This is a genomic window from Kitasatospora sp. NPDC101108 (genome assembly GCF_055584725.1).
This window is the reverse complement of sequence record NZ_JBVJLM010000001.1, coordinates 775781-831812: the sequence shown is the minus strand read 5'-3', so window position 1 is coordinate 831812 and position 56032 is coordinate 775781. Positions and strand designations below refer to the sequence as shown.

The 56032-nt window shown below is 73.7% G+C and carries 47 protein-coding genes (2 of these 47 cut by a window edge); 23 read left to right on the top strand and 24 right to left on the bottom strand.

Going from position 1 to position 56032, the window contains the following annotated elements; all coding sequences use genetic code 11:
- Together ACZ6Z8_RS03705 and ACZ6Z8_RS03700 are read right to left on the bottom strand one after the other, a co-directional pair.
- A protein-coding gene (locus ACZ6Z8_RS03705; RefSeq protein ID WP_465605967.1) for a hypothetical protein crosses the window boundary here: on the bottom strand, window positions 1–309 show its 5' portion. The gene continues 93 nt to the left of window position 1, outside the view; 309 of the gene's 402 nt are visible here — the first part of the coding sequence; its start codon is at window positions 307–309; its stop codon lies beyond the left edge, outside the window.
- Window positions 310–365: 56 nt separating this feature from the next.
- Window positions 366–1037 (bottom strand): Tat pathway signal sequence domain protein, encoded by a 672-nt coding sequence (locus ACZ6Z8_RS03700; protein ID WP_465605965.1) that lies wholly within the window; start codon window positions 1035–1037, stop codon window positions 366–368.
- 329 nt (window positions 1038–1366) lie between these two features.
- Here ACZ6Z8_RS03700 and ACZ6Z8_RS03695 point away from each other — a divergent pair, with 329 nt between their 5' ends.
- A complete protein-coding gene (locus tag ACZ6Z8_RS03695) occupies window positions 1367–2944 on the top strand; it encodes an alpha/beta hydrolase (protein ID WP_465605963.1) in 1578 nt (525 codons plus the stop codon).
- A 10-nt stretch (window positions 2945–2954) separates the two neighbouring features.
- On the opposite strand, the gene ACZ6Z8_RS03690 is transcribed toward ACZ6Z8_RS03695, so the two are convergent.
- The gene (locus tag ACZ6Z8_RS03690) at window positions 2955–3692 is read right to left on the bottom strand and encodes a DedA family protein (RefSeq protein WP_465605961.1); all 738 of its coding nucleotides are present in this window, start codon (window positions 3690–3692) and stop codon (window positions 2955–2957) included.
- Between the two features lie 216 nt (window positions 3693–3908).
- Here ACZ6Z8_RS03690 and ACZ6Z8_RS03685 point away from each other — a divergent pair, with 216 nt between their 5' ends.
- Genes ACZ6Z8_RS03685 through ACZ6Z8_RS03675 form a run of 3 tightly spaced genes read left to right on the top strand, consistent with a single transcriptional unit; the run spans window position 3909 to window position 7391 of the window.
- Window positions 3909–5309, top strand: a complete 1401-nt coding sequence (locus ACZ6Z8_RS03685; RefSeq protein ID WP_465605959.1) for an MFS transporter — start codon at window positions 3909–3911, stop codon at window positions 5307–5309.
- Between the two features lie 25 nt (window positions 5310–5334).
- Window positions 5335–6012: a response regulator transcription factor gene (locus tag ACZ6Z8_RS03680; protein WP_465605957.1), complete on the top strand. Its 678-nt coding sequence runs from the start codon at window positions 5335–5337 to the stop codon at window positions 6010–6012.
- Window positions 6009–7391 carry a sensor histidine kinase gene (locus tag ACZ6Z8_RS03675; RefSeq protein WP_465605955.1) on the top strand — a complete coding sequence of 461 codons (1383 nt, stop codon included), beginning with the start codon at window positions 6009–6011 and terminating at the stop codon, window positions 7389–7391. The genes ACZ6Z8_RS03680 and ACZ6Z8_RS03675 overlap by 4 nt, the downstream gene beginning before the upstream one ends.
- Here the strand turns inward: ACZ6Z8_RS03675 and ACZ6Z8_RS03670 are convergent.
- From ACZ6Z8_RS03670 to ACZ6Z8_RS03640, 7 genes are all read right to left on the bottom strand, one after another.
- Complete coding sequence (locus ACZ6Z8_RS03670) at window positions 7375–8070, bottom strand: hypothetical protein (protein WP_465605953.1); 696 nt, start codon at window positions 8068–8070, stop codon at window positions 7375–7377. The two genes, ACZ6Z8_RS03675 and ACZ6Z8_RS03670, sit on opposite strands and share 17 nt — an antisense overlap.
- Window positions 8071–8233: 163 nt before the next feature.
- Entirely contained in the window at window positions 8234–9193 is a 960-nt protein-coding gene (locus ACZ6Z8_RS03665) for a TAXI family TRAP transporter solute-binding subunit (RefSeq protein WP_465605951.1), read from the bottom strand.
- Between the two features lie 92 nt (window positions 9194–9285).
- A complete protein-coding gene (locus ACZ6Z8_RS03660; protein WP_465605949.1) occupies window positions 9286–11139 on the bottom strand; it encodes a phospholipase C in 1854 nt (617 codons plus the stop codon).
- A gap of 397 nt (window positions 11140–11536) precedes the next feature.
- The gene (locus ACZ6Z8_RS03655; protein WP_465605947.1) at window positions 11537–12964 is read right to left on the bottom strand and encodes a SufS family cysteine desulfurase; all 1428 of its coding nucleotides are present in this window, start codon (window positions 12962–12964) and stop codon (window positions 11537–11539) included.
- Complete coding sequence (locus tag ACZ6Z8_RS03650) at window positions 12951–14363, bottom strand: family 2B encapsulin nanocompartment shell protein (protein WP_465605945.1); 1413 nt, start codon at window positions 14361–14363, stop codon at window positions 12951–12953. The genes ACZ6Z8_RS03655 and ACZ6Z8_RS03650 overlap by 14 nt, the downstream gene beginning before the upstream one ends.
- Window positions 14364–14708: 345 nt before the next feature.
- Window positions 14709–16004 carry an MFS transporter gene (locus ACZ6Z8_RS03645; RefSeq protein WP_465606332.1) on the bottom strand — a complete coding sequence of 432 codons (1296 nt, stop codon included), beginning with the start codon at window positions 16002–16004 and terminating at the stop codon, window positions 14709–14711.
- Between the two features lie 41 nt (window positions 16005–16045).
- Complete coding sequence (locus ACZ6Z8_RS03640; protein WP_465605943.1) at window positions 16046–17305, bottom strand: aminotransferase class V-fold PLP-dependent enzyme; 1260 nt, start codon at window positions 17303–17305, stop codon at window positions 16046–16048.
- On the opposite strand from ACZ6Z8_RS03640, the gene ACZ6Z8_RS03635 reads away from it, so the two are divergent.
- The gene (locus ACZ6Z8_RS03635) at window positions 17304–18707 is read left to right on the top strand and encodes an aminotransferase-like domain-containing protein (protein WP_465605941.1); all 1404 of its coding nucleotides are present in this window, start codon (window positions 17304–17306) and stop codon (window positions 18705–18707) included. The two genes, ACZ6Z8_RS03640 and ACZ6Z8_RS03635, sit on opposite strands and share 2 nt — an antisense overlap.
- Window positions 18708–18784: 77 nt before the next feature.
- Here ACZ6Z8_RS03635 and ACZ6Z8_RS03630 read toward each other — a convergent pair whose 3' ends face one another.
- Entirely contained in the window at window positions 18785–19297 is a 513-nt protein-coding gene (locus ACZ6Z8_RS03630; protein WP_465605939.1) for a signal peptide protein, read from the bottom strand.
- A gap of 202 nt (window positions 19298–19499) precedes the next feature.
- Window positions 19500–21428, bottom strand: coding sequence for a cellulase family glycosylhydrolase (locus tag ACZ6Z8_RS03625; protein ID WP_465606331.1), 1929 nt, complete (start codon window positions 21426–21428; stop codon window positions 19500–19502).
- Between the two features lie 296 nt (window positions 21429–21724).
- Here ACZ6Z8_RS03625 and ACZ6Z8_RS03620 point away from each other — a divergent pair, with 296 nt between their 5' ends.
- Both ACZ6Z8_RS03620 and ACZ6Z8_RS03615 read left to right on the top strand, forming a co-directional pair.
- On the top strand, window positions 21725–23143 hold the full coding sequence (locus tag ACZ6Z8_RS03620; protein WP_465606329.1) for an APC family permease: 1419 nt from the start codon (window positions 21725–21727) through the stop codon (window positions 23141–23143).
- A 37-nt stretch (window positions 23144–23180) separates the two neighbouring features.
- Window positions 23181–24818 (top strand): amidohydrolase, encoded by a 1638-nt coding sequence (locus tag ACZ6Z8_RS03615; RefSeq protein WP_465605937.1) that lies wholly within the window; start codon window positions 23181–23183, stop codon window positions 24816–24818.
- A gap of 71 nt (window positions 24819–24889) precedes the next feature.
- Here ACZ6Z8_RS03615 and ACZ6Z8_RS03610 read toward each other — a convergent pair whose 3' ends face one another.
- On the bottom strand, window positions 24890–25594 hold the full coding sequence (locus tag ACZ6Z8_RS03610; protein WP_465605935.1) for a TetR/AcrR family transcriptional regulator: 705 nt from the start codon (window positions 25592–25594) through the stop codon (window positions 24890–24892).
- Between the two features lie 474 nt (window positions 25595–26068).
- Here ACZ6Z8_RS03610 and ACZ6Z8_RS03605 point away from each other — a divergent pair, with 474 nt between their 5' ends.
- The gene (locus ACZ6Z8_RS03605) at window positions 26069–28858 is read left to right on the top strand and encodes an SdrD B-like domain-containing protein (protein ID WP_465605934.1); all 2790 of its coding nucleotides are present in this window, start codon (window positions 26069–26071) and stop codon (window positions 28856–28858) included.
- Between the two features lie 231 nt (window positions 28859–29089).
- The gene (locus ACZ6Z8_RS03600; RefSeq protein ID WP_465605932.1) at window positions 29090–29881 is read left to right on the top strand and encodes a hypothetical protein; all 792 of its coding nucleotides are present in this window, start codon (window positions 29090–29092) and stop codon (window positions 29879–29881) included.
- Between the two features lie 16 nt (window positions 29882–29897).
- Here ACZ6Z8_RS03600 and ACZ6Z8_RS03595 read toward each other — a convergent pair whose 3' ends face one another.
- Entirely contained in the window at window positions 29898–31565 is a 1668-nt protein-coding gene (locus ACZ6Z8_RS03595; protein WP_465605931.1) for an FAD-binding dehydrogenase, read from the bottom strand.
- Between the two features lie 98 nt (window positions 31566–31663).
- On the opposite strand from ACZ6Z8_RS03595, the gene ACZ6Z8_RS03590 reads away from it, so the two are divergent.
- Window positions 31664–32983, top strand: a complete 1320-nt coding sequence (locus ACZ6Z8_RS03590) for an RsbRD N-terminal domain-containing protein (protein WP_465605929.1) — start codon at window positions 31664–31666, stop codon at window positions 32981–32983.
- Here ACZ6Z8_RS03590 and ACZ6Z8_RS03585 read toward each other — a convergent pair.
- Window positions 32973–34508, bottom strand: coding sequence for a fatty acyl-CoA synthetase (locus ACZ6Z8_RS03585; protein ID WP_465605927.1), 1536 nt, complete (start codon window positions 34506–34508; stop codon window positions 32973–32975). The two genes, ACZ6Z8_RS03590 and ACZ6Z8_RS03585, sit on opposite strands and share 11 nt — an antisense overlap.
- A 242-nt stretch (window positions 34509–34750) precedes the next feature.
- Between ACZ6Z8_RS03585 and ACZ6Z8_RS03580 the strand changes: the two genes are divergently transcribed.
- From ACZ6Z8_RS03580 to ACZ6Z8_RS03570, 3 genes are all read left to right on the top strand, one after another.
- Window positions 34751–35908: a baeRF2 domain-containing protein gene (locus ACZ6Z8_RS03580; protein ID WP_465605925.1), complete on the top strand. Its 1158-nt coding sequence runs from the start codon at window positions 34751–34753 to the stop codon at window positions 35906–35908.
- A 143-nt stretch (window positions 35909–36051) separates the two neighbouring features.
- On the top strand, window positions 36052–36309 hold the full coding sequence (locus tag ACZ6Z8_RS03575; protein WP_465605923.1) for a DUF6296 family protein: 258 nt from the start codon (window positions 36052–36054) through the stop codon (window positions 36307–36309).
- A 500-nt stretch (window positions 36310–36809) separates the two neighbouring features.
- Complete coding sequence (locus tag ACZ6Z8_RS03570; protein WP_465605921.1) at window positions 36810–37475, top strand: DUF4232 domain-containing protein; 666 nt, start codon at window positions 36810–36812, stop codon at window positions 37473–37475.
- Window positions 37476–37559: 84 nt separating this feature from the next.
- Here ACZ6Z8_RS03570 and ACZ6Z8_RS03565 read toward each other — a convergent pair whose 3' ends face one another.
- Window positions 37560–38132 carry a TetR/AcrR family transcriptional regulator gene (locus tag ACZ6Z8_RS03565; protein ID WP_465605919.1) on the bottom strand — a complete coding sequence of 191 codons (573 nt, stop codon included), beginning with the start codon at window positions 38130–38132 and terminating at the stop codon, window positions 37560–37562.
- A 149-nt stretch (window positions 38133–38281) separates the two neighbouring features.
- Here ACZ6Z8_RS03565 and ACZ6Z8_RS03560 point away from each other — a divergent pair, with 149 nt between their 5' ends.
- A complete protein-coding gene (locus tag ACZ6Z8_RS03560) occupies window positions 38282–39019 on the top strand; it encodes an SDR family oxidoreductase (protein ID WP_465605917.1) in 738 nt (245 codons plus the stop codon).
- An 82-nt stretch (window positions 39020–39101) separates the two neighbouring features.
- Here the strand turns inward: ACZ6Z8_RS03560 and ACZ6Z8_RS03555 are convergent, their stop codons facing one another.
- The 5 genes from ACZ6Z8_RS03555 to ACZ6Z8_RS03535 all read right to left on the bottom strand — a co-directional run bounded on the left by ACZ6Z8_RS03555 (window position 39102) and on the right by ACZ6Z8_RS03535 (window position 43566).
- On the bottom strand, window positions 39102–40316 hold the full coding sequence (locus ACZ6Z8_RS03555) for a macrolide family glycosyltransferase (protein ID WP_465605916.1): 1215 nt from the start codon (window positions 40314–40316) through the stop codon (window positions 39102–39104).
- Window positions 40317–40451: 135 nt separating this feature from the next.
- Window positions 40452–41699 carry a hypothetical protein gene (locus ACZ6Z8_RS03550; RefSeq protein ID WP_465605914.1) on the bottom strand — a complete coding sequence of 416 codons (1248 nt, stop codon included), beginning with the start codon at window positions 41697–41699 and terminating at the stop codon, window positions 40452–40454.
- Window positions 41689–42285 carry a SigE family RNA polymerase sigma factor gene (locus ACZ6Z8_RS03545; RefSeq protein WP_465605913.1) on the bottom strand — a complete coding sequence of 199 codons (597 nt, stop codon included), beginning with the start codon at window positions 42283–42285 and terminating at the stop codon, window positions 41689–41691. The genes ACZ6Z8_RS03550 and ACZ6Z8_RS03545 overlap by 11 nt, the downstream gene beginning before the upstream one ends.
- Before the next feature lie 49 nt (window positions 42286–42334).
- Window positions 42335–43024, bottom strand: coding sequence for a phosphatase PAP2 family protein (locus tag ACZ6Z8_RS03540; protein WP_465605911.1), 690 nt, complete (start codon window positions 43022–43024; stop codon window positions 42335–42337).
- A 110-nt stretch (window positions 43025–43134) separates the two neighbouring features.
- Window positions 43135–43566 (bottom strand): GNAT family N-acetyltransferase, encoded by a 432-nt coding sequence (locus tag ACZ6Z8_RS03535; RefSeq protein WP_465605909.1) that lies wholly within the window; start codon window positions 43564–43566, stop codon window positions 43135–43137.
- 310 nt (window positions 43567–43876) lie between these two features.
- Between ACZ6Z8_RS03535 and ACZ6Z8_RS03530 the strand changes: the two genes are divergently transcribed.
- The 6 genes from ACZ6Z8_RS03530 (at window position 43877) to ACZ6Z8_RS03505 (ending at window position 50928) form a co-directional block, all read left to right on the top strand.
- Window positions 43877–46594, top strand: a complete 2718-nt coding sequence (locus ACZ6Z8_RS03530) for a glycosyl hydrolase (RefSeq protein WP_465605907.1) — start codon at window positions 43877–43879, stop codon at window positions 46592–46594.
- Window positions 46595–46723: 129 nt separating this feature from the next.
- Window positions 46724–47095 (top strand): hypothetical protein, encoded by a 372-nt coding sequence (locus ACZ6Z8_RS03525; RefSeq protein ID WP_465605906.1) that lies wholly within the window; start codon window positions 46724–46726, stop codon window positions 47093–47095.
- Window positions 47096–47220: 125 nt separating this feature from the next.
- Window positions 47221–48075, top strand: coding sequence for a hypothetical protein (locus ACZ6Z8_RS03520; protein ID WP_465605904.1), 855 nt, complete (start codon window positions 47221–47223; stop codon window positions 48073–48075).
- A gap of 22 nt (window positions 48076–48097) precedes the next feature.
- On the top strand, window positions 48098–49102 hold the full coding sequence (locus tag ACZ6Z8_RS03515; protein ID WP_465605902.1) for a helix-turn-helix domain-containing protein: 1005 nt from the start codon (window positions 48098–48100) through the stop codon (window positions 49100–49102).
- A gap of 472 nt (window positions 49103–49574) precedes the next feature.
- On the top strand, window positions 49575–50288 hold the full coding sequence (locus tag ACZ6Z8_RS03510; protein WP_465605900.1) for a molybdopterin-dependent oxidoreductase: 714 nt from the start codon (window positions 49575–49577) through the stop codon (window positions 50286–50288).
- Window positions 50272–50928, top strand: coding sequence for a cytochrome b/b6 domain-containing protein (locus ACZ6Z8_RS03505; RefSeq protein ID WP_465605899.1), 657 nt, complete (start codon window positions 50272–50274; stop codon window positions 50926–50928). Before ACZ6Z8_RS03510 ends, ACZ6Z8_RS03505 begins: the two co-directional genes overlap by 17 nt.
- A gap of 15 nt (window positions 50929–50943) precedes the next feature.
- Here ACZ6Z8_RS03505 and ACZ6Z8_RS03500 read toward each other — a convergent pair whose 3' ends face one another.
- Together ACZ6Z8_RS03500 and ACZ6Z8_RS03495 are read right to left on the bottom strand one after the other, a co-directional pair.
- A complete protein-coding gene (locus ACZ6Z8_RS03500) occupies window positions 50944–52104 on the bottom strand; it encodes a thioesterase domain-containing protein (protein ID WP_465605897.1) in 1161 nt (386 codons plus the stop codon).
- Window positions 52105–52391: 287 nt separating this feature from the next.
- Window positions 52392–53180 (bottom strand): amidohydrolase family protein, encoded by a 789-nt coding sequence (locus tag ACZ6Z8_RS03495; RefSeq protein ID WP_465605895.1) that lies wholly within the window; start codon window positions 53178–53180, stop codon window positions 52392–52394.
- A gap of 105 nt (window positions 53181–53285) precedes the next feature.
- On the opposite strand from ACZ6Z8_RS03495, the gene ACZ6Z8_RS03490 reads away from it, so the two are divergent.
- Window positions 53286–53651: a MerR family transcriptional regulator gene (locus tag ACZ6Z8_RS03490; RefSeq protein ID WP_465605893.1), complete on the top strand. Its 366-nt coding sequence runs from the start codon at window positions 53286–53288 to the stop codon at window positions 53649–53651.
- A gap of 345 nt (window positions 53652–53996) precedes the next feature.
- Here ACZ6Z8_RS03490 and ACZ6Z8_RS03485 read toward each other — a convergent pair whose 3' ends face one another.
- Window positions 53997–54575, bottom strand: a complete 579-nt coding sequence (locus ACZ6Z8_RS03485) for an NADPH-dependent FMN reductase (protein ID WP_465605892.1) — start codon at window positions 54573–54575, stop codon at window positions 53997–53999.
- Window positions 54576–54781: 206 nt separating this feature from the next.
- Here ACZ6Z8_RS03485 and ACZ6Z8_RS03480 point away from each other — a divergent pair, with 206 nt between their 5' ends.
- Window positions 54782–55810 (top strand): AraC family transcriptional regulator ligand-binding domain-containing protein, encoded by a 1029-nt coding sequence (locus ACZ6Z8_RS03480; RefSeq protein ID WP_465605890.1) that lies wholly within the window; start codon window positions 54782–54784, stop codon window positions 55808–55810.
- 194 nt (window positions 55811–56004) lie between these two features.
- Window positions 56005–56032 carry the beginning of an alpha/beta fold hydrolase gene (locus tag ACZ6Z8_RS03475; protein WP_465605888.1) on the top strand. 707 nt of this gene lie beyond the right edge of the window, so 28 of the gene's 735 nt are visible here — the first part of the coding sequence; the start codon lies at window positions 56005–56007; its stop codon lies beyond the right edge, outside the window.

Here is a 56032-nt window from a genome sequence, read left to right as displayed (position 1 = left end):
CGACACGGCGGCCAGCACCGACTGGGCCCCGTTGCCGACCTCGATCTGCGCGGTGTCGAGCAGTCCGAAGGAGCCCGGCACCACGATCCAGAACGCCGGGAGGTAGAGCACCTGCCAGAGCGGGCCGCCCGGCAGCCAGTGCACCAGGGTGGCCGCGACCGCCGCGCTGACCGCCCCGGCCAGGCCGCCGATCGCCGCGCCGTGCACCTGTCCGACCGCCACCTGGACGGTGACGCTGACCGTGATCACCGCGACGATCCACGGGATGGCCGCGGGCGGGGTGTTGACGTTGACCACGACGCCCGCCACGGCGATCCGGGCGAGCCGGACGGGTTGCGCGGGGCGGCCTTCGCGGGGCGCGCCGGTCAGTTCACGGTGACCGGCGGCGCGCCGGGCAGGCTGGTGTCGACGAGCGGGCCGTAGCCGGCCGAGAAGTAGCCGTCGGCGGGGCAGAGGCCGGAGCCGCCGCTCTTGGCGAAGTGCTCGTTGCTGAAGGTCAGGCTGTGGGCGCCGTTGTCGGCGGTGCCGGTGAAGGCGCCGCTGAGCCGGTAGGTGCAGGTGATGGTGCCGAACCAGGTGTCGAGGACTGCGGTGGCCTGGATCGGTCCGGCGCTGCCGCCGGTGAGGGTGACCGGCAGGCCGGTGGCGTCGTCGACGGAGACGCCGTAGGGGAGGGTGTCGACGGTGAGGCTCTCCACCGAGGTGACGCCGGTGACGTCGGCGGTGCAGGAGTCGAAGGTGAGCCCGGTCAGCGACTCGGTCGCGACGCCGGGAGCGGCCGGGTTGGTGAGCACGCCGGCGGAGAACTGCGAGGTGGCGCAGGTGACACCGGTGGTGCTGGTCGCGGTCGAGTAGAAGGTGGCGCTGGTGCCGGCGAGGAGCGGTGCGGCGAGGGCGTCGCCCGCCGCGACGGCGGCGCCGCCGGCGGTCAGTACGGGTCCGGCGGCGTCGGCCGGGAGTGCGGCGGCGGGGGCCGCGGCGGCCAGGGCGAGCGCGGTGAGGGCGGCGGGAACGGTCCAGCGGGGGAGTGCGCGCATGGGAAAGCCTCTTCCTCGGTGAGGGGGCGAGAAGACGACCTCCGGGCTGCTCCCGGGAGGCGGGGGGAGCGGGGAGCTGACTACGTTCTAGGACTGTGTCAGTCCACCGTCAAGGCGCTGCGCGCAAGTTGCTGACTTTTCGTCAACAACGGTGATCGCGGCGTCAGCGGCGTGCCGGTGATCCGACAGCGGTCCGACGGTGTCCTGACAGCGGCGGGCGGAAGACTGCGTGGCGTCCGAGCGGATGACTCCTGAGACTCCCCAGTGCCACGTGACCACGGTGCCTCCTGTGACTCATCCGACCCCTGCGACCGACGAAAGGGCCGCCCGTGCCCCGACCCCGTTCCACCGCCACCCTGCGCGCCGCGGCCGCCACGGCCGCGGCCCTGCTGCTGGCCGGTCTCACCCCGGCCGCGGCCTCGGCCGCCGCGCCCGCCCCGCCGGTGCCGGAGCTGACCTGGACGAAGCCCTGCACCCCCGGCTTCCAGTGCGACACCGCCCGGGTGCCGCTGGACTACCGGGACCCGCACGGCCGTTCCATCGAGCTGGCGCTCATCCGCCGCCCCGCCGACGACCGGGCGCACCGGATCGGCACCCTGTTCTACAACCCGGGCGGCCCGGCGGTCCCCGGCACGACGGCCCTGCCCGTCGCGACCGCACTCCTCCCCGAGCAGGTGCGCAAGCGCTTCGACCTCGTCAGCTTCGACCCGCGCGGCGTCGGCGCCTCCACCACGTTGCAGTGCTTCCCGGACCAGGCCGCCGAGCAGGCCCTGCTCGGCGGCCTGCCCGCCGGCTACCCGGTCGGCGCGGAGCAGCAGACCCGCTGGGCCGACACCTACGCCGAACTGGGCCGGCGGTGCGCCGCGAACGACCGCACCGGCCTGCTCGCCCACCTGTCCACCGCGGACGTCGCCCGCGACCTCGACCTGCTGCGCCAGGCCGTCGGTGACCGGCGGCTGAGCTACCTCGCGACCTCGTACGGGACGTACCTGGGCGCCACCTACGCCAACCTCTTCCCGGGCCGGGTGCGCGCGATGGTCCTGGACAGCGCCATGGACCCGGTCGCCTGGTCCACCGGCCGCACCCCGCAGGACGCGGCACTGCCTCCCTTCCTGCGCACCAGCAGCGACCTCGGCTCGGCCCGGGCCCTGAACACCTTCCTCGACCGCTGCGGCGCCGCCGATCCGGCGAACTGCGCCTTCTCGGCGGGCAGCCCGGAGGCGACCCGGGCCAAGTACGCCGAACTGACGGACCGCCTGGACCGCGGGCCGGTCACCGTCGGCAGCGGGCCCAAGGCCGCCGTCCAGGACCGGGCGAGCGCCGCCACCGCCGTCGCGCAACTGCTGTACACGGCCCAGCCGATGCCGCAGTTCGGCACCGCCGGCTGGGCCGCCCTGGGCGGGCAACTGCAGAGCCTGTGGGCCGCCCCCGACACCCCGGCGGCGCCGCTGCCGACCGGCGCACCGTCCGGCCAGACCCAGGTCCTCGGTGTGCTGTGCGCCGACACCGCCAACCCGCCCGCGGGCGCGGACTACCCGGCGCTCGCCGACCTCGCCCGGGCGCGCTCCGGCGACCTCGGCCCGTTCTGGGTCTGGCAGACCCAGCGCTGCGCCGGCTGGCCGGCCGAGGCCGCCCGGGACCGCTACGACGGGCCGTGGGACCGGCACACCGCCGCGCCCGTCCTGGTCGTGGCCAACACCGGTGACCCGGCCTGGCCCTACGAGGGCTCCCGGGCCATGGCGGACACCCTCGCCCGCGGCCGGCTGCTGACCGTCGACGGTGACGGGCACACCGTGCTCGGCAACCCGAGCGGCTGCGCGGCCGGCTACGAGGAGCGCTACCTGGTGGACGGCGAACTGCCGCCGCGCGGCCGGGTCTGCGCACCGGACCGGCGGCCCTTCCAGTAGCGTTCCCGGCTCAGGACTCCCGCCCGTCGCGGTCGTCGGGCGGTTCGTCCGACGCCTCGTCCGACGACTCGTCGGGCGGTTCGTCGGGTGCCTCGTCCGACGATTCGCCGGACGGATCCTCGGGCGGCTCGCCGGACCGGTCGCGGCCCCGGGAGTGGTGGCTTCGCAGGAACCAGGCCAGCAGGGCGAGGGCGACGATCGCGGCGATCACGATGGCGGTGACCCGGCCGACGGTGCCCTCCACCCTGGTGTAGGCCGCTCCGGCGAAGTAGCCCAGGAGGGTGAACCCGACGCCCCAGGCGATCCCGCCCAGGGCGTTGTAGAACAGGAACCGGCGGTACGGCATCCGGGACACCCCGGCCAGCGAGGGCACCAGCGGCCGGACGAAGGCGATGAACCGGCCGATGAAGACGGCGGCCGGTCCGCGTCGGCGGATCAGGTCCTGCACCGTGTCGACCTGGCCGGCGTGGCGGCGCAGCGGGCGGGTGCGCAGGATCGGCGGGCCGAGGTGGCGGCCGATCTCGTAGCCGGCGGAGTCCCCGAGGATCGCGGCGCAGACCACCACCAGGACCATCCAGCCGAGGGAGGCGTCGCCCTGGTGGGCGAGGAAGCCGCCGAGGACGGCGGCGGTCTCGCCGGGGATGAAGAAGCTGAAGAACAGGGCGTCCTCGGTGAAGACCATCCCGCCGACGGCCGCGTACACGACCGGGCCGGACAGGCCGCGCAGCCAGTCGGTGATCGTGTGCATCGGCCACACCCCGTCGGTGATCGGGCCCCTTCCCGCGTCCCCTTCCGCCCCAATGTAACGCCTGCCGCCGTGCGGGCCCCGGCGGGCGGGAGGGGGCGGCCCGGTGCCCGGCTTCCTTAGCGGAACGTTAGATCTGCGCGGCGTTCCTTGCCGCCGCGCGGCGGGCGGCGGCACGCTCTGGGCACCCACCCACCGCACCGAGTCCCGGGAGCCGCCATGTCCCCGTCCGCCGCCTCCGCCGTCCGTCCGCAGCCGCCCGGCGAGGAGCGCGCCCGGCGGCGGCTCGCCCTGGTCGGCGGGTCGCTGGGCAACCTGGTCGAGTGGTACGACTGGTTCGTCTACGCCAGCTTCGCCGTCTACTTCGCGGACGACTTCTTCCCCGGCAGCGACTCCACCGCGAAGCTGATGAACACCGCCGGGATCTTCGCGGTCGGCTTCCTGATGCGCCCGGTGGGCGGCTGGCTGCTCGGCCGGGCCGCCGACCGGCACGGCCGCAAGAGCGCCCTGACCCTGACCGTCACCATGATGTCCGCGGCCGCCGTCCTGATCGCCGTCGCCCCGACCTACGCGCAGGCCGGATACCTCGGCGCCGTCGTGCTGCTGCTCGCCCGGCTGCTCCAGGGGATGAGCATCGGCGGCGAGTACGCCGCGAGCGCCACCTACCTGACCGAGGCCTCCGCACCGAACCGGCGCGGCCTCGGCTCCTCCTTCCAGTACGTGTCGATGACCTGCGGCCAGCTGCTCGGCCTCGGCATCCTCATCGTCATGCAGCACACCCTCGGCAGCGCCCAACTGCACTCCTGGGGCTGGCGGGTGCCGTTCCTGCTCGGCGCCGTCCTCGCGGGCGTGGTGCTGTGGCTGCGCCGCCGGCTGCCGGAGACCGAGGCCTTCACCGCCGAGACCGGCGACCGCGGGCACAGCGGCGGGGGGCAGGACGGCGCCCGGGGCACCCTGCGCAGCCTGTGGGAGCACCGGCGCCAGGCCCTGCTGGTGATGGCCCTCACCCTCGGCGGCACGGTCGCCTACTACACGTACACCACCTACCTGACCAAGTACCTGATCGGCAGCGCAGGGCTCGCCAAGAACACCGCGACCCTGGTCAGCTTCACCGCGCTCGCCGTCTTCGCCGCGATCCAGCCGCTGGCCGGCCTGCTGTCCGACCGGATCGGCCGCCGCCCGCTGCTGATCACCTTCGCGCTCGGCTGCACCGTCGGCACCTACCCGCTGATGACCGCCCTCGGCTCGGCCTCCGGCTACTGGTCCGCGCTGGGGCTCTCGCTGGTCGCCCTGGTCATCGTCACCGGCTACACGTCGATCAACGCGGCCGTGAAGGCCGAACTGTTCCCCACCCGCATCCGCGCCCTCGGCGTCGCCCTGCCGTACGCCCTCGCCAACGCGCTGTTCGGCGGCACCGCCGAGTACATCGCGCTCTGGTTCAAGGACAGCGGGCACGAGTCCGGCTTCTTCTGGTACGTCTCCGGCTGCGCCCTGGTCTCGCTGGTCGTCTACGTGCTGATGCCGGACACCAGGAACGCGGTGCTCAGCCCCGAGCAGGCCCGGCCGGAGGCCGGGACGCAGGCCCCGGCGGGGGCCGCCGGGGCCGAGGCCGTACGGTAGTCCCCTCAGAGGTGGGGAGGGTTCCGTGCACATGCTGCTCGTCGAGGACGACGACCGCATGGCCCAGGCCCTCGCCACCGCGCTCGCCCGGCGCGGCCACACCGTGCGCCGGGTGGTCCGCGCCGCGGAGGCGCTGCGGCACGCCCGGGAGGCCGAGTTCGTCCTGCTCGACCTCGGGCTCCCCGACCTGGACGGCCTGGACCTGCTGCGCAAGCTCCGCACCGTGTGCGCCCTGCCGCTGATCGTGGTCACCGCGCGCAGCGAGGAGCGGGACGTCCTCCAGGCGCTGCGGGCCGGGGCCGACGACTACGTGGTCAAGCCGTTCCGGATGGCCGAACTGATCGCCCGGATCGACACGGTGCGCCGCCGCACCGGCTCCGCCCCCGAACCGGGCGGCGGCGAGCGGCAGGTGCGCACCGGCGACGTGGCGATCGACCTGGCCGCCCGCACGGTGACCGTCGACGGCACGCCCGTCCGGCTCACCCGCCGGGAGTTCGACGTCCTCGCGCTGCTCGCCGCCCAGCCCGGGGACGTCCGCTCCCGCGAGGAGATCCTCGACCGGATCTGGGGCGATGCCTTCCTCGCCTCCTCGCGCTCGCTGGACGTGCACGTGGCCGGGATCCGCGCCAAGACCGGCCGGGCCGCGCTGGTCCGCACCATCCGCGGGTACGGCTACCAGCTCGGCGCCCTGGACGGCCCGTGAGGCGCCGCCTGCTGGCCGTGCTCACCGCGCTCATCGGCACCGCCGTGCTGCTGCTCGCCCTGCCGCTGGCCGACTCCTACGCCCGCGGCCGCACCGAACACCTGCTGCTGCAGCGCCGGGCCGACGGCGTCCGGTTCGCCGAACTCGCCGACCGGATCCGCACCGACGCCGACCGCCGCGAACTCGACGCCGAACTCTCCCGCTACGCCGAGCTCTACGGTGCCGCCGTGACGGTGGTCGACACCGCCGGCCGTACCGTCGGCCGGGTCGGCCCGGCCCCGAGCGGCACGGCCGCCCAGCGCGCCGAGGACCGCGCCCTCACCGGCCGCTCCACCGAGGAACTGCCCACCGTCCGCCCCTGGGGGCCGGACACCGTCGTGCTGGCCGAACCGGTCGGTCAGGACGAACGAGTGGGCGGTGCCGTCCTGTTGACCGTCCCCACCGGGGCCGCGCGCCACGACGTGCTGGTTCGCTGGGCGCTGATCGCCGCCGGGGCCGTCACCGCCTTCGGCGCCGCCGCGCTGGTCGCGGCCGGGATCGCCCGCTGGCTGCTGCGGCCCGTCCACGAACTCGACCGCGCCGTCGCCACGGTGGCCGGCGGCCGCTTCGAACTGCGTGTCGCCTCCGACACCGGACCACCCGAACTACGGCGGCTGCGAAGGCACTTCGACGGCATGGCGCAGGCCGTCGCCGAATCGCTGCGGCGCCGGCGGGACTTCGTCGCGGACGCGTCCCACCAGCTGCGCAACCCGCTGGCCACCCTGGTGCTGCAACTGGAGAACGCGGAGCCGCACGTCGGGCCGGGTCCCGGGCGGCGGGCGCACGCGCTGGCCCTGGACGAGGCGGACCGGTTGGGCGAACTGCTCGACGGCCTGCTGGCGTTGGCCCGGCTGGAGGCGGCCACCGCGCCGGTCGAGGAGCAGGACGTCTCGGCGGCCGTGGCCGGGCGGGTGGCCGCCTGGGAGCCGGTGTTCGAGGCGGGCGGGCTGGAACTGACGGCGGACGTCGCGCCCGGACTGCGGGCTCTCGGGCTCCCGGACGCCACCGGACGGATCCTGGACGCGCTGCTGGACAACGCGAGCAAGTTCGTCCCGGAGGGGGAGCGCGTCCGGGTGGCGGCGGCGGCCCTGCCCGAGGGCGGCGCCGTGGTCCGGGTCACCGACACCGGAGCCGGTGTCCCGGCGAGCCGACTTCCCCTGCTGCTGGGCCGGTTCGCCCGGGCGCCGGAGCACCAGAACGTCCCCGGCACCGGTCTCGGTCTGGCCATCGCGGACGAACTCGCCCGCGCCTGCGGGGGATCGCTGACCGTGGGCGCGACCAGCCCGCACGGACTGACCGTGGAGTTCCGGCTGCCCTGTGGTCCTAATCGTGGGCGCTGATCTCACCGCCGGCGCCGAGCACGATGTACACGCCGTTGGCGTCGAGCCCGTCGTCGTGCTGGTCGGCCTCCATGGTGCCCATCACCGCGTTGTCGTTGCCGATGATGTCGGCACGGTAGTGGAGTTCGCCGACCTTGGTGACCTTGGCCGTCCAGCCGCCCGCGAGCTTGAAGGTGCCCGGGCCCTTGTGCGAGCCACCCATCCAGGCGTGGACGGTGCCGTCCATCGCCAGCACGACGAACATGTCGTTGGCGTCCACGCCGGCGTCGTGGCCGTTCGCCTCGACCGTGCCGAGGACCTGGCCGTCGTGCACGATCTTCGCGACGTAGTGCTGGTCGCCGAGCCGTTGGATCTCGACCTTGCTGCCGTCCGGCAGGGTCTGGCTCTTGGAGCCCTTGCCGCTGCTCGCCGGCGGGGTGCTGCGGTGCGCGCCGGTCGGGGTGGCCGAGGCGGTGGTGCCGTGGGTGCCGGGCGGAGCCGCCGGTGCGGCCGTGGCGCTGGGTGTGGCCGAGGCCGTGGCGCTCGGGGTGACGGCGACGGTGGCGGTCGGCGCGGCGGTGTCGTGCGCGTCGGCCGGGTTGTTGCAGGCCGTGGCGGCGGATACCAGCAGGGCGGTGGTCAGGACGGTGCCGGCCAGCCTGCGGACGGCGGGGGTGCGGCGGGTCGTCGAGAAGGGCATGCGGGTCTCCTGCGCGAAGTACGGGTGAGGGCATACCGGTTGCCCGGCCCGACCCGGACGGGGGCCGGCGGGCGACGGAGCGGCGTGCACGATCGAAGTTAGTCCGCACAGTCGACGGAATGGCGCATTCCGTGTCACCGGATCGTCACGCCCCCAGGGCCGGCTACCCGTACACCGAGCGGTAGTAGGCCGCCGCCCCCGGATGGAGCGGGACGGCCCCGGTGGAGACGGCGAAGCGGGGTTCCAGCCGGGCGCCCGCCGTCACGGACCGCAGCAGGGTGGCCCATTGGTCGAAGAGGATGCCCAGCAGCTGCCGGACCGCGTCCTCGGGCACACCCGGCCGGGCGGTCAGGTAGTTGCCGACGCCGAGGGTGGCGACCGGGCCGGCGAGGCCGTACGCGCCGGCGGGCAGGGTGACCCCGGTGTAGACCGGGCCGTAGCGCTCGCGCAGCTGCGCGGCGACGGCGTCCAGCGGTACGAACCGCAGCGGCAGCTCCCGGGCGAGCGCGGACACGGCGGGCGTCGGCACGCCGCCGGACCAGAACACCGCGTCCAGCGCGCCGGAGTGCAGCGCGGCCAGCGAATCGGCCAGCCCGAGCGACTGCTGCCGCACGCCGATCCCGGCCTGCCGCAGCAGTCGTGCGGCGGTGACCTGGAGCCCGGAGCCCACCGCGCCGGTCGCCACCCGACGGCCCGCCAGGTCGGCGAGTTCGCGCACCGGGCCGTCGGCCGGGGCCAGCAGGTGCAGGTAGTTGACGTACACCCGGGCCAGCGCCGTCAGGCCGAGCGGGTGGTCGAAGGTGTCGTGGCCCAGCACCGCGTCCTCGGCGACGTCCGCCGTGGTGAGGGCGAGGTCCACCGAGCCGTCGGCGAGCTGCTGGAGGTTGTCCACGCTGGCCGCGCTGCTCACGGGGGTGAGGGTCAGGTGCCCGTTCGCCCTCGCGGCTTCGGTGAAGGAGCGGCCGAAGGCGTTGTACGGACCGCCCTCGGGCCCGGTGGCGAGCCGCAGCGAGCGCACGGGCCCTTCCCCGGCCGAGCAGCCGGCCGAGCACCCGGCGGTGACGGCGGCCGCCAGGGCCGCGGCCAGCACGGTACGGCGGCGCGGGGCGGTGGTGGCGGGCATGCTGGGAGGGTAGCCCGCCCCGGGCCCTCGGTTGAACGCGGACACCGCCGGGTCCTCGGAGGGAGGACCCGGCGGTGTCGGTGAGCTGACCGTCAGGCGCGGCGGCCGCGCTTGCGGCGGGCGAGGAAGACCGCACCGCCGCCGAGCGCCAGCAGGGCGACGGCCGCGGCCGCGAGCGGCCCGGTGTTGGAGTTGGCGCCGGTCTCGGCCAGCGGCGGGCCGGAGACGCTGCTGGTGGCCCCGGCGACGGCGGTGCTGCCGTCGGTGGCGGCGGAGGTCGCCGAGGAGCCGGCCGGGGTGGTGGAGGAGCCGGCCGGGGTGGTGGAGGAGCCGCCGGTGGGCTGGCCGCTCGGAGTGTCGCCGCCGACCGGCTGGCCGGTGGTCGGGTCCAGGATCAGGGTGGCCGGCTGCGGGTTCTTGAAGTCGAACATGCCCTCGATCGAGCCGGCGTGCTCGTCGAAGGAGTAGTCGCCGATCCGGCCGGTCTTCCAGTTGTCCTCGACGAAGCGCAGGATCGAGGTCTGGTCGGTCTGGGTGTGGTCGACGAAGTTGGACTTCGCGTACGGGGAGGCGACCAGCAGCGGCAGGCGCGGGCCGAAGCCGCAGCGGTCGGCGTAGCCGCCCGCACCGGCGTCCTTGCCGCACTGGCCCGGGCCGCTCAGGCTGTCGTTGGCCGCGTCCCGGGAGCCGTTGACGGGCTCGGCGAACTTGTGGTCGTACCAGCCGTCCGAGTCGTCGTAGGCGATGATGACGGCGGTGGAGGCCCAGTCCTTGGACTTCTGCAGCTTGTTGACGGTGTCGACCACGAAGTGCTGCTCGTCCAGCGGGTCGGAGTAACCGGCGTGGCCGTCCTGGTAGTTGGCGGCCTTGAGGTAGCTGACGGCCGGCAGGTTGCCGTGCTGGAGGGCGGCGTCGAAGTCGGTCAGGTCGTACTGGTGGTTGGCCTGGCCGTCGTGGCCGATCTCGTCCACGGTCTTGGGCGCGAGGTGCTGCGGGTTCGCCGTGGACTTGTAGTACTGGAACGGCTCGTGGTGCGGGTTGTAGTCGGTCTGCGTGGCGCCGACGATGTTCTTGTGGCTGGCCTCGCAGGCGGCCTTGCCGTCCTTGGTGCCGGTCGGCTTGAAGCCGCCCTGGAACCAGCCCCAGCTGACGCCCTTCTCGTTGAGCAGGTCGCCGACGTTCTTGCCCGTCATCACCAGGAGGTTGTGCTTGGGGTTGGAGCAGTCGTCGTAGCCCGGGTCGGGGTCGTTGATGACGGTGCCGATGCCCTTGGCGTCCGGGGAGGCGACCACGTAGGCGTCGGTGGTCTGCTGGCCGGTCTTCGGGTCGACCGGGTAGCCGCCGTGCAGCTGGCCGGAGATCAGGTTGATCGCGCCCGGGGTGGAGGGGCCGTAGTTGGTGCCGAAGGAGTTGTCGCTCATCGCGAAGCGCTGGGCGTAGTTCCAGTAGCCGGTGACGGTGTTGCCGTCGTAGTAGTCCATCACCAGGCCGGGCGCGGTGTACATCGGGGCCTTGCAGCTCTCGATGTCGGTGTGCTCGACGAACTTGTCCATCTTGCCGCCGTCGAAGGCGAGCTGCTCGTCCTTGTAGGTGTGGTCCTGGTCGCAGGTGACGGCCTGCGCCGGGGTCAGCCGCTGCGGGTTGTTGCGGTTCGGGTTCCTGTGCAGCAGGTCGTCGCTGAGGCCGTCCACCTTGGGGGTGCCCGGCTTGGCGGTGAACTTCACCTTGTCGTCGGGGGTGTTGGCCGCGTTCGGGTAGGTGCCGAAGTAGTGGTCGAAGGAGACGTTCTCCTGGAATATCACCACCAGGTGCTTGATCGGGGTGGCGGTCTGCGGACCGTCGGCCGCGAAGGCCGCGGGAGCACCGCCGAAGGCGGCCAGCGAGGCCGCGCCGATCAGGCCGGCACCGTAGCGGAGCCACCTGTTACGGGTGGGGACTGCGTGCATGGTCGGTTCCTCGGACGTCATCGTCATGCGTGTCAGAAGTGGGGGCCGTGACGCGCGTAGCTCTCGCGGCGCGGCGGCTAGACGCTAGAGCGTAGCGGTGAACGCGGTTGACGGGTCCATGTGAACACGAGGTAAATCGGGGAAGTACCGCGCTCTGCGTCATGGCTTCATTCAGGCAGACAAGTCTGATGAATGTCTCTCGAATCCGATGATTACGGGACAGGTTTCGGCGCCTTTAGGCCAGGAATGTCGCTTCCCTCCCGGCGGGGACCGTCGTCGCCCCTGCTCGAAACCGTGGTCGAAGTCACGGGGGCATCACCCCGCCGGGCGCGTACGGCCGGGGGCGGGCACCCCGTTCGGTGCCCGCCCCCGGTGCCGGTGCCGGTGTCGCTGCCGGTCAGGAGGCGGCGGCCTCCGCCTGGATGCCCTGGAGGGCGGCCGCCAGGGAGTCGACGTCCTGCACGGTGTTGTACAGGGCCAGCGAGGCCCGCGCCGCCGCCTGCAACCCGTAGGCCGCGAGGGCGGGTTGGGCGCAGTGGTGGCCGGCCCGGACGGCGATGCCCTGCTGGTCGAGCGCCCCGGCGAGGGCGACCGGGTCCGTCCCGGCGAGCAGGAAGGTGAGCACCCCGATCTTGCCCGGCGCCTCGCCGATCAGTCGGAGCCCGGGCACGGTCCGCAGCGCGGCCGTGGCGTACGCGGTGAGCTGCTCCTCGTGCGCGGTGGCGGCCTGGCGGTCCAGTCCGGACAGGTAGCGCAGGGCCGCCCGAAGTCCCGCCACCCCGCCGATGTGGCCGGTGCCCGCCTCCAGGCGGTGCGGGACGGGGGCGTAGCTGGTCCTGTCGAAGCTCACCGAGTCGATCATGTTGCCGCCGCCCTGCCACGGGGGCATGGCCTCCAGCAGCTCCCGCTTGCCGTACAGCGCGCCGATCCCGGTCGGCCCGAAGACCTTGTGCCCGGAGAAGGCGTAGAAGTCGGCGTCCAGGGCGGTGACGTCCACCGGGAAGTGGGCGACCGCCTGGGCGCCGTCGATCAGCACCCTGGCGCCGTAGCGGTGGGCCAGCGCGGTCATCTCCGCCACCGGCGGGATGGTGCCCAGCACGTTGGACGCGTGGGTGAGCGCCACCAGCTTGGTCCGGAAGCCGAGCAGGTCCCGGTAGGCGTCCTGGTCCAACCGCCCGTCAGGTAGCAGCGGGATGGGGACGACCCGGGCCCGGCGCTCCCTGGCGATCAGCTGCCAGGGCACCAGGTTGGAGTGGTGCTCGGCGGTGGAGACCAGGATCTCGTCGCCGACGCCGAGGTTGGCCCGCCCCCAGGTCTGGGCCACCAGGTTGACGGCCTCGGTGGTGCCCCGGACGAAGACGATCTCGTCCGGGTCCGGGGCGCCGAGCACCTTGGCGGCCTCGGCGCGGCCCTCCTCGTAGATCTGGGTGGCCTGCTTGGCGAGGGCGTGGGCGCCGCGGTGGACGTTGGAGGTGCCCGACGCGTAGTGCTCGCCGACGGCCTCGACCACCTGGCGGGGCTTGAGGGTGGTGGCGCCGTTGTCCAGCCAGACCAGCGGGCGGCCGTTGACCTCGCGGTGCAGCTGGGGGAAGTCCCGGCGGACGGCCTCGACGTCGAAGCCGCCGGTGGGGGCGGAGGGCGCGGACCTGCGGTCGGCCTGGGTCGGCAGCCAGTAGTGGCCGCCGCCGGCGGCGTGGGCGAGGGCCGCGGGGAGCGGATCCGGGGGAGTGGCGACGCCGTGGCCCGGCAGGGTGGTCGACGTCGAGAGGCCGCCCGGGGCGCCGCTGATCCCGGTGCCGCGCCCGATTCCGTCAGGAGTAGTCATGGTAGTTGGACACCTCGACGTTCTGGAGCACCGCGATGGCGTCGTCCACGAGGGCGGCGGTCGAGAAGTAGCTGGTCACCAGGTAGGAGGTGATGGCCTGCCGGTCGACGCCCATCGCGCGCACGGCCAGGCCGGGCTCGACCTCGTCCGGGACCTTGCACGGCCGCAGGCCCACCACGCCCTGCCGCTCCTCGCCGACGCGCATCAGCAGGATGTTGGTGGTGCCGGGAGCCGAGTTGGCCGTGCCGTTGAGGTCCAGCTTGTCGGAGGGCAGCAGCGGCACGCCGCGCCAGGTGATGAACGGGCTGCCGAACAGCTCGACGACCTGCGGCGGTACCCCGCGCCGGGTGCACTCGCGGCCGAACGCGGCGATCGCCCGCGGGTGGGCCAGGAAGAAGGCGGGCTGCTTCCAGACCCGGGTGAGCAGTTCGTCCAGGTCGTCCGGGGTGGGCGCGCCGCCGCGGGTGCGCACCCGCTGGGTCGGTGCGACGTTGTTGAGCAGGCCGTACTCGGCGTGGTTGAGCATCTCCCACTCCTGGCGCTCGCGCAGCGCCTCGACGGTCAACCGGAGTTGGGCGTCGACCTGGTCGATGTCGGAGTTGTAGATGTCCGCGACGCGGGTGTGCACCTTGAGGACGGTCTGGGCGATGCTCAGCTCGTACTCGCGGGGGGCCTCCTCGTAGTCGACGAAGGTCTCCGGCAGGTACGGCTCGCCGTGGTGGCCCGAGTGGAGCTCGATCGGGTGCTCGGCGTCCGCCGGGGGCTGGCCGGTCGCGAACTCCTCCAGCTGGATGCGCAACGAGGGCTCCCGGTCGGCGAGTTCGACCAGCATCCGGCGGTCCAGCGAGAGCACGGTGCAGGTGGTGACGGCCTTCACCCGGTACGGCATGGCGGTGCCGGCGGCCCAGGCGGGGGCGTCGAAGAAGTCGCCCTCGCCGAGGACGGCCAGCAGGGCGTCGTCGCCGTAGGCGCTGGTGGCGCGCTTCTCGGCCCGGCCGAACGCGATGATGTGCAGCTGGTCGGCGGGGGTGTCGGCATCGACGATCAGCTCCCCGGGCGCGACCTCGCGCTCGGTGAAGCCGGCCGCGAGCGCGGTGAGCACCGGGCTGTCGACCTGGCTGAGGAAGGCCAGTTCGCGCAGGTCCTCGGCGATGACCCGGGTCGCGCCGGTGCCGTCGACGTAGGTGCTGACCAGGCCGTCGCCGAGGATGAAGCCCCGGCGGCGGTTGACCCGGTAGACGCCGGCCTCCAGATCCACCCAGGGCAGCGCCCGCAGCAGGTAGCGGGGGCTGATCCCGAGCATCTGGGGGACGGTCTTGGTGGTGGTGGCGAGGTTGCGGGCGGCGGAGGTACTGAGGCTCTGCTGGCCCTGGTTCTGCGGAACGGTCTCGGTGGTCACGGCTGGTCACCTCTCCGGCGTTTCAAAACAACCGACGTGTCGTCAGATCGACGCGGAGAATGCTGCCGCTGCATCTTGCTCGGTGTGACCAGGTTTCAAGTCGCCGGACGGTGGGAAAGGCGCGGCGAGAATGAGGGATGGGCCGTATCCAAACTCACTCGAACGGGTGGCTTTGGCATAAGCGGGGGCGATGCTTCGCAAAGCCGGACTTGGGAGCACGAGGGGCGAGTTGGGGCTCGCCCCGGGCGCCCCCGCGCGCCCGCCGTGCGCGGGCGGCGGCGGGGGTGCGGGGGCGCGGGGTGTGGGGGCGCGGAGTGTGGGCCGGGCGAGGAGGAAACCCGCCGGTCAGTGCCCCTTCGCGGCGGGCAGGGCCCGCAGTCGGCTCACCGGGGAGACCAGCAGCCCGGTCACCACGGCGGCCGAACCCACCGCGGCCACGGTCAGGGCGCCCCGGGCGCCCAGCTGACCGGTGAGCAGCCCGGCGGAGAGACCGCCGAGCGACCCGCCGCCGAACAACAGGGTCCGGAAGGCGGCAGTCATCCGCCCCATCATCGACTGCGGAGTGACGGCCTGGCGGAGGCTGACGATGATCACCCCGGCCACGCCGAGGCCCAGGTAGGTGGTGAAGAAGGACAGCACGAACATCCCGATCATCACCGGCCGCGGCCCCGCGGCGGCGGGGATCAGGCCCGGGCCGAGCAGCAGCGCCGACTGGGCGACCAGGTAGACCCGGCCGAGCGGGAACCGGGCGATCACCCGCCGTGCGACCAGCGCGCCGATCAGCCCGCCGACGGAGGCCGTCGAGAAGACCGCGCCGATGGTCGTCCCGGCGAGGTGGAGGTCGTGGTCGCCGTAGAGCAGGAACATCGTCCACACGGTGACCATGGAGAAGTTGCAGCAGAAGCCGATCAGCGCGAGTGAGCGCAGCACCGGGTTGCGCATCACCCAGCCCATGCCGTCCTTGAGTTCGCGCCACAGGTGCCGTTCGGCGGCGGGCTCGGGGGCCGGCTCGGTGGTGCGGATCAGCAGCAGCGAGACCAGGGACACCGCGTAGGAGCAGGCGTCGACGAGCACGGCTACCGGCGCGCCGACCGCCGACACCAGGAGGCCAGCCAGGCCGGGGCCGGCGACGTCTGCGGTGGAGGCGCTGGTGCTCATCCGGGCGCTGGCCTCGACGTAGCGGTCGGGGCTCTTCGCCAGTACCGGCACGTACGACATCCAGCTGACGTCGAACACCACCGAGGCGATGCCGACCGTGCAGGCGATCACCATCAGCACCGGCAGGTCGAGCGCGTGCCACCAGTAGAGCAGCGGCACCAGGGCCAGCAGGAGCAGCCGGACCAGGTTGGCGCCGAGCATCACCGGCCGGCGCCGGTGCCGGTCGGCCCACACGCCGATGACCAGGGCGAGCCCGAGGTAGGGGACGAGCTGCAGGAAGCGCAACAGGCCGACCTGTTCGTCGGTCGCGCCGAAGGCGCCGATGGCGGTGAGCGGCAGGGCGAGGTTGGTGACCTGGCTGCCGAGCAGCGAGATCGTCTCGCCGACCCAGAACTTGAGGAAGTCGCGGTCGTGCCAGAGGCTCCGCTGCGCGGTTCCGGCGCTCGGCGGTGCCGGGGCGGGGGCCTGGACCGTCGGGGCCATCGGGGACGTCGGGGACGTAGGGGATGTCGGGGTCGTCGGGGTCATCGGGCGCTCCTCGCCAGTTCGGCGACCGTGTCCGCGACCGTGTCGACCTCGTCCTCGGTGTTGTAGTAGTGCGGCGACAGTCGCAGGCACCACTCCACCTCCTTGTCGGCGAAGTCGAACTGCGCGAACTCCCGCAGGCTGAGCGCCGAGTTGATGCCGCGCGCGTCCATCGCCGCCTTGAAGGGAGCGGCCTGCCAGCCCTCGATGGTGAAGGTGACCAGGGCGGCCGGCGCGGGCCCGCGGTCGAGGGTGCGGATGCCGGGGAGGGCGGCCAGCCGCTCGCGCAGCCGCGCGGCGAGTGCGGGGGTGCGCCGGGCCACCGGCTCGGGGCCGACCCGCAGGGCGTAGCGGACGGCGGCGGCACAGCCGAGGACGGTGGCGTACGGGAACTCCCACTCCTCGAACCGGGCCGCCGTGTCGACCGGCCGGTAGTCGCCGGGGGCGACCCAGCGCGCGCCGTGCATGTCGATGTGGAGCGGCTCGTAACCGGCCTCCAGCACCCGGTCGGAGACGTAGAGGAAGCCCGATCCGCGCGGGCCGCGCAGGAACTTGCGGCAGGTCGCGGTGAGCAGGTCGCAGCCGATCGCCTCGACGTCGATCGGGTACTGGCCGACCGACTGGCAGGCGTCCACCAGGTACAGCAGGTCGAGTTCCCGGCAGTGCCGCCCGATCTCGGCGACCGGCTGCACCAGCCCGGAGTTGGTGGGCACGTGGGTCACGGCCACCAGGCGCGGCCGGTGGACCCACATCAGCGCGGCCATGGCGTCGACGTCGACGCCGCTGCCGTCGGGGTGGTCGGGGGCGTGCACGATCCGGACGCCGTGGCGGCGGCGGAGGGAGAGGAAGGCGATCTGGTTGGACACGAAGTCGTTGCGGGTGGTGAGGATGACGTCCCCGGGCCGGAAGTCGATCGCGGACAGGGCCTTGGTGTAGGCGTGGGTCGCGCTCGCGGCGAAGGCGAGGTTGCCGGGGCGGGTGCCGAGGAGTTCGGCGAGCGCGGTGTAGAAGTCGGCGACCTCGGCGGCGCGGGCGGCGGCTGCCTCGTAGCCGCCGATGCCTGCCTCCAGGCGGAGGTGGTCGAGCACCGCCTCCAGGACCGGACGGGCCATCAGCCCGGCGCCGGCGTTGTTGAAGTGGATCACCGCCTCGCACCCGGGGGTGTCGGCCCGGAGGGCGGCGAGGTCCAGGAGCCGCCCCTGACCGGCGCTCAGGAGCGGTTCCGGACCGGAGGCGAAAGCGCTATTCTCGTTCTTCATGTCTGACGGTAGCAGTATCGAGACCCTCGTGGCGATCCTCCGGACCGAGATCGACCGCCTCTCCCCGGGCGACCGCCTGCCCAGCAGCCGGGACCTGATCAACCGTCACGGAGTCGGGCCGGTGACCGTCTCCCGGGCGATCGCCCTGCTCGCCGCCGAGGGCGCGGTGGTCACCCGCCCCGGGAGCGGCACCTACGTCGCGGCCCGCCGCCCGCGGACCGGCGGCGGCGAACCGGACACCTCCTGGCAATCGGTGGCGCTGGCCGGGCGTTCGCACGCCCCCGAGCCGCCCGAGGAACAGCCCGGAACGGTGCCCGCCGGCACCATCGCGCTGTCCGGTGGCTACCTGCACGAGAGCCTCCAGCCCACCCGGCTGCTCGGCGGCGCCCTCGCCCGGGCCGCCCGCCGCCCGGACGCCTGGCACCGGGCCCCTGCGGCCGGCCTGACCACGCTGCGGACGATCTTCGCCCGCCAGGCGGGCGGCGACGTCGGCCCCGACGACGTGCTGGTCACCGGAGGAGGGCAGGGGGCGCTGTCGCTGCTGTTCCGCGCCGTCGCGGCGCCCGGCAGTCCCGTCCTGGTCGAGTCACCCACCTACGCCGGCGCGCTCGCCGCCGCGCGCGCCGCCGGGCTGCACCCGGTGCCCGTGCCGATGGACGACCAGGGGCTGCGCCCCGACCTGCTCGCCGAGGCCTTCGCCATGACCGGCGCGCGCCTGCTCTACTGCCAGCCGACCTTCCACAACCCGACCGGGACGGTCCTGTCCGGCGAACGGCGCCGACAGGTCGTCGACGTCGCCCGCGCCGCCGGGGCGTTCCTGATCGAGGACGACTTCGCCCGCCACCTCGGCCACGGCCGACCGGTGCCCCGGCCGCTGGTCGCCGACGACCGGGACGGCACCGTCGTCCACCTCACCTCGCTGACCAAGCCGGCCTCGCCGAGCCTGCGGATCGGCGCGCTCATCGCCCGGGGACCGGTGATGCGGAGACTGCTCGGAATGCGGCGGGTCGACGACTTCTTCATCGCCCGCCCGCTCCAGGAGGCCGCGGTCGAACTGCTCAGCAGCCCGGCCTGGGAGCGGCACCTGCGCTCCCTGTCCGCCGCCCTGCAGCAGCGCTGCGCCGTGCTGGCCAACGCCCTGGCGCGCGAGCTCCCGGACTGGACACCGCCCCGGGTTCCGGAGGGCGGCCTGCACCTGTGGGTCAGGCTGCCGGCGGGCCGCACCGAGGAGGCCCTCGCGGAGGCGGCCCGGGCCCACCGGGTGGCCGTCAACCCGGGCCGGCAGCACTTCCCGGCCGAGCCGCCCGCCGCCCACCTGCGGCTCGGCTTCGCGGCGGCCGCCGAACCCGCCGAACTCGTCGAGGCGGCAGCCCGCCTGGGCGCCGCCGCCGCTCAAGCGTGACGGCGCGACGATGCGGCGGCGTGCGGCGTGCGGCGTGCGGCGTGCGGCGGCGTCCGGGGGCGGGTGCGGCCCGGTGCTCAGGCGTAGACCGCGATCCGGGGCTCGACCGTCCCCCGGGCGGAGGAGTGGAGCACGGTGATCCGGTAGGTCTCGGTGAGGGTGTGGCCGCTGTGCAGGACGATCTTCGCCGGGATCAGCCCGGTGTAGAGCGTGCCGGTCTGGCTGCCGAGCCGCAGGGTGCGCCAGTGGCCGTCGCGGCCCAGCTGTTCGAGCCGGATGTCCGACGGGCTGAGGAACGGGCCCTTCCGGGGCGACTCGACCAGGACCTGCGGGGCGACCGTCTGGTCCGTCGGAGTGTCGTTGCGGTACATGAAGGTGATCCGGTGCGGCGCCCGGTCGGTCGGCAGCGTGGTGTCGGGCAGGTCCACGAAGCGCACCGGCGCCGCGGTGGCGGCCGATGCGGCCGGGGGTGCGGCGGCCGGGGCGGCGGAGGCCGCCTGCGCGGGCGCGGTCAGCGCCGCGGTGGGCAGGGCGGCGAGGGCGGCGACGGTCAGCACCAGAACCCGACGGGGGATCGTCCTGGTCGGCATGGCGCCTCCTTCGGTCGAGGGGCGGCGGCTGGGGGAGCGGCCGCCTGCCGGACGGTGTCCGCCGTGCGACGGACGGTCGCCGGACCGGCGGTTCGTTCCCCTCCACCCTGCACGCGCCCGGCGGATGGCGCATCCGCCGGGCGCGTCGCCCGAAAATCCGGTCACTCCGCGTCACCGAAATCCGCCGGCCGGGCCGGGTGCCTCAGTGCAGCGGACGGCAGAGCAGCGCGTCGGGGACGCCGTACTGGAGCCACCGCCAGGTGTCCGCCACCCCGGCGACGTACTCGTCGTCCGCGCACTGGCCCTTGTAGGTGCCGGGCGCCCAGTCGCCGGCGGCGGAGCCACCGGTGGCGGGCCGGTTGTCGCCGTGGTCGAACCAGACCGTGCGGCCGGTGGTGGGCAGGGCGGTGGCGGCCGGGGCGCAGAGCAGCGCGGACATCGCGTTGTTGTGCACGCTGTAGCCCACGGCGAAGGTGCGGTCGGGGCACTGGAGCTTGTCGTAGCCGGACGCCCAGTCACCCTCGGTGACGTAGCGCGGGTCGGTGACGGTCACCCAGTCCCCGGCGCCGACGGCGGGGCCGCCGCTGTCGGTGCACAGGCCGCGGCTGCTGCTGCGGCCGAGGCCGGCGAGGCGCTGGCCGTCCGGGCAGTCGCCCTTGCGGTTTCCGGGGCTCCAGTCGGGCCGGGCCAGCATGCGGCCGGAGACGTTCTGGTCCCCGTGGTCGAGGTCGAGCATGTTCCAGCGGGCGGACGGTGCGACCTGTCCGGTGTACGAGGGCGCGTTGACCAGCTTGTGCCAGTCGGCGGCGCGCCAGTCACCGGGGTCGTTCAGTCCGAGCTGACGGCCGGCGCTGTCGTAGGAGAGCAGCGCCCAGTTGTCGTTGGGGACGCCGTTGGTCTGCCAGCCCACCAGCGGCCAGACGGCGAAGTCGGTGTCGTTGGCGGCCAGGATGTCGGTGAAGCGGTCGAACCAGGCCTGCTCCTTGGCGTCGGTGGAGCCGCGCCCGGCGGCGCCGAACTCGCTGACCCAGACCGGGGCGGTGAAGTGCTGGCCGTCCTGGGTGGCGAACAGGGCTTCCTGGTTGACCACCTGGGCGAGCTGGTCGGGGGTGAAGTCCTCGTAGCGCGGGTCACGGGTGGAGCCGGGGCCGCTGCCCGCGCCGGTGTTGGCCGGGCCGGTGTAGGCGTAGAAGTGGGCGGCGTAGACCAGCTTGTCGGACCGGATCAGGGTGTTGGACAGGGTGGCCACCGGGGTGAGCATCGGCCGGCCGTGGGAGAACCCGGCGGCCGGGATGCCGTACCAGTTGATGCCCTCCATGATGACCAGCATGTCCGGGTCGGCCTGGAGGATCCGGTTCCCGGCCTCCTCGAAGGCGGCGTACTCGTCGTGGCTGTCGCCCAGGCCCCAGTTGGGGTCGTCCCAGGTGTCGCGGCGCACCTCGTTGCGCAGGTCCGCGCCGACGACCCGCTTGTCCGCCTTGTAGCGGTTCACCATGAACACCCAGTCGTCCTCCCACTGCTGGGTGCTCTGGCCGCTGTTCCAGCGCTCGTTGCCGTCCAGGCCGCAGCAGAAGCGGTAGCTGGTGGTGTGGTTGTTGAGGACGACCGCGAACCCGTCGGCGGTCAGCGCGGCCACGACGGCGTCGTAGACCTGCAGCGGGGTCTTGCCCCTGAGCTGCGGGTTGGCGGCGACGGCGGCGTCCGGGACGGTACCGGTGTCGTGGATCAGCGCGTTGGCGAACGGCAGCCGGACGGCGTTCAGGCCCAGGCCGTGGAAGCCCGCCAGGATCCGGCCGATCGGCGCCCGGTCCAGGCCGAGCGGGATGTTGTACGAGACCTGGCCGGCCTGGTTGTCGGCCGGGTCGGTGGTCGAGCCGCTGCCTTCCCAAGTCCCCTGGGCACCAGCCCAGTTGCCGGCCTTCAACTTGAACCGGTCGCCGTTCGCGTCGACCACGTACCGCCCGCGGGTGCTCAGCGGGCCGGTCCAGGAGGCGGCGAGCCGGATGCCGCTCGGTACGGGTGCGGCGGTCGGTGCGGCCGCCGCCGCTCGTGCGGGTGGGGCGGCGGTGACGAGGGCGGCCAGCAGGGCCGCCACCGCGAGCACGGCTCGGCGAGCCGGGCGGATGGGTATCACGGATCTCTCCAGAAGCGGAGTCACAGGGGCAGGGTTGTCGACGGTACGTCAAAACAGCTCTTCAGGACGAGAGTGTCGACCGGACGAGGCCCTTATGACAACGGCATTGACGTGCAACGGCGCCGCCGGTTTCATGGCTCGCACTTCCCCACCCCGCACCTCCCCACCCCGCACCTCCCCACCCCGCACCTCCCCACCCCCCACACCCCCACGAGCAAGGCGGTGATCCGTTGGCACCGACGGTCAAGGACGACACGGGCAGCGGCCCGAGAACGGGCGCCCGCCACGGCGCCATGCACAAGTCCATCGGCCTGCTGGACGGCGCGGCGATCGCCGCCTCCAGCACGGCCGCCACCAGCAGCATCGGCATCGGCCTGGGCCTGATGGCCGGCGTGGTCGGCCTCCACCTGCCCGCGATCATGCTGCTGGCCTTCCTCCCCGTGCTCGCCATCGCCGGCGGCTACGGGCGGCTGAACGCGGTCGAACCGGACGCGGGCAGCAGCTACCGCTGGGTCGGCCGCACGCTCAGCCCCTGGCTGGGCTTCCTCACCGGCTGGGTGAACACCGTCGGCACGGTGGTCTTCATGGCCTACACCACCACCGTCACCGGCTCGGCGGTGGTCCAACTCCTCGGCGAGGCCCACCTGCGCAGCGTCCTCGGCCTGCGGCTCGACCCCGACTCGACCGTCCAGTGCACCCTGCTGGGCCTCGTCGTCCTGATCGGCGCCGCCCTGGTGGCCGTCCGCGGACTCGACCTCGCCGCCCGGCTGCAGAAGGCACTGCTGGTCTTCGAGTACGCCGTGCTGCTGGGGTTCTGCGGCTACGGGCTCTTCGCGGGCGACCAGCCGTTCTCGCTCCAGTGGTACAACCCCTTCGACCTCCCCTCCTTCGACGCCCTCGCCCAGGGCATGGTGCTGGCGGTGTTCTGCTACTGGGGCTTCGAATCGGTCTTCAGTGTCGGAGAGGAGGTGCGCGAGCCGCGCGACGCCTCGCGGGCCGGCTTCCTCGCCCTGGTGGTGATGATGCTGCTCTTCCTGCTGGCCGGCACCGCCTTCCAACGGGTGCTCCCACTCGACGAGTTGGCCGACAACGGCGCCCACGGACTGACCTACTTCGGGGAGCGGCTGGCCCACCAACCGCTGGCCGCACTGCCGTTGATCGCGTTGACTTTCTCCGCCGTGGCCTCGCTGCAGTCCTCGGTGATCCCGACCGCGCGCGGGATGTACGCGATGGGCCGCGACGGCGCGCTCGGCCCGGTCTGGACCAGGCTGCACCCCCGGCACGCCACCCCCGCCGTCGGCACCCTGCTGATCACCGGCATCGCCGTCGCCCTCGCCCTGGTCTCGGTCGTCATTCCCACCGTCAACGACCTGATCTCGGCCGCCGTCAACGCGATCGGCGTCATCGTCGCCCTCTACTACGCCCTCACCGCCGTCGCGTCCGCCGTCCGCTTCCGCCACCTGCTGCGCACCGCGCCGCTGGAGGGCCTGCGCGCCGTGGTCGGCCCGTTGCTCGGCGCCGCGGTGCTGCTCGCCGTCGGCGGCTACCTGGCCTGGACCTTCTACGATTCCACCGACCACTTCGAACTCGCCGCCGACAACGGCTGGTTCGAGCTGACCGTGGTGGTACTGATGATCGTCACCGGTCTGCCCTCGGCGGCCTGGGCCCGCTGGCGGCGCCGCTCGCCGTACTTCCTCGACCCGACCGTCTGACCCCGATCCGCGTACCACCGAGAACGGAGCACCACCCATGACCGAGGCCGATCTGGTCCTCACCCGCGGCCCCGTCCACACCGGCGACGCCGCCCGCACCCGGGCGAGCAGCCTGGCCGTGACCGGCGGGCGGATCGCCGCCGTCGGGCACGACGAGGTCCGGGAGCTGATCGGGCCGCACACCGAGGTCGTGGACCTCACCGGCAAGCTGCTCGTGCCGGGCTTCCAGGACGCCCACATCCACGCGGTCTTCGGCGGCGTCGAGTCCGCCGCCTGCGACCTCACCGGCACCGTCGGCGTGGCCGAGTACCTGGAGCGGATCCGCGCCTACGCCGGGGCCGACCCCGGCCGGGAGTGGATCACCGGCAGCGGCTGGTCCCTGGAGAGCTTCGAAGGCGGCCTGCCCACGCGGCAGTTGCTCGACTCCGTCGTCCCGGACCGCCCGGTCTACCTCACCAACCGCGACCACCACGGGGCCTGGGCCAACACCCGGGCGCTGGAACTGGCCGGCCTCACCCGCGACACCCCCGATCCGGCCGACGGCCGGATCGAACGCGAGGCCGACGGCACCCCGGCCGGCATGCTCCAGGAGGGCGCCACCGCCCTGGTCGCCCGGCTGGTGCCGCCGGCCACCGCCGCCGAACGGCTGACCGGACTGCTGCGCGCCCAGCGCCTGCTGCACTCGCTCGGCATCACCGGCTGGCAGGACGCGCTGCTCGGCGAGTTCAACGGCCAGCCGGACCCCTCCGACGCCTACCTGGCCGCCGCCCGCTCCGGCGCGCTGACCGCCCGGGTGACCGGCGCGCTCTGGTGGGACCGCGACCGGGGCGCCGAGCAGATCCCCGAACTCGTCCAGCGGCAGGACGAGTTGAGCCAAGGCCGGTTCCGGGCCGGCTCGGTGAAGATCATGCAGGACGGCATCGCCGAGAACTTCACCGCCGCGATGACCAGCCCGTACCTGGACGGCTGCGGCTGCCTGACGGGCAACTCGGGCCTCAGCTTCGTCGATCCGGCCGCGCTGTGCGGATACGTCACCGAACTCGACGCCCTCGACTTCCAGGTGCACTTCCACGCCCTCGGGGACCGGGCCGTCCGCGAGGCGCTGGACGCCGTCGAGGCCGCCCGGACGAGGAACGGCCGGCGCGCCACCCGGCACCACCTCGCCCACCTCCAGGTGGTCCACCCCGACGACCTCCACCGCTTCGCCCGGCTCGGCGCGATCGCCAACATCCAGCCGCTGTGGGCCGCGCACGAGCCGCAGATGGACGAGCTGACCATCCCCTTCCTCGGCCCCGAACGCGCCGCCCGGCAGTACCCGTTCGGTGCCCTCCAGCGCGCGGGCGCCACCCTGGCGGCCGGCAGCGACTGGCCGGTGAGCAGCCCGGACCCGCTGGCCGGACTGCACGTGGCGGTCAACCGGATGGAGCCGGGGGCCGACGACGGCCGGGTCTTCCTGCCCGAACAGCGCCTCGACCTGGCCTCGGCCCTCGCCGCCTACACGGCGGGCTCCGCCCATGTGAACGGCCACGACGACGCCGGCACCCTGGCGGTCGGACAGCTCGCCGACCTGGTGGTGCTCGACCGGGACATCCTCACCGCGCCGGCGGCGGAGATCGCCGACGCCCGGGTGGAGCGGACCTACGTCGGGGGCGAACTGGTGTACGCCGCGGAGTGATCCCGCGCGACGGGGCCCGGTTCGGCGCAGTGCGCGAGCCGGGCCGCCTGCGCCTGCGTCGGCGTAAGTGCTCAGCCCAGCGCCGCGAGCCGGGCCCCGGCCGCGTCGATCAGCAGGTCGAGCGCGTACGGGTACCCGCTGCGCCGCATGTCGGTGGTGAGCAGGTGCGCGGTGGCGGCGATGTGGGGGTGGGTGGCGGCGTCGAGCCGGGCGTAGGAGGCCTGCCAGACCTGGAGGTCGGCGGTGGCCGCGGCGGCCGGGAGGGCGAGGGCGGCGGCGTCGAGGGCCGCGAAGCCGAGGCTCTGGTCGACGAAGGCGTGGTAGATCCGGACCGCCTCCCGGTCCGGGAAGCCGGCCGTGCGCAACACGGACAGGATCGCCTCGACGGCGGCCGTCTCGTGGGTCCGGCCGGTGGTGCGGTGGGCCGCGAGCAGGGCGGCCTGGGGGTGGGCCAGGTAGGCGGAGTGGATCCGCAGGCCGATGGCGCGCAGGTCGGCGCGCCAGTCCCCGGTGGCCCGCCAGTCGGCCTGGGCGAGGCCGATGAGTTCGTCGGCGATGGCCAGCAGCAGGTCGTCCGTGCTGTGGAAGTAGCGGTAGACGGCGCTCGGGTCGGCCCCGAGCGCGGCGCCGAGCCGCCGGACGGTGAGGGCGTCGGCGCCGTGCTGTTCGATCAGCCGCAGCGCGGTCCCGACGATCAGCTCCTGGGAGAGCACCACACCCTGCTTGGTGGGCCTGCGGCGGCGGCGCCGGGGCTCGGGGACTACGCGTTCGCTCATGCCCCGCAGGCTATGTCAACGCCGTTGACGGGCGACAGGGGTCGGTCGGCGGATTCTCGGGGAACGGACGGCCGGTCCACCGTCCGCCCCCGGACGAAGGCCGCCCCTGGGGCTGGTGGGTCGGAATGGATCGTGGACGGTTCTGTGCAAGTCGTGTCGGAATTCCGAAGCCTTCGTAGGGGCGTTCGAAGGGTTGGTCACTCTCCGGGGTCGGGTGTCCTTGTCGACATGGCGCTAGTTCCGTACCACGAGGGCGCCTCGGGCCGGATCCGCGCTGGTGGGACCGGCCGAGCCGTGAGCCGCCGCGAAAGGCCGACGTCATGCGGACGTCTGACGGGTCATCAAAGTTCCACGTTCTTCCACCCGGTTGGGTGAATTCCCTTTAAGCTCGCGTTAATCATGGCGGTTTCAGGCCACGCTGAGGACTTCTTCGGATAGTCGGGCCATGGGGCCATTCGGACGATGAGAGCAGGGATGAAGACAACGAATGAACTGATGAACGGCGCCGCGCGCGGGCCGTCCCGGGCACGGCCGGGCCTGCCCGGCCGCCGCGCGGTCGCCCGAGTCGCGGCGCTCGCCATCGCCGTCGGCAGCAGTTCGCTGGCGGCCGTTCCGGCGGCGGTCTCGCAGACCGGCGACGGGACGGTCACCGTCAAGGTGATCCGGGCCGTGGACAACACCGGCACGTACACGCCGGCACTGGAACCGGGCATGGCGGGCGTCAAGGTGACGCTCACCGACGACGCCGGTGTCTCGATCGACGGGACCACGGCGGCGGACGGCACGGTGACGCTGTCGCCCGCCACGAGCAAGGCGAGCGGCGGCAGGTACCGGGTGCAGGTGGTGAACCCGAAGCCGGGCGTGCTGTTCCCGGCCTTCGCCTCCCGGCAGGGGCTGGACGGCGCGCCCAACCAGCTCAGCTCCAACGAGGAGTTCGTCGACCTCGGTGGCGGGAAGAACGTCTCCTACACCACCGGGCTGTGGAACCCGGCGGACTACTGCCAGAAGAACGCGCCGCTGGCGACGGCCTGTCAGACGCCCACCTACCAGGGCGGGAACCAGCGCACGCTGGTCACCTTCCCGTACGACAAGCGCGGCCAGGAGGGCCCCGGCAACGCGGCGACCGACATCGCCACCGACGCCGAGACCGGCACGATCTTCGGCCTCGCCTGGAACAAGGCGGACAAGCGGCTGTTCTCCGCGGCGACGGCCAAGCGCACCACCGACTACGGCCCCGCCGGCTCCGGCGGGATCTACGTCACCGACCTGAGCGACCCGGCGAAGAAGCGGACGACCGTCTTCACCACCGTCCCGAACGCGGGCAGCACCGCGCACGGGCCGGGGACGGACGACGCCTTCCTCGACGTGCCCGGAAAGGAGAGCCTGGGCGGCATCAAGGTCACCGACGACGGCAAGGACCTGTTCGTCGTCAACCTGAACGACCGCAAGCTCTACCGCTACGACGCCACCAGGCCGACGGCCTCCGCGCCCAAGGCCTCCTACCCGATCCCGGACCCGGGCTGCCCGTCGGCTGCGGACTGGCGGCCGTACGGCCTCGGAATCCAGGACGGCTCCGGCTTCCTCGGCGGGGTCTGCTCCGGCGAGTCCACCGGCAAGCTCACCGACGTGCGCGCGCTGGTCCTGCCGTTCGACCTCGGCACCGGGGCGTTCGGCAAGCCGGTGCTGGACCAGCCGATGGACTACCCGCGGCAGTCCACCGTCGGCGGCGGCCCCTGCGACGGGGCGGGCTGGTTCCCCTGGACCAGCACCTTCCCGGGCTCGCAGAACGGCCGGCCGTGCGGCAACACCACCATCGCGTTCCCCGAACCGGAGCTCGGCGAGATCCTGTTCGAGACCGACGGCTCGATGCTGCTGGCCTTCAAGGACCGCTTCGCCGACCGCGGACCGGGCGCCCCGGCGCCCAACTCGGCCACGGTGATGTCCGGCGGCGACCTGAACAAGGCCTGCCCGTCGAACGGCACGTACGTGATGGACGTCAACCTCGGCTGCGGAAAGACCGTCCGCGGCGCCCGGTTCTTCTCCACCGGCTGGGACGAGGTCGGACACCACAACACGGTGGTCGCGGGCATCGCGCTCTCCAAGGTCGAGAGCACCCTCGGGGCCTCCGCCTTCGACCCGGACCACACCGCGGTCGGCTACGGCACGTCGTTCATGGAGCGCAAGGACGGCGCGCACGACCCGAAGTTCGGCCTGCGGCTGACCCCGGCGAACACCGGCTCGCCGTTCGGCAAGGGCGCCGCGATGGGTGACCTCGAAGTGCTCTGCGACCAGGCGCCGCTGCAGATCGGCAACCGGGTCTGGTACGACCCCGAGCGCAAGGGCATCCAGAACCCGGGCCAGCTCCCGGTGAAGGACGCCACCGTCAACCTGTACGACGAGTCGGGCAAGGTGGTCGGCACCACCAGGACCACGGCGCGCGGCGAGTACTACTTCGACGACAGCAACGTCACCGGAGGCCTCAAGCCGCACACCAAGTACACCATCCGCATCGACAACCCCGCCGACTACGCCAAGGGCGGCCCGCTGTACCACTGGGTGCCCACGGACCACGACGTCGGCGACAACCACTTCATCGACTCCAAGGGCATCGTCCCGGCCGGCACCAGGTTCCCCGAACGGGCGCTGACCACCGGCGGGCCGGGCGAGAACGACCACACCTTCGACTTCGGCTACCGCCAGCAGGAGGGCGCGCTGAAGCTGGTCAAGCACGACCAGGACGGCAAGCCGCTGGCCGGTGCCACGTTCCAGCTGTGGCACGAGACCAACGGCACCGACGGTCTGCAGACCACGGGGACCAAGCCGGACACGCCGGTCGGTGACCCCTGCACGACCGGCAAGGACGGCATCTGCCAGGGCAGCGGCGTGCCCGGCACGTACTACTGGCAGGAGTTGAGCCCGCCCGACGGCTACTCGGCGCCGGACACCACGGTCCTCGGACCGCTGGTGCTCACCGCCGACAACCTGGAGGACGGGGTCAGCGTCACGGCCGTCAACAAGCTGATCCCCACCCCGACGCCGACCACCTCGCCGACGGCCACCCCGTCGCCGACGACACCGGCCACGACACCGCCGAGCACGCCGGCGCCGCCGGCCCCGCCGGCGCCGGCTCCCGGCGGTGAACTGCCGCACACCGGTGCGAGCAGCGGGCTGCCGCTGATCGCGACCGGCGCCGCGGCGCTGATCGCCCTCGGCGCGGCACTGTTCGTGCTGGTGCGCCGACGCCGGGCGGCACAGCACCGGTAGTCGTCCCGCTCCGTCGGGGTGACACCCGGATCGGGCGGGTTCGCGGACCGCAACGGACCGCGAACCCGCCCGACTCCGCTGCCCGGCTCCACTGCCCGACTCCTCTGCCCGGCCCGAAGGCCCGTGCGTCCCGGGCGACTTGGACCAGCCGAGCGACCTGAACGACCTGAACGACCTGAACGACCTGAACGACCCGGACGAAGGATCGGAGACCACGACCGCATGCCCCGCATGGCCCGCACGACGAAGGCCGACGCCCGCCCGCCCCGGAGCACGCGGGCCCGCTGGTTGACGGCGCTGATCGCTGCCGCGGTCTGCGCCGCCGTGGCGGGCGGCGTCGTCGCGTACGAGACCGTCTCCGACGACACCACCGAGCGGCCGGTCACCACCGAGGAGGCGGGCCGGCTGGCACTGTCCCGGCTGAACCTCTACCAGGCCAGCCCGGTCGGCGTGGTGCTCACCGCCGACGAGGGCGGGGGAGTGCGGATCGTGGTCGAGGGCGTCGTGGACTACCGCACCCACCACGGCGTGGGCCGCTACCGGAGCACCGGCGCGAGCGGCCCGCTCGACCACGGCCTGGTGGTCTGGGACACCGACGGCCTCGGCCTGGCCCCGGAACCGGCGGGCGACCAGGGCCGGCCCTGGCAGCAGGCCGAACACATCCCGCGCGCCGGCTGGTCGCCGCGCACGTACACCGCCGACCCGCTGGACGCCGGCCTCCAACTGCTCACCCAGCTCGGCGCCGACCGCCCCGACAACCCGCTGCTGCTCGCCCAGTCCGGCGCCCGCCGGCTCGGCCAGGACCGGATCGACGGCCGCGGCTACGACCGCTTCGCCGGTCCGCGCGCCCAGGGCGCCGCACCGGACGGCAGGACCTCGCCGCTGACGTACTGGGTGGACGGCGACGCCGGCCTGCGCCGGGTCACCATGCGGATCACCGGCCTGGGCATGCCGACCACCGTCGACTTCTCCGGCCGCGTCGACGAGGCCAAGCTCCCCGAGGCGCCCTGGCTGACCGGCTGACTCCGGTCACCCCGCCTCAACGGCCGCGGGCGATCGCCAGACCGGCCGCCCGCCCCGAGAAGATGCAGCCGCCCAGGAAGGTGCCCTCCAGCGCGTTGTACCCGTGCACGCCCCCGCCGCCGAAACCGGCCACCTCCCCGGCCGCGTAGAGGCCGGGCACCGGGACGCCGTCGCCGCCGATCACCCGGGAGTCCAGATCGGTCTGCAGCCCACCGAGGGTCTTGCGCGACAGGATGTTGAGGCGCACGCCGATCAGCGGACCGTGCGCCGGGTCGAGGATCCGGTGCGGCCTGGCGACCCGGGCGATCCGGTCGGTCAGCGACCGGCGGGCGTTGTGGATCGCCATCACCTGGGCGTCCTTGCTGAACGGGTTGGCCAGTTCGCGGTCCCGGGCGACGATCTGCCGCTCGATGTCGGCGGCGTCGAGCTTCGGGCCGCGGGCGATCCCGTTCATCGCGGCGACCAGCTCGGGCAGGGTGCGGGCGACGACGAAGTCCTCGCCGTGCCGCTTGAACCGCTCCACCGGCCCCGGGGCGCCCTTGGCCAGTCGGCTCCGCACGGCGAACGTGAGGTCCCGGCCGGTCAGATCGGGGTTCTGCTCCGAACCGGAGAGCGCGAACTCCTTCTCGATGATCGACTGGGTCAGGACGAACCACGAGTAGTCGTGCCCGGTGGCCAGGATCTGCTTCATCGCCCCGATCGAGTCGGCGCCCGGCACTCCGGACATCCCGGTCAGCCGGCGCCCCTCGGCGTCGAACCACATGGAGGACGGGCCGGGCAGGATCCGGATGGCGTGGTCCGGCCAGACCGGGTCCCAGTTGTGGACGCCCTCGGTGTACGCCCACATCCGGTCGCGGTTGACCACCCGGCCGCCGGCCTGCTCGGTGATGGCCAGCATCCGGCCGTCGACATGGGCGGGCACGCCCGAGATCAGGTGCTCGGGGGCCGGACCGACCCGGTCCACCGGCCAGTTGGCCCGCATCAGCGCGTGGTTGTGCCCGATGCCGCCGGAGGTCACCACCACCGCCGCCGCCCGCTCCTCGAACGAACCGACCACCTCGCGCGAGGACTTGACGCCGCGTCCGGATTCGTCCGGCGCCAGCACCGAACCCCGGACGCCGACCACCGCGCCGTCCTCGGTCAGCAGCTCGTCCACCTGGTGCCGGAACGCGAACCGCACCAGCTCGGCCCGCTCCGCCCGCAGCACCGGACGGAGGAACGCCTCCACCACCCCGGGCCCGGTGCCCCAGGTGATGTGGAAGCGCGGCACCGAGTTGCCGTGCCCGGTGGCCGAACCGGCGCCCCGCTCCGCCCATCCCACCAGCGGCACCACCCGGTGCCCGAGCTCGCGCAGGTAGCGGCGCTTGCCGCCGGCCGCCCACGCCAGGTACGCGTCGGCCCAGCGCCGCCCCCAGAGGTCCTCGTCGTCCGGCCGGTCGAAGCCCGCCGAGCCGAACCAGTCCTGCCGGGCCAGCTCCAGCGAGTCCTTGATCCCGGCCCGGCGCTGCTCCGGGCTGTCGACGAAGAAGAGACCGCCCAGCGACCAGAACGCCTGGCCGCCCAGGTTCCGCCGGTTCTCCTGCTCGACGACCAGCACCCGCCGGCCGGCCTTCGCCAGCTCGTGCGTGGCCACCAGTCCGGCCAGACCGGCCCCGACCACGATCACCTCAGGCTGGAACGACATTCAGCTCTCCCTCGGGGAACACCGTCGACCGGTCACGACGGCTGCGCGCTCCCATCGTCGGGGCAGGCCGGATGGACCGGCACTAGGCTTGTCAGGTGGTGACGAAGAAGACTGTGCCACCGGCACAAGGGACGGCCTCCGCGACGGCCGACCGGCACGGCGCCGTGGCGCGGATCCTGGCGGACGAGAGCGGGATGGTCGACTCGTTCATGGCCGCCATCGCCCGGGAGATCCCCGCCTACGCCAACCTCGACGCCCGCCAGCTGGCGGAGGTCCGCTCCATCATCGTCTGGACCCTCCACCGGGTTCTCGAACTCTGGGCCGTGGACGGCTCGTTGGGACCCGAGGACATCCGGATGTTCCGCGGTGTCGGCGCGGTCAGGGCGCGCGACGCCCGTCCGCTGGCCGCCGTGCTGCGCGCCTACCGGGTCGCCGCGCTGGCCTTCTTCGACCGGATCGGGGAGCGCTTCGCCGACGCCGTCTCGGTGCGCGACCTCAGCGCGCTCGCCCGGGTGTGGCTCACGGTGCTCGACCAGTCGTCCGAGGCGATCTTCGACGGCTACGAGTCCACCGGGCGCATCCTCAGCGAGGACCGCGAACGCTCCCTGCGCGGCCTCCTCACCGACCTGCTGCTCGGCCGGCAGAGCCACGCCGGCACCCTCCGCGCCCGGCTGCGCGAGCTCGACGCGGAACTGCCGTCCTCCTTCGACCTGGTGGTGGTCTCCCCGGCGGGGCCCGCGAGCCCCGCGCACCCCGCGAACCCCGCGAACCCTGTGAGTCCCGCGAACCCTGCGGGTCCCGCGAGCCCGGCGGGACCGGCGTCCACCGGGTTCGACGAGGCGGAGCGGACGGCCGCGCTGGTCACCGCGGCCCTGGACGCCCGGGCCGCGGGCGGGGCGACCGGCCGCGAACCCATCTCGCTGCACACCGCCATGGACGGCGTCGGAGTCGCCCTGGTCAAGGCGGCCGACGTGCCCCTGCTGCACGGCCTGGCCGCCGCCCACGACCTCACCGGCGCTCTGCTCACCGGCGCCACCGCCGCCACCGCGCCCCGCGACCACCGGCTCGCCGTCCACGGCCTGCGGCACGCCCCACCGCTGGTGTGGAGCGAGCGCCGGGTGCTCGACCGCGGCGACCTGGAGGTGGTCGCCCTGGTCACCGGACATCCCGACGCCGACCCCGGACGCGTCGCCGAAGCCGTACTCGGCCCGCTCGCCCGGGACGCCGACACCCGGCGGACCCTCGACGCCGTCCTCTACTCCGACAGCGCCCCGGCCGCGGCCGCCCGCCTCCACCTCCACCCCCAGACCGTCCGCTACCGGCTGCGCCGCCTCGCCGCCGCCACCGGCCGCGACGCCCGCACCCCCTGGAACCGCTTCGCCTTCCAGACCGCCCTGCTCGCGGGCGCTACGTCGTGAGGCGGGCCCGGAGGTCGCGCTTGAGCAGCTTGCCGCTCTGGTTGCGCGGGAGGTCGGGGACGAAGTGGACGGTCTTCGGGACCTTGTAGGGGGCCAGGCGGCTTCGGACGTGGGCGATGAGCTCGGCCGCGGTGGGAGCGGGCGTGGCGGCGTCGGAGCGGAGGACGACGAAGGCGGTGACCGCCTCGATCCACCTGTCGTCGGGGGCGCCGATCACCGCGACCTCCGCCACGGCCGGGTGGCTGTGGACGGCCTCCTCGACCTCCCGGGAGGCCACCAGCACCCCGCCGGTGTTGATGACGTCCTTGATCCGGTCGACCACGGTCAGGTAGCCCGCCTCGTCGGCGACGACCAGGTCCCCCGAGTGGAACCAGCCGCCGCGGAACGCCTCGGCGGTCTCCTCCGGGGCATCCCAGTAGCCGAGGCACAACTGCGGTGAGCGGTAGACGATTTCACCCGGGGTACCGGGCGGCACGTCGGCGCCGTCGCGGTCGACGATCCGCGCCTCCACGAACAGCACCGGGCGGCCGCAGGAGGCCGGCCGCTCCCGGTGCTCCTCCGGGCGCAGCACGGTGGCCAGCGGTCCGATCTCCGACTGGCCGAAGCAGTTGTAGAAGCCGACCCGCGGGTAGCGCTCGCGCAGCCGGTCGAGCACGGCCACCGGCATGACCGAGGCGCCGTACTGGGCCTTGCGCAGCGAGGACAGGTCGCGGCGGTCCAGGTCGGGGTGGTCGGCCAGCGGGACCCACACCGTCGGGGCCAGGAACAGCGAGCCGATCCGCTCCTCCTCGATCCGCCGGAGCAGCTCGGGGACGTCCGGCGACTCCAGCAGCAGGACGGAGGCGCCGACGGCGAGGTACGGCAGCAGGAAGACGTGCAGGGCGGCCGAGTGGTACAGCGGCATGCAGATCAGCGGCCGGTCGTCCGCGCCCAGGTCGAGGGCGTGGATGCCCGACAGGTAGGCGTGCACCAGGGCGCGGTGGGGCATCTTCGCGCCCTTCGGCCGGGAGGTGGTGCCGGAGGTGTAGAGCAGCTGGACCAGGTCGGTGTCGCGCGCGCCGGCGTCCACGTCCGGCACCGGACCGGCCAGCGCGGCGGCGAGGAGCACGGAGCCCTCGTCCCGCAGCGGGAGCACGTGCTCGACGCGCAGTCCGGCCCGGACGCGCTCGACCTCCGGTGCCAGCGCCGGGTCACTGAGCACGGCCCGGCTGCCGGAGTGGACGAGCAGGTGGCTCAGCTCCCCGCCGGTGAGGGCGTAGTTGACCGGGACGTGCACCAGGCCGGCCCGGGCGCAGGCGAGGAAGGCGATCGCGTAGGCGTCGGAGTTGCGCCCGTACGCCGCGACCCGGTCGCCGGGGTGCAGGCCCAGCCCGAGCAGGTACCCGGCCGCGCGGCTGACCGCCTCGTCGAGCTGCCGGTAGGTCCAGCTGCGGTCGGCGAAGGTCAGCGCGGTGCGGTCGGGGGTGCGGCGGGCGCTGCGGCGCAGCAGCCCGTCGACGGTGCCGGCGCGGGGGTCGTCGATCATGCTCGCGGTCTCGCTCTCGGGTTCGGTTCGGGCCTGGTTCGGTGCGGGCCTGGTCCGGTGTCCGGTTCGGGGTTCGTGCGGGCGTCGGTCCGGTTCGGTCCGGTTCGTTCGGGCGGTGGGGGCGGTGGGGACGGCCGGCCGCAGGGGCAGCCTGCCCACTCCGGGCCGTACGGACGCACGGGTGTCCGACGCGCGGAGCCGGGTAGGCGCGCCTCCGTAGCTACCGACTCCAGGAGGCCGCCATGGACCTCGCGTTCCTCACTCCGTTGCTCGACCGACCCGGCCCCTGGGCCTCGCTGTACCTGGACACCTCCCGCGCCACCGAGGACGCCGCCCCGCGCCGGGCCCTGATCGACCGGGCCGCCGTCCACCGGCTCGCCGGGCTCGGGGTCGACGACGCCACCTGCGACGCCGTCCGCGACCACCTGGCCGGGGAACCGACGGCCGCCTCCCCACCGGGGCGGGCGCTGTTCGCCGCCGACGGTGAGGTCGCCCTGGACGTGCCGCTGATGGAGTCGCCGCCCGACGTCGCCGCCACCTGGGCGCCGCTGCCGCACACCGCCCCGCTGCTCGGTCTGCTGGACGACGCCGCGCCGCGCTGCCTGGTGGCGGCCGTGGACCGCACCGGGGCCGCGCTGGAGCAGCGCGAGCTCGGCCGCTCCGCGCCGATCGGCACCGTCGAGGGCCGGCAGTGGCAGGGCCGCGGCCACCGCGCCCCGCCCGCCGACCGGTACGAGTGGCACTACCGGCACCGCGTGGAGGACGCCTGGGAGCGCACCGCCGCGGTCATCGCCGACCAGCTGACCCGGATCTGGCCCGGCAGCGGTGCCCGTCTGCTGGTGCTCACCGGCGACGTCCGCGAGCGGCGGGCAGTCCGAGCGCTGCTGCCCCGCGCGATGCAGCCGGACACCGTCGAGGTCGACGGCGGCGGCCGGGCCGACGGCATCGCCCGGGACAGCTTCGACCGCCGGATCGCCGAGGCGTGGGAGGAGCACCGGGACCGCCACCTGACCACCGTGCTGGACGCCTTCCGCACCGGTGTCGGGCGCCCCGGCGAACACGCCACCGACGCCGCCGGGACCGAGACCGCACCCGGTGCCGCCGCCCAGGGCGTGCCCGCCGTGGTGACCGCGGCCCGGCAGCACCAGCTCGCGGCGCTGCTCTTCCAGCCGGGCGGGCACGATCCGGAGCGCCCCGTGTGGACCGGCCCGGAGCCGGAGCACATCGGCGTCCAGCGGGCCGAGCTGCGCGCCATGGGCGTGTCCGAACCGCAGCAGGCCCCGGCCGCGGACGCCCTGCTGCGCAGCGCTGCGGCGGTCGGGGCCGAGGCCCTGCTGGTGCCGGAGTCCGTAGCCGGCCCGCCCGGCGGTCTCGGCGCCGTGCTGCGGTGGAACGCCTGACCCGAACGGCGGCCGGGTCGGCCCACCCGCGCCGACCACCTGGCCGCAACGGCCGGGCCGGGGACCGCACCGCTCGTATACATATGTCGACCGGGGGAGGAGAATCAACGACGCGGGGCGGGAGTTCGACGAGGAGGCCGGCCATGAAGAGCCTTGAACGCCGCTATGCGGTGACGCTTCCGGGGCAGGTCGGCGGGCACGCCCCGCCGGCCGTCATCGTGGTGCATGTCACCGAGATCCTCGGGCCCGGCGGCGGGCCCGTCTGGGAGAACACGGACGGGGACTTCAGGGTGGAGATCACCGGCGAGGTGGCCACCGTCCTGACCGCGCCCGTCGGCTCCCCGCGGCACCCGTGCCTGCACGCCGTGCCACTGCCTGATCGCGCGGCACCGCTGCGCTGAGCGCCGCTCACCGAGGGCGTGCTCGGCCCTGTCCGGGCGGGTCTCCGTCGCCCGCCACCGGGGCATCCGCCCCGCCCGCCGCCCCACCTCCTCCGGCCGTTCTGCCCGCTGTCCACGCCGCTGTTCCTCGCCACCGTCGCCGTGTTCCTGTGCTGGTTCCACCGCTGCCGCCTCGATGCCCGTGGTGGTGGAGGCCCGGCCGGCCGCGATCGGGGCGTTGCAGGGCTGTTGCAGGGGGAGTGAGCCGGCTCACGGTGGGGTGGGACGGTTCGTGATCGCATGGTCGGATGCATCAGTTCGAGAAGGCCGGCCCTTTGCTGGCCGTAGGGGTGGCGGTTGTTCTGCTGGCGGGCTGTGGGTCGCAGGCAGGCAGTACGGCGGGGGCCCGGCGGGTCGGCGGCAGTGCGGGGCCGTGCGGGGTGGCGTCGGGGTCGCCGTCGGCCGGGTCGCAGGCCGGGGTGCGGGTCACGGCGGTGGGCGCGGCCTGTGCGGAGTACGAGGTGACCAACGGGACGGGCGAGACGGCCGATGTGACGGTGGTGTTCAGCCGGACGGGCGCGGGCGGGGGTGCGATGGACAACGTGACGAGGACCGTCGAGGGGCTTGCGCCGGGGGCCGTCTCGAAGGGGCGGGTCGAACTGGGCGGCGCGACCTCGGGGGTGAAGGTCCTCACGGTGCGCAGCGTGCCGAGCACCGAGGCGTCGAGGCCGAAGGGCCCGTGCCCGGCGTCCGGGGTGCTGGTGAGCGTGGACGAGGGGGCTGCGGCGATGGGGCTGCGGACGGTCGGGCTGAACCTGCGGAACTGCGGGACGGCCGAGGTGACCCTGAACGGCTATCCGGAGCTGCAGGTGCTCGACGCGGAGCGCAAGCCGGTCGACGGGGTGCAGGTCGTGCACGGCGGTGCCCAGATCGCCAGCGGCACCGGCGCGGACGCCCCGCCGCGGGAGGTCGTGCTGAAGCCGGGGGAGGGCGCCGCTTCCACGCTGGTGTGGCGCAACACCACCGGGGCCGGCGATCCGGTGAACGCCCCGTACGTGCGGGTGCGCGCCACGCCGGGCGCGGCCCCGGTGATGGTGACGCCGGAGCTGGACCTGGGCACCACCGGACGTCTCGGGGTCGGCGCCTGGGTCAGGGACGAGGCGGGACCGCCGGCGTCAGGTCGATGACCACCTTGCCGGGGGGCGCACCGCGAGGTGGAGGTCGGGGCCGGCCATCTGACGGGGACGTCACCGATGCGACGGGGGGAGCCTTCAGCGGCGGACGGCGAGGCCGTCCAGGGTCAGGTCGAGGAGGCGCTCGGCGCGCTGTCGGTGTTCGGGGCCGGCCGAGGTGAGGGCGATGCCCTCCAGGGCGGCGGCGATGTCGTCGGGGCGGATGTCGGTGCGGATGAGGCCGGCGGCCGCGCAGGCGTCCATGAGGGTGGTGACGGCGGCGCGGATCATCTCCCGGCTGTGGCCGTACGGGTTGCTCCCCGTCGCGGCGATGGTGCGCAGGGCGTCGATCATGCCGTGCTTGGTGGCGGCGTAGTCGAGGAAGAGGTGCGCCCAGGCGTGCAGGGCCCGGTCGGGGGCCTTGCGGGCCAGCAGGGCGGGGGCGGCGTCGCAGAGTTGGGCCACCTCGTTGCGGTAGACCGCCTCGATCAGGGCCTCCCGGGTGGGGAAGTTGCGGTAGAGGGTCGCACTGCCCACACCCGCGTCCCTGGCGATGTGCTCCAGGTGCGCGTCCAGCCCCTGCGCGGTGAAGGCGCGGGCGGCGGCCGTGAGGATCTTCTCCCTGTTGCGCCGGGCGTCGGCCCGCAGCGGTCGAGGTGTTCCGTCGGTCATCGGTGCTCGTCTTCCGGATCCAGGGGTGTGCGACTTGCTAACCGGGGGCGCCACCACTTAGCTTTCGGTCAAACGGAGGCGCCTCCGTTTCCGCTTTCACTGTAGGCCACCACCCGGCCTGCGGACACTTCCGCGAAAGGAAGCCGATCATGACCGGTATCCGGGGCAAGGTCATCGCGATCACGGGCGCCAGCAGCGGCATCGGGGCGGCGACCGCGACCCACCTCGCCGAGCGGGGCGCCCTGCTGGTGCTCGGGGCGCGGCGCGAGGACCGGCTCGCGGCCGTCGTCGACGGCATCACGGCGAACGGGGGCGCCGCCACGGGCGTCCTGGTCGACGTCACGCGCCGCGAGGACCTCCGGCGCCTGGTGGACACGGCCGTGGACCGCTACGGACGGCTCGACGTCCTCGTGTCCAACGCGGGCACCATGGCCGTCTCACCGTTCGACGACCTGCGCCAGGACGACTGGGACGCCATGGTCGCGACCCATGTCACCGGTCTGCTGAACGGCATCGGGGCTGCTCTGCCGGTGTTCCGCCGCCAGCGCTCCGGACACTTCGTCAACGTCGGTTCGACCGCCGCCTACGTGGTCAAGAGCCCGCAGGCGGTCTACGCGGCCACCAAGACGGCGGTGAAGGTGCTCACCGAGGGGCTGCGCCAGGAAGCGGGGCCCGACCTGCGCGTCACGCTCGTCTCGCCGGGGTTCACCGACACCGAGGGCGTGGGCAAGGGAGCCGGCCCCGAGCTGGCCGCCGCGATGATCCGGCAGCGCGACGAGATCGCCATGCCGCCCGGCGCGGTCGCGTCCGCCATCGCCTACGCCGTCGAACAGCCCGAGGGCGTCGACGTCGGCGAGATCGTGGTGCGCCCCACCGCGCAGTCCTGAGCGCGCCCGCATGGAGGAGGACGGCGTCCGCCACCGCCCGGAGAGCGGGCGGTGGCGGACGAACGACCGGAACAGGGGACCGTCAGGCCAGCGCCGCCTCGACCAGGTCGGCAGCCCTGCTCACGCTGGCGCCCGCCCGGACCTCCGCGCTGAGCTCCGCCAGCCGGGCCGCCACCTTCGGGTCCCCGGTCAGCTCCAGCACCGCGGAGCGCAGCGCGTCGGCGGTGGCCAGGTCGGTGTCCAGGCGTCGGGCGACGCCGAGTTCGACCAGCCGGTCCGCGTTCTCGAACTGGTCGGCGGCCTGCGGCACCGCGACCATCGGCAGTCCGCAGTACAGGCCCTCGCTGCACCCGCCCATCCCGGCGTGGGTGATGAACGCGTCGGCCTGCTGGAGCACCGCGAACTGCGGTACCCACTGGTGCACTTCGACGTTGGCCGGGACCGGGCCCAGCTCGGCCGGGTCGGTCGACCTGCCGATCTGGAGCACGACGTGCCAGCCGGGCAGGTCGCCGAAGGCCTCCAGGCAGGCGCGGTAGAAGGCCGGCTGGCGGGTGAAGGTGGAGCCGAGCGAGACCAGCAGCACCTTCTGCGCGTCCTGCGGCCGGGTCCAACTCCCCTCGCGCTCCCGGTGGTCGAGGCAGGGCCCGGCGAAGGAGAAGACCTCGGGGTCGACCTTCGCCAGCCCGGTCTGGAGGGCCTGGGGGATGAGCGCTATCCCGCGGTCCGGCCTCAGCATGTACGTGAAGATGTCGCGGGGCGGCACCCCGTTGTCGGCCAGCCACCGGGTGAACCGCGCCGGGACGTCGTCCGCCTCCAGCGCCTTCATGACCGTCCGGAACGGTTCGACGTCCGGGTCGGCGGTGGCGACCCTGGACGGCGAGACCAGCATGGACGGCACGCCCCAGCTGTCGGCCAGGACCCGTCCCGCGTACGCCATGAAGTCGTACAGCACGAGGTCGGGACGGTCGTCCTCGAACGCCTCCCGCATCAGCGGCAGCATGACCTGCGCCTCGTCGAAGATCATGCTGTGCACGTTGGTCCCGGGCTGGACGGCCCCCTTGAGGACCGACAGGCCCGTCTCATGGGGCACGAGCCGGGCGCCGGTGGCCTCGATCTGCTCGGCGAACGACGGGTCGTTCACGTAACTGACCCGGTGGCCACGGGAGACCAGCTCCCGGATCACCCCCAGGCTGGGGTTGACGTGGCCGTGTGCCGGGATGTTCACCATGGCGATGTGTGCTGGGCCGGGCATCGTCGTCACCTCTCCTCGTACGTCGTCACGAGTGCTGCGTTCCATCGCTCTGACGTTACGTCAACTCACCTGTGCGGGACGTACGCAGGGTGCCGATACGGCCGCGCGCGGGGCGGCCCGGCAGGTGGGAGCGCCGATTCCCCGTGCCGGGCCGCTGTTTTCGGTGCGAGGAAGGAGAGGTCAGGAACGCCACTCCGGAGCGGTCGCGATCACCTTCAACTGGTCCACCCCGAGCGCCGGATCGCCGGGCCTGGTCGTGTACTGGTTCTCGCCGTTCCACTCCGAGAGCCACAGCCGGCTGCCGTCCGGGCGGTGAACGCCCGCCGTCCAGTGCAGGACCGGGTTGGTCGCCGACTTCCCGTTGCCGAAGCGGTTGGTGACGACGAGCGTCCCGTCCGGCCGCTTCTCCCGGACCTCCAGCGGGGTGAGGGACTCCCGGTCCATGGTCGCCAGCTCGTCCCGGCCGCGCTTGGAGGCCGGGTCCGCCCCGACTTGAAGCATGCTGGTGCGGCCCTGGTAGGTGACGGTGAGCGCAGCGTGGCCGGGGTCCTGGTTCCCCACCTCGGCCCCGGCGGGCAGCAGCGGTACGAGCTTCGCGAGCAGTTCCGCGTTGGACGGCCCACTGGCGGCGGGCCCGGGGCGCGGGGAGTCGCCGGGCTTCGGCGCGTCCTCGACCGGGGTGAGCGCGGCGAAGACCCGGTCCCAGGACGGGTCGGTCACCAGGTCCGTCAGTCGGGTGGGGTCCGCCACCGGTGGGTCCGGCCGGTTGGCCGTGGCCGGCTGCCCGTTGAACTCGGTGAACGAGACCCGGCGGCCGTCCGGGGCCGCCCAGGTGACCCGCCACTCGCGGCCGCCCTGGGTGGTCCGACTGCGCAGCTTGTCGATCACCAGGACGGAACCGTCCGGCCGGACCGTCCGGTCGCAGGAGTCCTGAGGCGTCTGGAAGCCGTCCGTGCACACCGCGGCGGCGTCGGGCCGGAGGTTGGTCCACTCGGCCGAGAACTCGACGATGCTCGCCCCGGCGCCGTCGTCGAACAGCAGGGTGGGGCTGGTCATGTGCCCGCTGAGCTTCGCCGAGCCGCTGGTGTTGAGCTCCTTCACCGTGCCCTTCGGCAGCAGGTCGGTGACCAGGGCGACGAGCTCCCGCGTCGTCATCTCGGCCCGGGCGGGCGCCGGCGGGGTGGCCGGCCCGCTGATCCCGAGCGGGCCCCCGCCGAGTGCGGTGAAGCCGCCGGCTCCGGTCAGGACCAGTACCGCCAGCGCGGCCCCGACGGCGGTGCGCCGGCGGCGGCGCCGACGGCGGCCGCGCTGCTCGGCCTGGACGGCGAGGGAGTGCTGAACCGGTTCCGGGGCGAGCTCGGCGGCGCCGCGCAGGACGCGGGCGAAGCCGTCGGCGAACGCGTCGTCGAAGTCGTCGTCAGTGGGCATGGCGCAGCACCGTCTTCTCGGAGGAGGGGTTGAGCCCGCTGATGGCGTCGGTCCTGTTCGTTCCCGCGGAGCCGCCCAGGGCGGTCTCGATGTCGTCGCCCAGTACCGCGCGCAGTCGGGCGAGGGCCCGGCGGCAGCGGGTGCGGACGGCGGTGCCGCTCAGCCGCAGGGCCACGGCCGTCTCCTCGACGCTGCGGTCCTCCCAGAAGCGGAGCACCAGCACGGCGCGGTCCGGCGCGGGGAGTTCGGCGAGGGCGCGCAGCAGCGTCAGCCGCAGGGCCGGGTCCGGGTCGTGCACGCCGACCTCGGGGAACTCGTCGGTGACGCGCTCGGAGGCGCTGCGCTTGCGCCGGTACGACAGGAAGGTGTTCACGAGCACGGTCTGCGCGTAGCCGCTGGGGTTGTCCAGCCGGGAGATCTTCCGCCACTTGAGGTAGATCCGGCCGAGCGCCTCCTGCACGAGGTCCTCGGCGAGGTGGGCGTCACCGCCGGTGAGCAGGAAGGCGGTGCGCAGCAGGTGCCGGGCGCGGGAGGCGACGAAGTCCGGGAACTCCGGCCACGGTGGTTCGGCCGTTTCTTGATCCATACCTTGGTAACGCGGTGGGGTCCGGCTCATGTGACAGTCCGGTCGCCGATCATCGTGCGGGACGGCTCGCCCGGACCGGCGGACGGACCGCCGCCGTACCCAGGGCGAGCCACGCGGTGGCGAACAGCCAGCCGCCGAGGACGTCCAGCGGCCAGTGCACCCCGAGGTAGATGCGGCTGAGGCCGACCCCGGCCGCGAGGACGACGGCGATCACGGTGGCGGCCCGGGCCGCTGCCGGGCGGGCCCGGGTGACGGCCAGGGCGAGCAGGCCGGCGCAGACCGCCGAGGTGAAGGAGTGCCCGGAGGGGAAGGAGAAGCCAGCCGCGTCGGCCGCCCAGTTCGGTCGCGGCGGGCGGGGCCGGCCGAAGAGGTACATCAGTCCGGTGCGCAGGAGTTGGCCCAGAATCAGCCACAGCAGCGGGGCGAGCAGCAGCACCGCAGCCCGGCGCGGTGGGCGGGGTGCGGGCAGGGCCAGGAGCGCGACGGCGCCCGCGGCCAGGGCCAGCAGGTAGGGCACCGCGCCGGAGCCGAGCGAGGTGATCACCACGGCCACCGTCCGGGCGGCGGACGGCCGGTGGGTGGCGGACCAGTCGTTGGCGTCCCTCTCGAAGCCGTACGGTGCCCAGCCCCGCGTGGCCAGCAGCGCGGCCAGCGCCGCGAACAGGACGAGTGCGACGCCGGTCGCCCACTGCCACGGGTGCGGGCGGTGGGGCGCGGGGGCCTGGGGTGGGTGGCTCACGGCGGGGTGCGGCCTTCCTCGGGCGGTGCGGTTCGGTGTCCCGGCCCCCGTGGCGGCGCTCGCGGCCTTCGGTCCGGTACTCAGCCACACCGTACGTGGCGGCCGGGCGGTCAGCTCCCGCCCATCGGGCGGTACATGCCGATCGAGTCGTGGTGGGCGGTGTCCCTGAAGCCGAACCGCTCGTACAGCACGTGCGCGGGCCCGTCCGCGATCAGTGACACGTACGCGGTCGCGGGCGCCCGGCGGTCGAGTTCCTCGGTGAGCGCGGCCACGATGCGCTTGCCGAGGCCCTTCCCCTGGTGCGCCGGGTGCACGCAGATGTCGACGATCTGGAACGCGGTGCCGCCGTCGCCGATGATCCGGCCCATGCCGATCGGCTCGCCCTCGTGGTGCAGCACCACCCCGTACCAGGTGTTGGGCAGGCCGACGGCGACCGCTTCGGGCGCCCGGTCGGAGAGGCCGGCATCGGTGCGCAGGCGGCGGAAGACCTCGACGGCGGGGACGCCCGGGCGCAGCTCGTAAGGGTCAGTAGTGCTTTGCATGCATTACATGTTACAGGTGGTGGATTCCGGCCGTAGCGGGGGTCTCGTCGACATGCCCTCGATCGGCCGCTTCTCCGGCGGCGGGCCGCCCGTCGGCTATCAACTGGTCCGGACGGAAGCCGCCCGTCCCGTGGCCCACCGGGTGGCGGTGGCGCGGGTTCCGTTTTCTGAACTGTCTTAACTGATTTGGTTTTAATCATTCGTTATGCCCGATCCCTTTCCGGCGTACGGCCCGACCCGCAAGGCTTCCGTCGGATTCCGCCGGGCCGCGCGATCGCACGACCCGCCGCAATGGGGAGGACCCGCCACCGTGTCCAACAGATACCGTCAACGGCTGCTGACCGGCGCCGTCACGCTCACCGCGCTCGGCCTGACCACCGCTCAGGCCGTCGCCGCGCCCGACACCTCCGACGCCCGACCGCGCCAGGCGCAGCACCTGGCCGAGATCGGCCGGCAGCATGCCGCCGCCGTCACGGGCGCGAGCAGCGGCAAGCACACCTTCGCCGCCCGGGCCGACTCCCTGGGTGGGGACGACGGCGGCGCCGACGAGGCGGAGAACTCCGCCGAGGGCGTCGCCCAGTACACCGAGGCGCGCACCGCGCCGGGCGTCGTCGCGCCGGGTGCGTACGGTGCGGCCTGGTCGCAGCTGCAGTCGATGCCGCACACCGACGGCGACTGGAAGCACGTCACCTCGAAGCCGTACAACTCGGACGACCCCCGCTACCGGGACGCCAACTCCAACTCCAGCGGCGGCTCCGGCTACGTCACCGGCCGGATCACCGGCATCGCCGCCGACGACGACGGCTACGTCTACGCGGGCGGCGCCAACGGCGGCGTGTTCCGCTCCCGCACCGGCGGCGGGCAGTGGCAGCCGATCGCCGACAAGCTGCCCTCGTTGTCGACGGGCACGCTGAACCTGGACGAGGGCGGGCGGCTCTGGTACGCCACCGGTGAGTCCAACACCGGCGCCACCTCGTACGTCGGCACCGGCGTGTACGTGCTCTCCGACCCGAAGCACGGGAAGTTCCAGCCCGGGAACCGGGTCGGTGGCGCCGAGCTGGAGTCGACCATCATCCACGCGCTGCGCTTCGGCGGCGGCAAGGTGTGGGCGGCCACCAGCCGGGGCGTCTGGAGCCACTCGACGGCCGACCTGTCCGGCCCGTGGACGCTGGAGTTCGCGCCGAACCCGGACTACCTGCCCGGGGGTTCGAAGGCCAAGGACGAGAGCGCGCCGTACAAGAACATCGCCAACGACATCGCGATCGACCCCAAGGACCCGTCCAAGGTGGTCCTCGCGGTCGGCTGGCGCGGCGGTGACACCTACAACGGCTTCTACGGCAGGGCCGCGGACGGCAGCTGGCAGCGGGTGTCCGGGCTCGGCGACCTGCCGACCGACGCCGCCAACGTCGGCAACGTGACCTTCGCCCGCTCGGCCGACGGCTCGCGCTACTACGCCATCGACCAGTCCCCGGACGTGATGGCGCACAACCCGGACACCGGGCTCAAGGGCATCTACGTCTCCAAGTCCGGTTCGCCCTACGGCCCGTGGACACTCATCGCGGACAAGGACAAGATCAAGGGCTCCGGATCCGCCCTCCAGGGCGCCGGCTACCAGCCCGGCATCCAGTCCTGGTACAACCAGTTCCTCCAGGTCGACCCCGCCAACCCGGACCACCTGTACGCGGGCCTGGAAGAGGTGCTGGAGACCAAGGACGGCGGCGCCAACTGGTCCGTCCCCGGCCCGTACTGGAACTTCCCGTTCCCCTGCTGGAGCATCGACCCCACCAAGCAGACCGGCAACTGCTCGCCGACCACCCACTCCGACCAGCACGCCGTCGCCATCGGCTCGTACCACGGCAAGCCCAGCGTGTACGTCGGCAACGACGGCGGCATCTACCGCCGCCCGGTCAACGGTTCCGCCGACGCGTCCGGCCACGCCACCGACTGGAAGTCCCTGGCCGACGGCACCATCGACACCCTCCAGTACTACTCGGTCGGCGTCGGCAAGGACCCGGCCGACAGGTCCGGCAGGGGCGTCATCGTCAGCGGCGGCCTCCAGGACAACGGCGAGTCCATCCTGCGCGCCCACGACAAGGTGATGGGCTCCAACTTCGGCGGCGACGGCGCCGACACCCTGGTCGACGCGAACAACGGCTGCAACATCGCCGAGGAGTACGTCTACCTCGACATGTGGGTCACCCAGAACTGCGCCGTCAACGACGGCTCCGGCAACACCGACCCGAGCAAGGCCACCTCCTACGAGGTCGCCCCGCCCGACAAGGCCACCAGCTCCGCCCGGTTCATCGCGCCGCTCACCACCGACCCCAAGGACGACAACACCTGGGTCGCGGGCGGCCGGCACGTGTGGGTGCAGCACAAGGGCTGGGCGATCCGCAGCGGCAGCGAGTGGAAGGCCGCCTACGACCTGGGCGCCGGACACGTCGCCACCGCCGTGGCCACCGTCAACGGCACGGTGTACGCGGGCTGGTGCGGCCCCTGCAACAACCAGGGCTTCAGCCGCGGCATCGCGGTCGGCAACACCGACGGCACCGGCTGGCACCAGCTCAACCTGCCCGTCGACGGCACCGTGCCCAACCGCTACATCTCCTCCTTCGCGGTGGACCAGAACGACGCGAAGCACGTGTTCGTCGCGATCAACGGCTTCTCGCGGACCTGGACCGAGGGCCCCGGCGCGGGCAACGGCCACCTCTTCGAGACCCACGACGGCGGCGCCACCTGGACCGACGTCTCGGCCAACCTGCCCGACATCCCCGCGACTTCGGTCAAGCTCCTGCCGAACGGCGGCCTCGCCCTCGGCACCGACCTCGCCGCCTTCTACCGCGCGCCCGGCGAGAAGAACTTCTCGGTGCTCGGCCGCAACCTGCCCACCACCGCGGTGCAGCAGCTGAAGACCGGCCCCGACGGGCGGCTGTACGCCGCCACCTTCGGGCGCGGCATCTGGTCGATCAACCCGTGCGACGTGTACGACAACGACGACGACCAGGGCGACGAGGACAGCCAGAACTGACCCCCGCCGCCCAAGCCCTGCCGGTGCCCGGCCCGCTCACCCCGAGCGGGCCGGGCACCGGCGTTCCGGAACCGGTAGGGCGCCCTCGACGTCCAAACCGGAACCGTACGAGACCGGAGACACCTCACCGTGAAGCAACGCCTCGCCCTCCCGGCCGCCGCCCTGCTGCTCGTCCTCACCGCCGGCGCCTGCGCCTCCACCTCCGGCAGCGGCACCACGCCGACCCCGACCCCGACCCCGACAGCGACACCGAGCGCCCCGAGCACGGCCCCGGCCCCGTCCGGCACCACGAGCCCCATGACGCCCACCGCGCCGACGACCACCTCGGCGCACCGCCCGACCGCCACCCCGACCCACGCCCCCACCGCAACCGCCCCGTCCCCGGCCACCCCCGCCCCGGCCACCCCGACCCCGGCCCCCACCCTCCCCCCGAACAACGGCGACAACCCGATCGACCTCCAGCACCGCCCCGCCAGCACCCCCTCCCACCCCACGGGCTGAGCCGGGCCCGCCCGACCGGCCGTCACCCGAGGTACCCGTTCGGCCCGGAGCGAGGCCGGGGCAGAGTCCGAAGGGTGCCGCCGTACCATTGCTGACCTGTGGATTCAGTGAGGAGAGGGGCGGACGTGGGCAGAGGCGAGTGGGCGGCCGGGCTGGGGCGGCTGGTCGGGACGGCGGCCGAGCTGGGGGAGGCCGGGCGACAGGCCGTGCTGCGGGGCGGGCGGTCGGTGGCGGGTGGGCGGTGGGCGCTCACGGCGCTCGGCTCCGTCGCGCCGCCGCAGGTGCCGTGCACCGAGCCGTGGAAGCTGTCGCTCGGCACGCTGATCGGCCGTCACCCGAAGACGCCGGCGGTGGCGCACAAGCTGCTGGGGCTGCTCGACGGCTACGGGGCGGTGCACCTGGGGCCGTCGAAGGTCGGTTTCGACGGTGAGGAGGTGGAGTGGGACAAGGTCGTCGAAATCCGCACCCGCAACGCCTTCGAGGTGCTGACCACCAGTGCCCTGGAGCAGGACGTGGACCGGATCCGCGAGTTCCTCCCACCCGTGCCCGGCCGCAAGTGGGCCGTGACCAAGGCCGGTGAGGCGCTGGCCACCGTGGTCCTCGCGGCGCTCGAACGCGGCTCGGTCGACCAGCGGCTGGATGAACTGACCGTACCGGCCCAGATCGTCCACCGCGGCCTGCTCGGCCGGCCGCGCACCCTGGACGCGGGCTGCTTCGCGGCGGCCACGCTGGTCGTCGTGGGCCAGGCGGGGGAGAGCCTGATCGCGACCGCCCGGCAGCGCGGCATACCGGTCCGGCCGGCCGAAGCGGCGGCGCAGGACGACCGGGCGGAGCACGTCGCGGTGCTGCGCGAGCGCACCGATGCCGTCGCCCGGCTGTTGCAGCGGATCGAGGAGAACGAACCGGAGCCGGCGGCACTGCCGCAGGTCGTGCTCGACAAGGCCCCGCTCGACAACACCCCGCTTGATCACGGCGTCTGAGGGGGCGGAAGTGGGTGCAGGAATGGCAACGGTGTTCCGCGCCGAGGAGCTGCCCGTCGAAGAACGCTTCGACTGCTGGCGGGAGTTGCTGGAGCGGACGCGCGCCTGCGACGCGACCAGCGTCCACGCCGATGACTTCCGCGCGGAGCTGAGGCGTTCCGAGCTGGGCGAGGTGGTCCTCCTCGGGACATCCTTCCCCTCGGTGCGGTTCCGGCGCACCGAGCGCATGGTGCGGCGCTCGGACGAGGGCGTCTACCACCTGTCGTTCCTCCAGACGGGCTCCATGACGCTGACCCGCGGTGCGGGCCGGACGGAGACGCTCAGACCGGGCGATCTGCACCTGGTCGACAGCTCGACCCCGTACGACCTGCAGACCTTCGGCGGCCCCACCGCCGGCCGGGCCGAGTCCCGGGTCTCCGGAGTGGGCATCGACTTCCCCGCCGCCCTGCTGCCGCTGCCCCCGCAGCGGCTGCGCGGTCTGCTCGGCCGCGCGTTCTCGGCGCGGACGGGCTCGGCCGCGCTGCTGTCCGAGTTCCTGCTCGGACTGGACCGGCAGGCCGCCGCCCTGGGGCCGGCCGAGGCGGCCCGGCTGGGCATGGTCGTGGTCGACCTGGTGGCCGCGTGGCTGGCCCGGGAGCTGGACGCCGAGGCCGCGGTGCCGGAGGACGCCCGGCAGCGGGCCCTGGCGGAGGGCGTACGGGCCTTCATCCGGCGCAACCTGCACGATCCGGAGCTGTCGCCGTCCACGATCGCCGCGGCTCACCACATCTCCGTCAGCCACCTCCACCGGGTGTTCACCCAGCAGTCGGCGGGGGAGACGGTCGCCGCCTGGATCCGGAGCCAGCGACTGGAGCGGACCCGCCGCGACCTCGCCGACCCGGCGCAACGCACCACGCCGATCCACGCCGTCGCCGCCCGCTGGGGCTTCCCCCGGGCCGACGACTTCAGCCGCTCCTTCCGGGCCGCGTACGGGCTCTCACCCCGCGAACACCGGCAACGGGAGCTGGCCGCCCGCGCGGGCGGGTAGGCCGGCTACCCGCCCGCGGAAGAGCCTGCCACCGGAAGCGGAGAAGAGATGCAGCCCCTGGTACCGGAACCGGTAGCTACCCGGTTCGGTGAACCGGGTCATCCGTACCCGGGGCGCATCGGCCGTGACGTTGTTCACGCCGGAGCGTCCTTCGTGTCCGGAGGGTGCGGGCGTCAGCGGCGCCCGAAGAGCCGCCCGAGCCAGCTCCCGGACGCCCGCTCCTTCGGCGGGCAGGAGCACCGCTGGGACGCGGGGATCCCGGCCAGGACCTGTTCGACGTGCATTCCGCACCCGGCGTAGGTCGGCTTCCCACAGGTACGGCAGGCGACTCGGCGGCACATGCCGCGCTCCCTTCTCAAGGCCCCCCGCGAATGGCTGACCCGGCAAATATACCCCCGCCCGTATTCGAACCGCGACGATCGAATCCGTCCGGCACTGGCCCTGGAGCGGGCCGAGCTGGTCGAATCGTCCTGTGGACACAACGCACGAGGAGGACCGGGGCACCCCGGTCGGACGCCGGGTCGTGCTCGGGCTGCTCGGGCTGGGCGCCGTGGGCGTCGCGGCGGGCCCGTACCTGCAGCGGGCCGAGTCGTCGTTGGCGGAGCGGGACCCGAGCGGCCTGAGCGGGCTGCTGCCGGGCAACAACGGCTTCCGGTACTACTCGGTGGTGACCTCCGTCCCCGAGCGGGACGCGACGGACTACACCCTCACCGTGGACGGCCTGGTGGAGCGGCCCGCCACCCACCGGCTGGCCGACCTCCAGGCCATGCCGCAGCGGCGGCTGGTCAGGGACGTCCAGTGCGTCACCGGCTGGCGGGTGCCGGACACCCCCTTCGAGGGGGTGCCGCTGGCCCACCTGCTCGACGCCGCCGGGGTGCGGCCGGGAGCCAAGGCCGTGCGCTTCGACTGCTTCGACGGCGCGTACACCGAGAGCCTCACCCTCGAACAGGCCCGGCGGGACGACGTGCTGGTCGCGCTGCGCATGCAGGACAAGCCGATCGGCCACGACCACGGCGGGCCGGTGCGGCTGTACGTCGCGCCGATGTACTTCTACAAGTCCGCGAAGTGGCTGTCGGGCATCACGGTCACCGACGCGGTGCAGCCCGGGTACTGGGAGGGCAACGGTTATGACGTCGACGCCTGGGTCGGCCGGTCGAACGGGCGGGACGATGCGCCGACGAGCTGAGCTGGTCCTGCGCTTCACCCGCGCCGAGCGCTGGGTGCACCGCACCACGGCCGCGCTGATGGGCGTCTGCCTGGCCACGGCCGGCTGCCTCTACCTCGCGCCGCTCGCCGAACTGGTCGGCAACCGCCCGCTGGTGGTCACCGTGCACGTGTGGTGCGGCCTGGCGCTGCCGGTGCCGCTGCTGCTCGGCCTCGTCTCCCGGGCGGTGCGGGCGGACGCCGCCCGGCTCAGCCGGTTCACCCCGGCGGACTGGCAGTGGCTGCGGGCCGTCCGTACCCGGGCCGGGCACCGGCCGGCCGGGAAGTTCAACGCCGGGCAGAAGCTGTACGCGCAGTGGACGCTCGGCTCGATGCTGGTGATCGTCGGCATGGGACTGCTGATGTGGCTCACCCACCTGGCGCCGCCCTCCTGGCGCACCGGCGCGACCTTCGTGCACGACTGGCTGGCCGCAGCCATCGCCGTCGTGGTCGCCGGGCACGTCCGGATGGCCTGGCGGGACCGGGAGTCACGGCTCGGAATGCGGACCGGCCTGGTCGAGCGGCACTGGGCCGAGCGGGAGCACCCGCAGTGGCGGACGGACCGGGACCGGGCGGCGGACGCGCTCCCGGTCGGGGAACCGGCCGGGGACCCGGTCGAGTAGCGGGACTTCAGCGGGTCACGGGCGGGGCAGCAGCGACTCCCAGACGTCCCGCTCGGCGGTGGCCGACCAGACCACGTCGCCGTGGCCGTAGCCCGGGACGACGCGGTAGTCGACCCGGGCACCGCCCCGGCGGACGAGGCGGGCGCCGAGGTCGTGGTCCCCGCGGCCGAACTCGGCGTTCACCCAGACCACGTCGGCCCGGATCGCCGCCCAGTCGATCCGGTGGACCTCCGTCCGCCCGGCCCAGACCGCCGCCAGATCGCGCAGCAGCGCGGTGGGCTGCAGGCCGCTGCCGAGACGGGCGATCGCTTCCTGCCAGACGGGGAGCGGGGTGTGGGTGAGGGCGAAGCGGTCCTCTTCGGGGGTGGCGCCGAAGGCGTAGCTGCCGCCGCTGTGGCCCCGGTGGTGGATCCAGTTGGCCGGACCGGGCAGCTCCCGGGTGTGGATCAGGGCGTAGTGCAGCAGCCCGAGGTTGCTGAACTGCTCCGCCCCGGGCTGCGGTTGAGGCCGCGGCAGGCCGCTCGGGGCGTCGGGGTCGGCGGCCGCGCGGGCGAACAGGTCCTTCAGTCCGGGGTCGACGGTCAGGACGCCCGCCGCCAGCTGCTGCCGGAACAGGTCGGTCAACGCCCCGGCGCGCGCGACCAGTTCGGGTTCCGTCTCCGGGTCGTACGGGCCGGTGGTGTCGAGGACGAGGACCCGCCGTGGTCGCTCTCCTCCGGTCCGGGCGGCGGTGGCCAGGGCGAGCGCGGCCCCAGCGGAGTGGCCGAGCAGCTCGTACGGCAGCCCGGTGACGGCTCCGGCGGCCGAGACGACCCGTTCGAGGTCCGCCCGGTGGCCGTCCAGGCCCCAGTCGGCGCAGTGCGGGCCGGTCCGGTCGGGCGTCAGCGCGTCCTCGCGCGGGGTGGTGCCGATGACCAGGTAGCCGTGGTCGGCGAGGAAGCGGGCGAGGCTGCGGCCCTGCGCAGTGCCGTAGTTGGCGGCGACGTTGAGACCGCCTCCCGGCAGCAGGTGGACCACCCGGTGGGCGGTGTCGGCGTCGCCGAGGACATCGACGGTGAACTGGCCCGCCTGCCCGTCCGGGACGACCAGGCGGTGGTGACCGGGCCCGAGGTCCAGGGCCGCCGTGTCACCGCAGCCCAGCGCCGCCCCCAAGCGTCCGACGAGCTTCCTGCCCACCCGCTGCCCCTCCCGCACCGCGTCCCGCACCGCGTCCCGTACCGCGTCCCGTGCCGCGTCCTGCCCCGCGCTGTTCGCACCGGCGGACAGTCTGACGCATCGCCGCCGTCGGCTCCGGGGCCGGTACCCGCACGCCCGATCTCGAACCCTTCGAGCAGGTGGCGCGCACGGCCCTGGCGCTCGTGCCGCACCCGGCCCGAACCGGGGTCGTCACCACCCGGTGGGAACCGCTCGCCCCCACCCCCGTGAGGGGCGAGCGGAGATCACGGGCGGCGTCTCAACACGCCTCAGAGTCCCAGGAGTTCGGCGAAGGTGCCGCCGAGGACGCGGTCGCGCAGCTCGCCGGGCGGGGTGACGCGTTCGACGAGGGCGCGGGTCAGGACCGGGTCCCCGTACGGGGCGTCCGAGCCGAAGACCGTCCGCTCGGGGACTTCCCGGAGGGCCAGGCGGAGCGCGAACACCACGTTGGTGGTGGACAGTTCCAGGTAGAGGTTCGGGGTCTCCCGGGCCAGCTCGATCGCCGTCAGCCAGTTGAGACCGCCGAGCTGGCTGACCACGACCGGGACGCCCGGGTGGCGGCGGGCGAGCTCGGCCAGCGTCGCCAGGTCGCCGGTGGTGGTCGGCGCGAACCCGTGCACCACGACCGGCAGTCCGCCGTGGTCGGCCGCGGCGCGCAGGACCGGCTCGACCAAGCCCGCACCGTCCGGCGGCGGCGTCAGCTCGCCGATGCCCCGGAAGCCCCGGGCGACCACGTCCCGGTCCACCGCCGCGGCGATCTGCTCGGCCGGGACGTCCAGCCGCACCTTTCCGAAGCCGATGAACCGGTCCGGGTGCGCGGCGCAGGCCGCCGCCAGCTCCCGCAGCGCCGCCTCGTGCGCCTCGGCGCCCGTGGACTGCCCGCCGACCGTCGCGTGCAGCACGCTCATCTCCCGCTTGAACGAGGCCAGATCGACGGCCCGCTCCGGATGCGGCCGGGTGCCGAAGAGCACCGCACGGTCGACCCCCGCCTCGTCGAGCAGCGCGAGGTGGCTGTCGATCGGGTCGTGAACATGGCTGTGGGCGTCGATGATCAACATTTCTCCTGGTCAGATGCCGTTCTCCGGGGCGGCCTCCCGCCGCCTCGCCCCAGTCTGCAACCCTGACACCGTGACAAGGTCAAACCGAACGGGGAGCGAGCGACCATGAGGATCGGGCAACTGTCCCAACGCACCGGTACCAGCGAACGCCTGATCCGGTACTACGAATCCGTGGGCCTGCTCACCTCGACCCGGCTGCCCAACGGCTACCGCGACTACGAGCCCTCCGCCGAGCAGACCGTCCGCCAGATCCGCGCCCTGCTCGCCGCCGGCCTGCCCACCCGACTGATCGGCCAGGTCCTGCCCTGCGGCCGCCCGGACGGCCCGCTGCTCGCCTGCCCCGGCGTGCTCACCAAGCTGCGCAACCAGCTCGCCGAACTCGACCGCCGCGCCGAGGAGTTGGACCAGGCGCGGGACACCCTGCGGCGGGCCATCGCGGCTACCGAGGAAGCCGGGCTACCCGTGCCGTAGCCCGCGGGACGGTGTGCCGATCGGCCATCCTCGACCGCGAGGTAGCGTTGAGTAGAGATGGCATGTACGCTGCGTGTCGCTGGTTGAGAAATCAGCGGGCCTGGCCGCCACTCCGTGGGGGGAGTCACGCCCAGGCCCGGTTACCGGCAGGGGCCCGATCGCACTCGTGGGGGAGTCACGGTCGGGCCCGTCGCCGGTTGCCAGTTGTATGCCCATCGGACCGGCCGCCCAGACATGACGACCGTCCAGCCGAAGGGCGATTCCAGGCGCGTCCGTCCAGAAGGGCAGGCGGGGGCGGGCGGTTCGGGCCTGCGCCCGGAAGGCTCAGGACTGCGTGCGGGCGGTTCAGGACTGCGGGCGGGCCTCGGTGATCTTCTGCTTGAGCGCCCCGAGGAGGTCCTGCAGGAGTGCGACGGTGCCCTCGTCGACCAGGTTGCCCTCGTCGTCGAACCGCTCGTGCGAGCGGAAGACGATGACCTCGGGCTTGACCACGACGTCGGTGTGCGTCCAGACGAACACCTGCCGCAGCGCGAGCTGCGCCCGGACCGAGCCGAAGTTGGTCGGCGCGGCGCCGAGGATCGCCGTCGGCTTGCGCTGCAGCGGCAGGCCCTCGGACCTGGTCCAGTCGGTGCTGACCCAGTCGATCGCGTTCTTCAGGACGCCGGGCACGGAGTAGTTGAACTCCGGCGTGGCGATGAGCAGACCGTCCGCCGCGGTGATGCGGTCGCGCAGCTCCTGCACCACGGCGGGCCGGGCCTCGGGGGTGTCCAGGTCGAAGTCGTAGGGCGGGATCTCCCGCAGGCGGTCGTACACCTCGATCTCCAGGCCGCCCGGGTTGAGCTTGCGCGCGGCGTGCAGCAGTGCGGTGTTGTGCGACTCCGCGCGCAGGCTGCCGGAGATGGCGAGGATCTTCAGGTCGGTCATGGCTGGTCCCTCCTCAGGAGCGACGGGCCGCCCACCGGCCCGCCGGAATCGACCGTAGGGGCGCGGCGCAGGGGCGGCGGGAGGCCGTACGCGTCACCGGGGGGACCATCGGCGCCAGCGGGGACCGTTCGCGCCAGGAGGGGGACGGAACACGACCGGTGGGTGCCCCGGCCTTGATTTCCGGCGTTCGATTAGACTCGCGCCCCGTGCACAGAGACACGGTTCCCGCCTACCTGGTGCGGCTCGTCCGCAGCAGCGCGCTCCGACTGGGGATAACCCCGCAGGAGATCGCGCTGGCCACGGGGCTGGAACCGGCCGCACTCGACGACGACCTGACGAGGGTGCCCACCGGCGCGCTCAACCGGATCTGGGAGCTGATCTTCGTTCAGGGCGGGGAGGGGGCCGGCCTCCTGGTCGCCGGGAACGTCCCGCTGGGCAGCCTGCACGCCTGGGACTACCTGGTCACCACCGCCCCGACCTTGGCCGACGGCCTGCGGGAGGGGGCGCGGTGGATCAGCGCGCTGACCGACCCGGCCGTCTCACTGGACGTGATGGAGGAGGGACGGCAACTCACCCTGAACTACAACGGGCTGCCGTTCCAGGACGACGTCGACCGCGAGATCAGCGTGTTCGCCCTGGCCACGTTCCTGCAGCGGATGCGGGACACCGGCGCCGCCTCGGCCGGTCCGGTCAGGGTGGCGTTCGCCCACCCGGCGCCGCCACGGCACCGCCACCTGATCGACGCCTTCGGCACCGCCCGCATCGACTTCGACCAGCCCACCAACTCGATCGTCCTGCTCGACGCCGGACGGCAGACGCCGTCCGCGGACCCGGAGCTGGCCCGCATCGTCCGGCGCTACGTGGAGATGGGCCTGGCCACCGCCCGGCCGGCCCCGGACTGGCGCGACACCTTCCGCACCGTCCTGGCCGAGGCGCTGGCCGAGGACCTGCTCTCGCTGGAGCGCGTCGCCGGCCGGCTCGCGGTGAGTCCGCGGACCCTGCAGCGCCGGCTCAGCGACCACGGCACGACCTGGCGCGAGGAGATCGACGCGGTCCGCCACGAACAGGCCGCCCACCTGCTCCGGGACACCCGGCTCCCGGTCCAGTCGATCGCCCTGCGCCTCGGTTACGCCGATCCGCGGGCCCTGCGCCGGGCCTTCCAGCGCTGGACCGGCCACACCCCGGACACCTACCGGAAGTCGGCGGTCCTGGCGGCAGTCGCCGAGCACGGCTGACCCGTCGGCAGCCGTCGCCCTCCGGGCGCCCGCCGTGGCGCGAGCGGTCCCCCTGTTGGCGCCTCAGGTCATCTGTACCGTCTCCGGGCGGCTCGTAGCGTGGCAAGGGCGGTGCGGCGACCGGTCGCCCGCTTCGGAGCCGCGGTTCGGCCCAGCCGCTCGGGCGCCGCTCAAGACCCTCGGAGGAACCGGCCATGACCACGTTCGTTCTCGTCCCCGGTA

What these genes read in the sequence shown, in the direction of transcription:
- ACZ6Z8_RS03700 (WP_465605965.1), bottom strand. Translation starts at nt 1,037, where the DNA reads ATGCGCGCACTCCCCCGCTGGACCGTTCCCGCCGCCCTCACCGCGCTC.
- ACZ6Z8_RS03690 (WP_465605961.1), bottom strand. Translation starts at nt 3,692, where the DNA reads ATGCACACGATCACCGACTGGCTGCGCGGCCTGTCCGGCCCGGTCGTG.
- ACZ6Z8_RS03685 (WP_465605959.1), top strand. Translation starts at nt 3,909, where the DNA reads ATGTCCCCGTCCGCCGCCTCCGCCGTCCGTCCGCAGCCGCCCGGCGAG.
- ACZ6Z8_RS03670 (WP_465605953.1), bottom strand. Translation starts at nt 8,070, where the DNA reads ATGCCCTTCTCGACGACCCGCCGCACCCCCGCCGTCCGCAGGCTGGCC.
- ACZ6Z8_RS03665 (WP_465605951.1), bottom strand. Translation starts at nt 9,193, where the DNA reads ATGCCCGCCACCACCGCCCCGCGCCGCCGTACCGTGCTGGCCGCGGCC.
- ACZ6Z8_RS03660 (WP_465605949.1), bottom strand. Translation starts at nt 11,139, where the DNA reads ATGCACGCAGTCCCCACCCGTAACAGGTGGCTCCGCTACGGTGCCGGC.
- ACZ6Z8_RS03655 (WP_465605947.1), bottom strand. Translation starts at nt 12,964, where the DNA reads ATGACTACTCCTGACGGAATCGGGCGCGGCACCGGGATCAGCGGCGCC.
- ACZ6Z8_RS03645 (WP_465606332.1), bottom strand. Translation starts at nt 16,004, where the DNA reads ATGGCCCCGACGGTCCAGGCCCCCGCCCCGGCACCGCCGAGCGCCGGA.
- ACZ6Z8_RS03635 (WP_465605941.1), top strand. Translation starts at nt 17,304, where the DNA reads ATGTCTGACGGTAGCAGTATCGAGACCCTCGTGGCGATCCTCCGGACC.
- ACZ6Z8_RS03640 (WP_465605943.1), bottom strand. Translation starts at nt 17,305, where the DNA reads ATGAAGAACGAGAATAGCGCTTTCGCCTCCGGTCCGGAACCGCTCCTG.
- ACZ6Z8_RS03630 (WP_465605939.1), bottom strand. Translation starts at nt 19,297, where the DNA reads ATGCCGACCAGGACGATCCCCCGTCGGGTTCTGGTGCTGACCGTCGCC.
- ACZ6Z8_RS03620 (WP_465606329.1), top strand. Translation starts at nt 21,725, where the DNA reads ATGCACAAGTCCATCGGCCTGCTGGACGGCGCGGCGATCGCCGCCTCC.
- ACZ6Z8_RS03615 (WP_465605937.1), top strand. Translation starts at nt 23,181, where the DNA reads ATGACCGAGGCCGATCTGGTCCTCACCCGCGGCCCCGTCCACACCGGC.
- ACZ6Z8_RS03610 (WP_465605935.1), bottom strand. Translation starts at nt 25,594, where the DNA reads ATGAGCGAACGCGTAGTCCCCGAGCCCCGGCGCCGCCGCCGCAGGCCC.
- ACZ6Z8_RS03605 (WP_465605934.1), top strand. Translation starts at nt 26,069, where the DNA reads ATGAAGACAACGAATGAACTGATGAACGGCGCCGCGCGCGGGCCGTCC.
- ACZ6Z8_RS03600 (WP_465605932.1), top strand. Translation starts at nt 29,090, where the DNA reads ATGGCCCGCACGACGAAGGCCGACGCCCGCCCGCCCCGGAGCACGCGG.
- ACZ6Z8_RS03595 (WP_465605931.1), bottom strand. Translation starts at nt 31,565, where the DNA reads ATGTCGTTCCAGCCTGAGGTGATCGTGGTCGGGGCCGGTCTGGCCGGA.
- ACZ6Z8_RS03585 (WP_465605927.1), bottom strand. Translation starts at nt 34,508, where the DNA reads ATGATCGACGACCCCCGCGCCGGCACCGTCGACGGGCTGCTGCGCCGC.
- ACZ6Z8_RS03580 (WP_465605925.1), top strand. Translation starts at nt 34,751, where the DNA reads ATGGACCTCGCGTTCCTCACTCCGTTGCTCGACCGACCCGGCCCCTGG.
- ACZ6Z8_RS03575 (WP_465605923.1), top strand. Translation starts at nt 36,052, where the DNA reads ATGAAGAGCCTTGAACGCCGCTATGCGGTGACGCTTCCGGGGCAGGTC.
- ACZ6Z8_RS03565 (WP_465605919.1), bottom strand. Translation starts at nt 38,132, where the DNA reads ATGACCGACGGAACACCTCGACCGCTGCGGGCCGACGCCCGGCGCAAC.
- ACZ6Z8_RS03560 (WP_465605917.1), top strand. Translation starts at nt 38,282, where the DNA reads ATGACCGGTATCCGGGGCAAGGTCATCGCGATCACGGGCGCCAGCAGC.
- ACZ6Z8_RS03555 (WP_465605916.1), bottom strand. Translation starts at nt 40,316, where the DNA reads ATGGAACGCAGCACTCGTGACGACGTACGAGGAGAGGTGACGACGATG.
- ACZ6Z8_RS03550 (WP_465605914.1), bottom strand. Translation starts at nt 41,699, where the DNA reads ATGCCCACTGACGACGACTTCGACGACGCGTTCGCCGACGGCTTCGCC.
- ACZ6Z8_RS03545 (WP_465605913.1), bottom strand. Translation starts at nt 42,285, where the DNA reads ATGGATCAAGAAACGGCCGAACCACCGTGGCCGGAGTTCCCGGACTTC.
- ACZ6Z8_RS03535 (WP_465605909.1), bottom strand. Translation starts at nt 43,566, where the DNA reads ATGCAAAGCACTACTGACCCTTACGAGCTGCGCCCGGGCGTCCCCGCC.
- ACZ6Z8_RS03515 (WP_465605902.1), top strand. Translation starts at nt 48,098, where the DNA reads ATGGCAACGGTGTTCCGCGCCGAGGAGCTGCCCGTCGAAGAACGCTTC.
- ACZ6Z8_RS03505 (WP_465605899.1), top strand. Translation starts at nt 50,272, where the DNA reads ATGCGCCGACGAGCTGAGCTGGTCCTGCGCTTCACCCGCGCCGAGCGC.
- ACZ6Z8_RS03495 (WP_465605895.1), bottom strand. Translation starts at nt 53,180, where the DNA reads ATGTTGATCATCGACGCCCACAGCCATGTTCACGACCCGATCGACAGC.
- ACZ6Z8_RS03490 (WP_465605893.1), top strand. Translation starts at nt 53,286, where the DNA reads ATGAGGATCGGGCAACTGTCCCAACGCACCGGTACCAGCGAACGCCTG.
- ACZ6Z8_RS03485 (WP_465605892.1), bottom strand. Translation starts at nt 54,575, where the DNA reads ATGACCGACCTGAAGATCCTCGCCATCTCCGGCAGCCTGCGCGCGGAG.